Source organism: Methylobacterium oryzisoli, from assembly GCF_046557895.1.
In the GTDB taxonomy this organism is placed as follows: Bacteria; Pseudomonadota; Alphaproteobacteria; order Rhizobiales; family Beijerinckiaceae; genus Methylobacterium; species Methylobacterium oryzisoli.
Map to the genome: position 1 here is coordinate 1 of NZ_JBKIBX010000036.1, position 53,468 is coordinate 53,468.

Annotated in this window: 57 protein-coding genes and 4 tRNA genes (1 of these 61 running past the window's edge); 22 read left to right on the forward strand and 39 right to left on the reverse strand. The window is 72.4% G+C overall.

Annotation, left to right across the window (positions count from 1 at the left end; translation table 11 throughout):
* Window positions 1-24: 24 nt before the first annotated feature.
* The 3 genes from ACKUB9_RS25675 to ACKUB9_RS25685 all read right to left on the reverse strand — a co-directional run bounded on the left by ACKUB9_RS25675 (window position 25) and on the right by ACKUB9_RS25685 (window position 1,361).
* Window positions 25-99: transfer RNA gene (locus ACKUB9_RS25675), tRNA-Gly, on the reverse strand.
* 99 nt (window positions 100-198) lie between these two features.
* Complete coding sequence (locus ACKUB9_RS25680) at window positions 199-642, reverse strand: NUDIX domain-containing protein (RefSeq protein WP_407528653.1); 444 nt, start codon at window positions 640-642, stop codon at window positions 199-201.
* Between the two features lie 20 nt (window positions 643-662).
* Window positions 663-1,361 (reverse strand): fumarylacetoacetate hydrolase family protein, encoded by a 699-nt coding sequence (locus ACKUB9_RS25685; RefSeq protein ID WP_407528541.1) that lies wholly within the window; start codon window positions 1,359-1,361, stop codon window positions 663-665.
* Between the two features lie 175 nt (window positions 1,362-1,536).
* On the opposite strand from ACKUB9_RS25685, the gene ACKUB9_RS25690 reads away from it, so the two are divergent.
* Window positions 1,537-2,994 (forward strand): FAD-binding oxidoreductase, encoded by a 1,458-nt coding sequence (locus tag ACKUB9_RS25690; protein ID WP_407528543.1) that lies wholly within the window; start codon window positions 1,537-1,539, stop codon window positions 2,992-2,994.
* Between the two features lie 99 nt (window positions 2,995-3,093).
* Here ACKUB9_RS25690 and ACKUB9_RS25695 read toward each other — a convergent pair whose 3' ends face one another.
* Both ACKUB9_RS25695 and ACKUB9_RS25700 read right to left on the reverse strand, forming a co-directional pair.
* Window positions 3,094-3,285 carry a type II toxin-antitoxin system HicA family toxin gene (locus tag ACKUB9_RS25695; protein ID WP_407528544.1) on the reverse strand — a complete coding sequence of 64 codons (192 nt, stop codon included), beginning with the start codon at window positions 3,283-3,285 and terminating at the stop codon, window positions 3,094-3,096.
* Between the two features lie 100 nt (window positions 3,286-3,385).
* Window positions 3,386-3,616: a DUF1902 domain-containing protein gene (locus ACKUB9_RS25700; RefSeq protein WP_407528546.1), complete on the reverse strand. Its 231-nt coding sequence runs from the start codon at window positions 3,614-3,616 to the stop codon at window positions 3,386-3,388.
* A 181-nt stretch (window positions 3,617-3,797) separates the two neighbouring features.
* Between ACKUB9_RS25700 and ACKUB9_RS25705 the strand changes: the two genes are divergently transcribed.
* From ACKUB9_RS25705 to ACKUB9_RS25715, 3 genes are all read left to right on the forward strand, one after another.
* Window positions 3,798-6,176, forward strand: coding sequence for a xanthine dehydrogenase family protein molybdopterin-binding subunit (locus ACKUB9_RS25705; protein ID WP_407528547.1), 2,379 nt, complete (start codon window positions 3,798-3,800; stop codon window positions 6,174-6,176).
* Window positions 6,173-6,484, forward strand: coding sequence for a DUF2218 domain-containing protein (locus ACKUB9_RS25710; RefSeq protein ID WP_407528549.1), 312 nt, complete (start codon window positions 6,173-6,175; stop codon window positions 6,482-6,484). The genes ACKUB9_RS25705 and ACKUB9_RS25710 overlap by 4 nt, the downstream gene beginning before the upstream one ends.
* Window positions 6,485-6,551: 67 nt before the next feature.
* Window positions 6,552-7,808 carry an aminopeptidase gene (locus ACKUB9_RS25715; protein WP_407528551.1) on the forward strand — a complete coding sequence of 419 codons (1,257 nt, stop codon included), beginning with the start codon at window positions 6,552-6,554 and terminating at the stop codon, window positions 7,806-7,808.
* A 10-nt stretch (window positions 7,809-7,818) separates the two neighbouring features.
* Here the strand turns inward: ACKUB9_RS25715 and ACKUB9_RS25720 are convergent, their stop codons facing one another.
* From ACKUB9_RS25720 to ACKUB9_RS25770, 11 genes are all read right to left on the reverse strand, one after another.
* Complete coding sequence (locus tag ACKUB9_RS25720; protein WP_407528553.1) at window positions 7,819-8,553, reverse strand: DUF1223 domain-containing protein; 735 nt, start codon at window positions 8,551-8,553, stop codon at window positions 7,819-7,821.
* An 8-nt stretch (window positions 8,554-8,561) separates the two neighbouring features.
* The gene (locus ACKUB9_RS25725; RefSeq protein ID WP_407528555.1) at window positions 8,562-9,563 is read right to left on the reverse strand and encodes a lipid A biosynthesis lauroyl acyltransferase; all 1,002 of its coding nucleotides are present in this window, start codon (window positions 9,561-9,563) and stop codon (window positions 8,562-8,564) included.
* Between the two features lie 97 nt (window positions 9,564-9,660).
* Complete coding sequence (locus tag ACKUB9_RS25730) at window positions 9,661-10,683, reverse strand: zinc-binding dehydrogenase (protein WP_407528557.1); 1,023 nt, start codon at window positions 10,681-10,683, stop codon at window positions 9,661-9,663.
* 8 nt (window positions 10,684-10,691) lie between these two features.
* A complete protein-coding gene (locus ACKUB9_RS25735) occupies window positions 10,692-11,054 on the reverse strand; it encodes a type II toxin-antitoxin system PemK/MazF family toxin (protein WP_407528559.1) in 363 nt (120 codons plus the stop codon).
* Window positions 11,041-11,391 (reverse strand): hypothetical protein, encoded by a 351-nt coding sequence (locus ACKUB9_RS25740; protein WP_407528561.1) that lies wholly within the window; start codon window positions 11,389-11,391, stop codon window positions 11,041-11,043. Before ACKUB9_RS25740 ends, ACKUB9_RS25735 begins: the two co-directional genes overlap by 14 nt.
* Before the next feature lie 64 nt (window positions 11,392-11,455).
* Complete coding sequence (locus ACKUB9_RS25745; RefSeq protein WP_407528563.1) at window positions 11,456-11,749, reverse strand: SH3 domain-containing protein; 294 nt, start codon at window positions 11,747-11,749, stop codon at window positions 11,456-11,458.
* Between the two features lie 3 nt (window positions 11,750-11,752).
* Window positions 11,753-12,505: an SDR family oxidoreductase gene (locus ACKUB9_RS25750; RefSeq protein WP_407528565.1), complete on the reverse strand. Its 753-nt coding sequence runs from the start codon at window positions 12,503-12,505 to the stop codon at window positions 11,753-11,755.
* Window positions 12,502-13,791 carry a beta-ketoacyl-ACP synthase gene (locus tag ACKUB9_RS25755; RefSeq protein WP_407528567.1) on the reverse strand — a complete coding sequence of 430 codons (1,290 nt, stop codon included), beginning with the start codon at window positions 13,789-13,791 and terminating at the stop codon, window positions 12,502-12,504. Before ACKUB9_RS25755 ends, ACKUB9_RS25750 begins: the two co-directional genes overlap by 4 nt.
* Window positions 13,788-14,930 (reverse strand): beta-ketoacyl-ACP synthase, encoded by a 1,143-nt coding sequence (locus ACKUB9_RS25760; protein ID WP_407528569.1) that lies wholly within the window; start codon window positions 14,928-14,930, stop codon window positions 13,788-13,790. The genes ACKUB9_RS25755 and ACKUB9_RS25760 overlap by 4 nt, the downstream gene beginning before the upstream one ends.
* Window positions 14,927-15,430, reverse strand: coding sequence for a 3-hydroxyacyl-ACP dehydratase FabZ family protein (locus ACKUB9_RS25765; protein WP_407528570.1), 504 nt, complete (start codon window positions 15,428-15,430; stop codon window positions 14,927-14,929). The genes ACKUB9_RS25760 and ACKUB9_RS25765 overlap by 4 nt, the downstream gene beginning before the upstream one ends.
* An 18-nt stretch (window positions 15,431-15,448) precedes the next feature.
* Entirely contained in the window at window positions 15,449-15,736 is a 288-nt protein-coding gene (locus ACKUB9_RS25770) for an acyl carrier protein (protein ID WP_238238112.1), read from the reverse strand.
* A gap of 233 nt (window positions 15,737-15,969) precedes the next feature.
* Here ACKUB9_RS25770 and ACKUB9_RS25775 point away from each other — a divergent pair, with 233 nt between their 5' ends.
* On the forward strand, window positions 15,970-17,127 hold the full coding sequence (locus ACKUB9_RS25775; RefSeq protein WP_407528572.1) for an AI-2E family transporter: 1,158 nt from the start codon (window positions 15,970-15,972) through the stop codon (window positions 17,125-17,127).
* A 112-nt stretch (window positions 17,128-17,239) separates the two neighbouring features.
* Here the strand turns inward: ACKUB9_RS25775 and ACKUB9_RS25780 are convergent, their stop codons facing one another.
* The gene (locus ACKUB9_RS25780; RefSeq protein ID WP_407528574.1) at window positions 17,240-17,377 is read right to left on the reverse strand and encodes a hypothetical protein; all 138 of its coding nucleotides are present in this window, start codon (window positions 17,375-17,377) and stop codon (window positions 17,240-17,242) included.
* 389 nt (window positions 17,378-17,766) lie between these two features.
* Here ACKUB9_RS25780 and ACKUB9_RS25785 point away from each other — a divergent pair, with 389 nt between their 5' ends.
* Entirely contained in the window at window positions 17,767-18,249 is a 483-nt protein-coding gene (locus tag ACKUB9_RS25785; RefSeq protein WP_407528576.1) for a RidA family protein, read from the forward strand.
* Window positions 18,250-18,256: 7 nt separating this feature from the next.
* Here ACKUB9_RS25785 and ACKUB9_RS25790 read toward each other — a convergent pair whose 3' ends face one another.
* Both ACKUB9_RS25790 and acnA read right to left on the reverse strand, forming a co-directional pair.
* The gene (locus tag ACKUB9_RS25790) at window positions 18,257-18,562 is read right to left on the reverse strand and encodes a hypothetical protein (RefSeq protein ID WP_407528578.1); all 306 of its coding nucleotides are present in this window, start codon (window positions 18,560-18,562) and stop codon (window positions 18,257-18,259) included.
* A gap of 137 nt (window positions 18,563-18,699) precedes the next feature.
* Entirely contained in the window at window positions 18,700-21,402 is a 2,703-nt protein-coding gene (gene acnA, locus ACKUB9_RS25795) for an aconitate hydratase AcnA (RefSeq protein WP_407528580.1), read from the reverse strand.
* 345 nt (window positions 21,403-21,747) lie between these two features.
* Here acnA and ccmA point away from each other — a divergent pair, with 345 nt between their 5' ends.
* Window positions 21,748-22,407, forward strand: a complete 660-nt coding sequence (gene ccmA / locus ACKUB9_RS25800) for a heme ABC exporter ATP-binding protein CcmA (protein WP_407528582.1) — start codon at window positions 21,748-21,750, stop codon at window positions 22,405-22,407.
* A complete protein-coding gene (gene ccmB / locus ACKUB9_RS25805; RefSeq protein ID WP_407528584.1) occupies window positions 22,404-23,072 on the forward strand; it encodes a heme exporter protein CcmB in 669 nt (222 codons plus the stop codon). Before ccmA ends, ccmB begins: the two co-directional genes overlap by 4 nt.
* A gap of 3 nt (window positions 23,073-23,075) precedes the next feature.
* Here the strand turns inward: ccmB and ACKUB9_RS25810 are convergent, their stop codons facing one another.
* Window positions 23,076-23,249, reverse strand: coding sequence for a DUF1328 domain-containing protein (locus ACKUB9_RS25810; protein WP_287747922.1), 174 nt, complete (start codon window positions 23,247-23,249; stop codon window positions 23,076-23,078).
* 124 nt (window positions 23,250-23,373) lie between these two features.
* On the opposite strand from ACKUB9_RS25810, the gene ACKUB9_RS25815 reads away from it, so the two are divergent.
* From ACKUB9_RS25815 to ACKUB9_RS25825, 3 genes are read left to right on the forward strand one after another with little or no spacing between them, the layout of a single operon-like run.
* On the forward strand, window positions 23,374-24,141 hold the full coding sequence (locus tag ACKUB9_RS25815; RefSeq protein ID WP_407528586.1) for a heme ABC transporter permease: 768 nt from the start codon (window positions 23,374-23,376) through the stop codon (window positions 24,139-24,141).
* A gap of 16 nt (window positions 24,142-24,157) precedes the next feature.
* On the forward strand, window positions 24,158-24,307 hold the full coding sequence (ccmD, locus tag ACKUB9_RS25820) for a heme exporter protein CcmD (protein WP_407528588.1): 150 nt from the start codon (window positions 24,158-24,160) through the stop codon (window positions 24,305-24,307).
* Window positions 24,304-24,918, forward strand: a complete 615-nt coding sequence (locus ACKUB9_RS25825; RefSeq protein WP_407528591.1) for a DsbE family thiol:disulfide interchange protein — start codon at window positions 24,304-24,306, stop codon at window positions 24,916-24,918. Before ccmD ends, ACKUB9_RS25825 begins: the two co-directional genes overlap by 4 nt.
* A 3-nt stretch (window positions 24,919-24,921) precedes the next feature.
* Here ACKUB9_RS25825 and ACKUB9_RS25830 read toward each other — a convergent pair whose 3' ends face one another.
* Window positions 24,922-25,611, reverse strand: a complete 690-nt coding sequence (locus ACKUB9_RS25830) for a GyrI-like domain-containing protein (RefSeq protein WP_407528592.1) — start codon at window positions 25,609-25,611, stop codon at window positions 24,922-24,924.
* 168 nt (window positions 25,612-25,779) lie between these two features.
* On the opposite strand from ACKUB9_RS25830, the gene dapF reads away from it, so the two are divergent.
* The 4 genes from dapF (at window position 25,780) to hrpB (ending at window position 31,056) form a co-directional block, all read left to right on the forward strand.
* A complete protein-coding gene (dapF, locus tag ACKUB9_RS25835; protein ID WP_407528594.1) occupies window positions 25,780-26,661 on the forward strand; it encodes a diaminopimelate epimerase in 882 nt (293 codons plus the stop codon).
* Window positions 26,661-27,917 (forward strand): tRNA (N(6)-L-threonylcarbamoyladenosine(37)-C(2))-methylthiotransferase MtaB, encoded by a 1,257-nt coding sequence (gene mtaB, locus ACKUB9_RS25840; protein WP_407528596.1) that lies wholly within the window; start codon window positions 26,661-26,663, stop codon window positions 27,915-27,917. The genes dapF and mtaB overlap by 1 nt, the downstream gene beginning before the upstream one ends.
* A complete protein-coding gene (locus ACKUB9_RS25845; RefSeq protein ID WP_407528598.1) occupies window positions 27,914-28,321 on the forward strand; it encodes a hypothetical protein in 408 nt (135 codons plus the stop codon). Before mtaB ends, ACKUB9_RS25845 begins: the two co-directional genes overlap by 4 nt.
* Before the next feature lie 260 nt (window positions 28,322-28,581).
* Window positions 28,582-31,056, forward strand: a complete 2,475-nt coding sequence (gene hrpB / locus ACKUB9_RS25850) for an ATP-dependent helicase HrpB (RefSeq protein ID WP_407528599.1) — start codon at window positions 28,582-28,584, stop codon at window positions 31,054-31,056.
* Window positions 31,057-31,193: 137 nt separating this feature from the next.
* On the opposite strand, the gene ACKUB9_RS25855 is transcribed toward hrpB, so the two are convergent.
* From ACKUB9_RS25855 to aroA, 4 genes are all read right to left on the reverse strand, one after another.
* Entirely contained in the window at window positions 31,194-31,607 is a 414-nt protein-coding gene (locus tag ACKUB9_RS25855; RefSeq protein ID WP_407528601.1) for a helix-turn-helix domain-containing protein, read from the reverse strand.
* On the reverse strand, window positions 31,604-32,005 hold the full coding sequence (locus ACKUB9_RS25860) for a type II toxin-antitoxin system RelE/ParE family toxin (protein WP_410823912.1): 402 nt from the start codon (window positions 32,003-32,005) through the stop codon (window positions 31,604-31,606). Before ACKUB9_RS25860 ends, ACKUB9_RS25855 begins: the two co-directional genes overlap by 4 nt.
* 170 nt (window positions 32,006-32,175) lie before the next feature.
* Window positions 32,176-32,805 (reverse strand): (d)CMP kinase, encoded by a 630-nt coding sequence (gene cmk / locus ACKUB9_RS25865; protein WP_407528604.1) that lies wholly within the window; start codon window positions 32,803-32,805, stop codon window positions 32,176-32,178.
* Between the two features lie 7 nt (window positions 32,806-32,812).
* The gene (aroA, locus tag ACKUB9_RS25870; RefSeq protein WP_407528606.1) at window positions 32,813-34,162 is read right to left on the reverse strand and encodes a 3-phosphoshikimate 1-carboxyvinyltransferase; all 1,350 of its coding nucleotides are present in this window, start codon (window positions 34,160-34,162) and stop codon (window positions 32,813-32,815) included.
* 191 nt (window positions 34,163-34,353) lie between these two features.
* Between aroA and ACKUB9_RS25875 the strand changes: the two genes are divergently transcribed.
* From ACKUB9_RS25875 to ACKUB9_RS25890, 4 genes are all read left to right on the forward strand, one after another.
* Window positions 34,354-34,740: a TIGR02300 family protein gene (locus ACKUB9_RS25875; RefSeq protein ID WP_407528607.1), complete on the forward strand. Its 387-nt coding sequence runs from the start codon at window positions 34,354-34,356 to the stop codon at window positions 34,738-34,740.
* Window positions 34,741-34,950: 210 nt separating this feature from the next.
* Window positions 34,951-35,026: transfer RNA gene (locus tag ACKUB9_RS25880), tRNA-Ala, on the forward strand.
* A 103-nt stretch (window positions 35,027-35,129) separates the two neighbouring features.
* A tRNA-Ala gene (locus tag ACKUB9_RS25885) sits at window positions 35,130-35,205 on the forward strand.
* A gap of 103 nt (window positions 35,206-35,308) precedes the next feature.
* Window positions 35,309-35,384: transfer RNA gene (locus tag ACKUB9_RS25890), tRNA-Ala, on the forward strand.
* A 437-nt stretch (window positions 35,385-35,821) separates the two neighbouring features.
* Here ACKUB9_RS25890 and ACKUB9_RS25895 read toward each other — a convergent pair.
* The 8 genes from ACKUB9_RS25895 to ACKUB9_RS25930 form a co-directional block, all read right to left on the reverse strand.
* Window positions 35,822-36,793 carry an HpcH/HpaI aldolase/citrate lyase family protein gene (locus tag ACKUB9_RS25895; protein ID WP_407528608.1) on the reverse strand — a complete coding sequence of 324 codons (972 nt, stop codon included), beginning with the start codon at window positions 36,791-36,793 and terminating at the stop codon, window positions 35,822-35,824.
* A gap of 42 nt (window positions 36,794-36,835) precedes the next feature.
* On the reverse strand, window positions 36,836-39,598 hold the full coding sequence (locus ACKUB9_RS25900) for a phosphoenolpyruvate carboxylase (protein WP_410823903.1): 2,763 nt from the start codon (window positions 39,596-39,598) through the stop codon (window positions 36,836-36,838).
* 147 nt (window positions 39,599-39,745) lie between these two features.
* On the reverse strand, window positions 39,746-40,645 hold the full coding sequence (gene sucD, locus ACKUB9_RS25905; protein WP_407528610.1) for a succinate--CoA ligase subunit alpha: 900 nt from the start codon (window positions 40,643-40,645) through the stop codon (window positions 39,746-39,748).
* A 14-nt stretch (window positions 40,646-40,659) separates the two neighbouring features.
* Entirely contained in the window at window positions 40,660-41,838 is a 1,179-nt protein-coding gene (locus tag ACKUB9_RS25910; RefSeq protein ID WP_407528612.1) for a malate--CoA ligase subunit beta, read from the reverse strand.
* A gap of 140 nt (window positions 41,839-41,978) precedes the next feature.
* On the reverse strand, window positions 41,979-42,659 hold the full coding sequence (gene fchA / locus ACKUB9_RS25915) for a methenyltetrahydrofolate cyclohydrolase (protein WP_407528614.1): 681 nt from the start codon (window positions 42,657-42,659) through the stop codon (window positions 41,979-41,981).
* On the reverse strand, window positions 42,659-43,519 hold the full coding sequence (locus ACKUB9_RS25920; protein WP_407528616.1) for an NADP-dependent methylenetetrahydromethanopterin/methylenetetrahydrofolate dehydrogenase: 861 nt from the start codon (window positions 43,517-43,519) through the stop codon (window positions 42,659-42,661). Before ACKUB9_RS25920 ends, fchA begins: the two co-directional genes overlap by 1 nt.
* A 130-nt stretch (window positions 43,520-43,649) precedes the next feature.
* The gene (locus ACKUB9_RS25925; protein ID WP_410824784.1) at window positions 43,650-44,588 is read right to left on the reverse strand and encodes a D-2-hydroxyacid dehydrogenase; all 939 of its coding nucleotides are present in this window, start codon (window positions 44,586-44,588) and stop codon (window positions 43,650-43,652) included.
* A 75-nt stretch (window positions 44,589-44,663) separates the two neighbouring features.
* Window positions 44,664-45,917 (reverse strand): aminotransferase class V-fold PLP-dependent enzyme, encoded by a 1,254-nt coding sequence (locus ACKUB9_RS25930; RefSeq protein ID WP_407528617.1) that lies wholly within the window; start codon window positions 45,915-45,917, stop codon window positions 44,664-44,666.
* A 472-nt stretch (window positions 45,918-46,389) separates the two neighbouring features.
* On the opposite strand from ACKUB9_RS25930, the gene ACKUB9_RS25935 reads away from it, so the two are divergent.
* Together ACKUB9_RS25935 and ACKUB9_RS25940 are read left to right on the forward strand one after the other, a co-directional pair.
* Window positions 46,390-46,680 (forward strand): hypothetical protein, encoded by a 291-nt coding sequence (locus ACKUB9_RS25935; RefSeq protein WP_407528618.1) that lies wholly within the window; start codon window positions 46,390-46,392, stop codon window positions 46,678-46,680.
* Between the two features lie 175 nt (window positions 46,681-46,855).
* Complete coding sequence (locus ACKUB9_RS25940; RefSeq protein WP_407528620.1) at window positions 46,856-47,074, forward strand: hypothetical protein; 219 nt, start codon at window positions 46,856-46,858, stop codon at window positions 47,072-47,074.
* 100 nt (window positions 47,075-47,174) lie between these two features.
* Here the strand turns inward: ACKUB9_RS25940 and ACKUB9_RS25945 are convergent, their stop codons facing one another.
* The 6 genes from ACKUB9_RS25945 to ACKUB9_RS25970 all read right to left on the reverse strand — a co-directional run bounded on the left by ACKUB9_RS25945 (window position 47,175) and on the right by ACKUB9_RS25970 (window position 53,196).
* On the reverse strand, window positions 47,175-47,963 hold the full coding sequence (locus ACKUB9_RS25945) for an ATP12 family chaperone protein (RefSeq protein ID WP_407528622.1): 789 nt from the start codon (window positions 47,961-47,963) through the stop codon (window positions 47,175-47,177).
* A gap of 59 nt (window positions 47,964-48,022) precedes the next feature.
* A complete protein-coding gene (locus ACKUB9_RS25950) occupies window positions 48,023-48,682 on the reverse strand; it encodes an HAD-IA family hydrolase (protein WP_407528659.1) in 660 nt (219 codons plus the stop codon).
* A 145-nt stretch (window positions 48,683-48,827) separates the two neighbouring features.
* Complete coding sequence (locus ACKUB9_RS25955) at window positions 48,828-49,229, reverse strand: hypothetical protein (RefSeq protein ID WP_407528623.1); 402 nt, start codon at window positions 49,227-49,229, stop codon at window positions 48,828-48,830.
* Window positions 49,230-49,395: 166 nt separating this feature from the next.
* Complete coding sequence (locus tag ACKUB9_RS25960; RefSeq protein ID WP_407528625.1) at window positions 49,396-50,685, reverse strand: RluA family pseudouridine synthase; 1,290 nt, start codon at window positions 50,683-50,685, stop codon at window positions 49,396-49,398.
* A 247-nt stretch (window positions 50,686-50,932) separates the two neighbouring features.
* Entirely contained in the window at window positions 50,933-51,745 is an 813-nt protein-coding gene (locus tag ACKUB9_RS25965) for a ParA family protein (protein ID WP_407528627.1), read from the reverse strand.
* Window positions 51,746-51,882: 137 nt separating this feature from the next.
* Window positions 51,883-53,196 (reverse strand): replication-associated recombination protein A, encoded by a 1,314-nt coding sequence (locus ACKUB9_RS25970; protein ID WP_407528629.1) that lies wholly within the window; start codon window positions 53,194-53,196, stop codon window positions 51,883-51,885.
* 228 nt (window positions 53,197-53,424) lie between these two features.
* On the opposite strand from ACKUB9_RS25970, the gene ACKUB9_RS25975 reads away from it, so the two are divergent.
* Window positions 53,425-53,468: the 5' portion of a hypothetical protein gene (locus ACKUB9_RS25975; protein WP_407528630.1), read on the forward strand. It continues 1,012 nt past the right edge of the window; the window shows 44 of its 1,056 coding nt (coding positions 1-44); it begins with the start codon at window positions 53,425-53,427; its stop codon lies beyond the right edge, outside the window.

Below are 53,468 nucleotides of genomic sequence, written 5' to 3' on the forward strand. Positions count from 1 at the left end.
GACGTTCTGTTCGGTTGGGAAAATTGGAGCGGGCGAAGGGATTCGAACCCTCGACCCCAACCTTGGCAAGGTTGTGCTCTACCCCTGAGCTACACCCGCTCTCGTGCCGGGCGATCCACCGTGGCGGCGCCGACGGCCGGGATAAACACCAATCCGGCGGCGGGCGCAAGGGGTGCGGCGCGGCTTTTTCGGCGTCGGCTACCAATGGGGCGCGGGCGGCAGGCCGCGGGTGATTTCGGTCAGGCGCGCGCGGGTTGCCCGGGTGGTCTCGGGCGGCAGGGCGTCGAGGGGGAAGAAGCCGGCCTCGGCGATCTCGCGGTCGGGGACCTTCGCGGCCCGCACCGTGAAGGCGCGGGCGACGTAGAGCACCACGTGGTCGCGGCGGGAGGCCTGCGTGTTGAAGTAGACCCCGTGCAGGCGCGCCGCCCCGGGGTCGATCAGCACCTCGGCCTCCTCCACGAACTCGCGGGTGAGCGCGTCGAGCGCGGTCTCGCCGGGCTCGACGCCGCCGCCCGGCAGGTGCCAGCCGTCCACGTAGGTGTGGCGGATCAGGCAGACGCGGTTCTGCCCGTCGATGGCCGCGCCGCGCACGCCCAGCGTCATGCCGCGCGTGACGCGCCAGACGAGGTGGGCGCCCCGCATCAGCAGGCGCTGGGAGCGCGTCACGCCACCTCCAGGCGGATCTCGCCCACGCCCTCGATCGCCGCGACCATCGTCTGCCCCCGGGCCACCGCGCCGACACCCTCGGGCGTGCCGGCGAAGATCACGTCGCCGGGCTCCAGGGCGAAGTAGGCCGACAGGTAGGCGATCTGCTCGGCCACCGACCAGATCATGTCGGAGAGGTCGCCCGACTGACGCACCTGCCCGTCCACCGCCAGGGTGATCGCCCCGCCGGACGGGTGCCCGATGTCGGAGACCGGCCGCAGCACGCCCACCGGCCCGGAGGCGTCCGCCGCCTTGCCGAGTTCCCAGGGGCGGCGCAGGCCCTTGGCCTCGTCCTGCAGGTCGCGGCGGGTCATGTCGAGGCCGACCGCGTAGCCGTAGACGTGGTCGAGGGCGTCCTCGGCCGGGATGTCGCGCCCGCCGCGGCCCAGCGCCACCACCAGCTCCACCTCGTGGTGGTAGTTCGCGGTCTTGGGCGGATAGGGATGCGTCACGGTCTCGCCGTCCGGCACGATCTGCAGGGCATCGGCCGGCTTCATGAAGAAGAAGGGCGGCTCGCGGGTCGGGTCGGCGCCCATCTCGCGGGCATGGGCGGCGTAGTTGCGGCCGACGCAGTAGACGCGCCGCACGGGGAAGAGGTCCGCGGTGCCCTGGATCGGCAGGGCGATGCGCGGCGGGTTCGGGATCACGGACAGCATGGGTTCTCGGTCTCGGCGGGGCCGCCCCGTGCCTTGGGCCAAGTGCCCCTGGGGAGGGCGCCTTGGGAAAGCTGAGGCGAAACGCTATCTAGAGGCCGCTCCCCCGGGATGCCATCCTGCGGAGTGCCATCCCGGCCGCGGGAGACCATCCCGGCGGCCCCGCACGCCCGGTCCGATGTCCGATCCCGCCCCTGCCCTCCTCGATGCCCTGGCCCGGCGCCTGGGACCCGCCCAGGTGCTGCGCGCGCCCGACGCCATGGCGCCCCACCTCGCCGAGACCCGCGGCCTCTACCAGGGCCGGGCGCTCGCGGTGGTGCGCCCGGCCGACACCGCCGAGGTCGCCGCCGTGATGCGGGCCTGCGCCGAGGCGCGCGTGCCGGTGGTGGCGCAGGGCGGCAATACCGGCCTCGTCGGCGGCGGCGTGCCCTTCGGCGGCATCGTCCTGTCGCTGGCCCGCCTCGACCGGGTGCGGGCGGTCGATCCGGTGGACGCCACCCTGACGGTGGAGGCGGGCTGCATCCTCGCCCGGGTGCAGGAGGCCGCACAGGCCGCGGGCCTGATGTTTCCGCTCTCGCTCGCCTCCGAGGGCTCCTGCCGCATCGGCGGCAACCTCTCGACCAATGCCGGCGGCACCGCGGTGCTGGCCTACGGCAACGCCCGCGACCTCGTGCTCGGGCTGGAGGTGGTGCTGGCCGACGGGCGGGTCTGGAACGGCCTCAAGGCCCTGCGCAAGGACAATGCGGGCTACGACCTCAAGCACCTGTTCATCGGCTCGGAGGGCACGCTCGGCATCATCACGGCGGCGGTGCTGAAGCTCCATCCCCGCCCCGCCTCGACGGCGACCGCCTTCGTGGGCCTCGCCTCCGCGCAGGCCGCGCTCGCCCTCTTCACGCGGCTGCGCGACCGGGCCGGCGGGCGGCTCACCGCCTTCGAGTACATCCCGCGCTTCGGGCTCGACATCGTGCTGCGCCACGCGCCCGGAGCCGTCCGGCCGCTCGCGGGCGACCACGCCGCCCACGCGCTGGTCGAGTTGTCGGCCGAGACGCCGGAGGCCGGCCCGGCCCTGGAGGCGCTGCTCGGCGAGGCGCTGGAGGACGGCCTCGCCGAGGACGCATTCGTCGCCCGCAGCGCCGCGCAGGGGCTCGCCCTGTGGCGGCTGCGCGAGAGCCTGTCGGAGGTGCAGCGCCGCGAGGGCGCCTCGATCAAGCACGACGTCTCGGTGCCGGTCTCGCGCACCGCCGCCTTCCTGGAGCGGGCGACCGCCGCCTGCGAGGCGGAGCTGCCGGGGGTGCGGGTCTGCGCCTTCGGGCATCTCGGCGACGGCAACATCCACTTCAACCTGACCCAGCCGGCGGCGATGGAGGCGGCGGCCTTCCTGGCGCTCTGGCCGCGCTTCAACCGCATCGTCCACGACATCGTGCACGCGATGAACGGCTCGATCGCCGCCGAGCACGGGGTCGGGCTGATCAAGCGCGACGAACTCCCGCGCTACGCCGACCCGGTCGCCCTCGACCTGATGCGCCGCCTCAAGCAGGCGCTGGACCCGCAGGGCCTCCTCAACCCCGGCAAGGTGGTGGCCGTGGGCGAGGCGTCGGACTGGCCGGACGGAACGGGCGGTCCGCCGTTCGGGTGAGGCGCTGCACCTGATCGCCGCGCGGGTCATTGGTTCGGTGGCGGCGATGATGCGGATCGGCGCCTTCGGCAGCGTTGCCCGAGGCGACGGGCTCGGGCGTCAGAACGCCTTCGGCAATCCGGCATCCTTCAGCGTTCCGTTGGCGGTGTGGCGGGACTTGATCGTGCCATCGACCGTGAAGGCACGGTTCGTGATCGGGCTGAACCAGATCTCATGATCCCCACGACCCTGACGCTTGAAGGTGCAGCGGCTCGCCAGCAGCAGCGCCTTGACCGCCTTGGCATAGAGCATTTTCCGACGCAGTGGATACCGGTTCGTCGCAGAAAATGCAGCAAATCAAAAATCTAGAGCAGCGCCCGATTGCAGCGCGATCGGGCGCTGCTCTAGTCGTTCATGCGGCGCTCAACTGAACGCGGGCGTGGCTGTGCGCGATGATCTCGATGGCGGCTTCGCGCAGGTTGGGCTCGTTCTCTTCGAGCAGGTCCGTCACCATCGCGGGGATCCGGGCGATCAGCGCGTCGGAGGTGGGCGCCTCGGCCCGCAGGCCGGGCACGTCGCTGTGCGCGACGAACCACACGCCGGCCTCCTCGTCGTGCGCGATCCGAACGATGAACAGGGCCATGGCACCATCCTGAGGGTCGCCGCGAGTGTTCCCGATCGGGAGCGCACACGCAACGACGCAACGTGATCCGTGCGGGAGAGCCCCGAGCCGTGACACCAAGGCCGGGCTGCCCCGCCCCAGCCCATCTTGCAGGATTTCGCCCGCTTGCTAGCTCAGGGCATTCCTCCTCGCGGAGAACGGCATGAACGCGCGTCCCGACGCCCGCGACTTCGCGGCTCCCCTGAAGTTCGGCATCGGCCAGCCGGTCCCGCGCACCGAGGATCCGGTGCTGGTGCGGGGCGAAGGCCGCTACACCGACGACCTCGCCCTCGACGACCAGGCCTACGCGGTCTTCGTGCGCAGCCCCGTGGCGCACGGGACCCTGCGCGGCATCGACGCCGAGGCGGCCCGCGCCATGCCGGGCGTGCTCGGCGTTTTTTCGGCCGAGGACCTCGACGGCTACGGCGGCATCGGCAACGCGATCGGCTTCACCAACCAGGACGGCTCGCCGATGAGGAAGCCGCCCCAGCCCTCCTTCGCCACGGGCAAGGTGCGCTACGTCGGCGAACTCGTGGCGGTGGTGGTGGCCGAGACGCCCGCGCTCGCCCGCGACGCCGCGGAGGCGGTGGTCCTCGACATCGAGGACCTGCCCGTGGTCACGACCCCCGAGGAGGCGGCCGCCCCCGGCGCGCCGCTCCTCTACGACGACGTGCCGGGCAACCTCGCCCTCGACTACCGCACGGGCGATGCGGCCGGCACCGAGGCCGCCTTCGCGCGGGCCGCGCACGTCACCACGCTGTCCCTCGACAACAACCGCCTCGTCATCAACCCGCTGGAGCCGCGCTCCGGCATCGGGGTCTACGAGCCGCAGGATGAGCGCTACACCCTGCATGTCGGCTCGCAGGGCGTCTTCGGCCTGCGCAACGGGCTGGCGGACGGGGTGCTCAAGGTGCCCCGCGACAAGGTGCGGGTGCTCACCGGCAACGTCGGCGGCTCCTTCGGCATGAAGGCGCCGGTCTACCCCGAATACCTGCCGCTCCTGCACGCCGCGAAGGTGCTCGGCCGGCCGGTGAAGTGGACCGACCTGCGCTCCGAGAGCTTCCTCTCCGACCACCACGGGCGCGACGTCGCGGTGACGGCCGAGCTGGCGCTGGATGCCGAGGGGCGCTTCCTCGCCTTCCGGGTGCGGGGGCGCGCCAACATGGGCGCCTACCTCAACCCGCTGGCGCCGCTGTTTCAGACCCAGAACATCGCCCGCAACATGGTGGGGGTCTACCGCACGCCGGTCTACGACGTGGCGATGGCCTGCCTGTTCACCAACACCACGCCGATCGGCGCCTACCGGGGGGCGGGCCGGCCGGAGGGCAACTACTTCATCGAGCGCCTGATCGACACCGCCGCCGCCGAGACCGGCCGCGACCGCGTGGCCCTGCGCCGCCTCAACCACATCCGCCCGCAGGACATGCCCTACGCCGCCCCCTCGGGGCTGACCTACGACAGCGGCGACTTCCCGGCCGTGCTCGACCGGGCGCTCGCCGCCGCCGACTGGGACGGTTTCCCGGCCCGCCGGGCCGAGAGCGAGGCCCGCGGCCTCCTGCGCGGCATCGGCATCGGCGACTACCTCGAGATCACCGCCCCGCCGCAGAACGAGATGGGCGGCATCCGCTTCGAGGCCGACGGCACGGTGACGATCATCACCGGCACCCTCGATTACGGCCAGGGCCACGCCACGCCCTTCGCCCAGGTGCTGCACGCGCGGCTCGGCATCCCGCACGACCGCATCCGCCTGCTGCAGGGCGACAGCGACCAGCTCATCGCGGGCGGCGGCACCGGCGGCTCGAAGTCGCTGATGGCGAGCGGCACGGCCATCGTCGAGGCGGGCGACCTCGTGATCGAGAAGGGCCGGCTCGCCGCGGCTGCCGTGCTGGAGGCCGGCCCGGCCGACATCGAGTTCCAGGACGGACGCTTCGTCATCGCCGGCACCGACCGGGGCATCGCGCTCCTCGACCTCGCCGCGCGGGTGCGCGAGGGGCTGCCCGACCCGCAGGCGCCGACGAGCCTCGACGTCGCCCACATCCACAAGGAATCGCCCTCGGCCTTTCCGAACGGCTGCCACGTCGCCGAGGTCGAGGTCGATCCCGAGACCGGCGTCGTCGCGGTGGTGCGCTACGCCACGGTCAACGATTTCGGCACGATCGTGAACCCGCTCCTCGTCGAGGGGCAGCTCCACGGCGGCGTGGTGCAGGGCATCGGGCAGGCCCTGATGGAGCGCACGGCCTACGACGAGCAGGGCCAGCTCGTGACCGGCTCCTTCATGGATTACTGCCTGCCCCGCGCCGCGGACGCGCCGCGCATGGGCTTCGAGAGCCACCCCGTGCCGGCCACCACCAACCCGCTCGGCGTGAAGGGCTGCGGCGAGGCGGGCTGCGCGGGCTCGCTGCCCTCGGTGATGAACGCGCTCGTCGACGCCCTGCGCCCGCGCGGCGTCACCCACATCAACATGCCGGCGACGCCCCGGGCGATCTGGGCGGCGCTGCAGGAGGCGGCCTCCCCGCGGGAGACGGGGCCCCAGGCGCGATGAGCGAGCCCGTCACCCTCGCGGCCCGCGCCCGCGTCGACACCCCGCAGGCGAGCCGCTACCTCACGCAGCTCTGCAAGCACTGGAGCCACAAGTTCCCGGAGACGGAGTTCGGCCCCGAGCGCGGCACGGTGCCGTTCGGCGAGGGGCGCTCCGCCGCCTTCGAGGCGGATGCCGAGGGGCTCACCCTCACGGTCACGGCCCCCGACCTCGCGGCGCTGACGCGGCTCGAAGGCGTGGTGGCCGAGCACCTCGCCCGCTTCGCCTTCCGGGAGAATCTCGGCGGCCTCGCCTGGACGCGCTTGCCCTGAGGCACCCGCGCGGACGGGCTGCGGCCGACGGGCGAAGCGTGCTACGCCCTCCACAGGAGACATGCCGATGAACGCCCACGCCCCCCTGAGCGCGACGCAGGATGCCCGCCTCGACCGGCTCGCCGAGGTGGCGGTGCGGGTCGGGCTCGGGCTGCAGCCCGGCCAGGAACTGGTGATGACGGCGCCGCTCGAAGCGCTCGGCCTCGCCCGCCGCATCACCGCCAAGGCCTACGCGGCCGGGGCCTCCCTGGTCACCACGCTGTTCTCCGACGACACGGCGACGCTCGCCCGCTTCCAGCACGCGCCCGACCCGGCCTTCGACCACGCCGCGAGCTGGCTCTACGAGGGCATGGCCAACGCCTTCCGCAACGGCGCGGCGCGGCTCGCCATCGTGGGCGACGATCCCTCGCTGCTCGCCGGGCAGGACGCCCAGAAGGTGGCGCGCGCCAACCGCGCCCGCTCGAAGGCCTACATGCCGGCCCTCGACCTGATCGCGAACTTCGCCATCAACTGGACCATCGTCTCGGCCGCGACCCCGGCCTGGGCGCGCACGGTCTTCCCGGACCTGCCCGAGGAGGAGGCGGTGGCCCGCCTCTGGGACGCGATCTTCGCCGCCTCGCGGGTCGACGGCGAGGATCCGGTCGCCGCCTGGGAGGCCCACAACGCCGGCCTGCGCCGCCGCACGGACAGGCTCAACGCCCGGCGCTTCGCGGCCCTGCGCTTCCGCGGCCCCGGCACCGACCTGACGGTGGGGCTCGCCGACGACCACGAATGGTGCGGCGGCGCGGCGCCGGCCCGCAACGGCATCGTCTGCAACGCCAACATCCCCACCGAGGAGGTCTTCACCACGCCCCACCGCCTGCGGGTGGAGGGCGTGGTCGCGGCGACCAAGCCCCTCTCCTACCAGGGCACGCTCATCACCGACATCGCGGTGCGCTTCGAGGCCGGCCGCATCGTCGCGGCGAGCGCCCGCACGGGCGGGGACGTGCTCGCCAAGGTGCTCGACACCGACGAGGGCGCGCGCCGCCTCGGCGAGGTCGCGCTGGTGCCGGCCTCCTCGCCGATCTCGGCCTCGGGGCTCTTGTTCTACAACACCCTCTACGACGAGAACGCCGCCAGCCACATCGCGCTCGGCCAAGCCTACAGCAAGTGTTTTCGCGATGGCGGGCGCGACCTCAGCGAGGACGACCTCGCGGCGCGCGGCGCCAACCGCAGCCTGATCCACATCGACTGGATGATCGGATCGGCCGCGGTCGATGTGGACGGCCTGACGGCGGAGGGTGAGGCCGTGCCGGTGATGCGCCGGGGCGAGTGGGTGGACTGACGATCCGGGCCTACAACCCGGGTCCCTTGGCGGCGCCCAGGATGCGTCCGGGCCCGCCATGCTCGGCCTGGAGCACCAGCACGTAGGAATCCGCCTCGCCGACCAGCGCGCTGCGGGGCACCTCGAACCGGGCCGCGGCCCCGTCCCACGAGCCGACATGGTGCATGCCGCGCACCACGTTGCGGTAGGTCACGATCTTGCCCCGGTTCTCGCCGCGGCCGATCGCCACCTCGCGGGCGCGCATCACCGGCAGGAGCCAGAGTTCGGCCTTGCGGCCGTGGTCGGACCGTGCCCCGACCTCGATCCGGATGCGGTCGGCCGTGAGCTCGCTGCGGATCGGCACCGGCAGGCTCTCGGCGGTGCCGGGGTCGCGGATCGAGTGCTCCAGGGCCGCCCGGTCGGAGCCCACCACCGCGGCGGCCCCGTTGACCACCGCCTGCGGGGTGTAGACCTGCCGGTCCCCGCGCTGGCCCGCATAGGCGCGCTGGCGCTCCGTGAAGGCCGCGTGCGCGAGCGTGTCCTTCCAGCCGAGATAGTCCCAGTAGGTCACCGGCAGGGTCAGGGCGATCACGCCCGGATCGCGCGCGAGGTCGCCGATGATGCGGTCGGCGGCCGGGCAGGCCGAGCAGCCCTGGCTGGTGAAGAGTTCCACCACCGCCCGGGGCGCCTCGCCCGCGCGGGCCGTGCCGGCGAGGCCCGACAGGAGAAGGGCCGCGAGGAGCCGGCGGGTTACAGCGCACGTCATGGGCCGCATCAACACCCGCCGGCCGGGCTGACGGAAGTCACGTTAGCTTGAGCCCCGGTCTGAGGAGCCGCGGGGACAGCCTTCGGCAGCATCGCCGGGCGCCAGCGCCGGTGCATCCACATCCACTGCTCGGGATGCTCGCGCACCCAGGCCTCGATCACCCGGGTCATCGCCTGCATGGCGCCCTGGACGTCGACGGCGCCGGAGGCATCGCGCGGCAGGTCGAGGGCGGGGGTGAGTTCGAGCCGGAAGCGGTCCCCGGGCAGCCGGATGACCCGCACGCCGTGCACCGGGCACTCGTAGTGCCGGGCGAGCTTGGCGAGCAGCGGGTTCACCAGCACCGGCCGGCCGAAGAACTGCACCACCACCCCGCGGGTGAAGTGCTGGTCGACGAGCATCCCGAGATGCCCGCCGCGCTCGATCACGCCCTGCATGGCGAAGGCCGCCCCCGGCCCCGCCGCGGTCAGGCCGCCCATCGTGGCGCGGCGCACCTCCTGCACCAGCCGCTTGGCGGCCGGGTTGTTCGGCGGGCGGAAGACGGCGCTCGCCTGGAGGCCGAAACGGGCGGCGCAGATCGCCGGCAATTCCCAGTTGGCGAGGTGCGCCGAGAAGATCAGGCCGGGCTTGCCGTCGTCGCGCAGCCCGAAGAAATGCTCGATGCCCGACACCTCGACCCGCCCGGGCGTGGCCGCGGCGGGGTCGTAGTCGAAGATGTCGCCGAGATGGGCGTATTCGGCGCCGGTGCGGCCGAGATTCTCCCAGGCGCCGCGCGCGAGCGCGGCGATCGCCTCGGGCGGTTCGTCCGGAAAGGCGTGCCGCAGGTTGTCGAGGGCGGTGCGGTGCGAGGGCAGCCGCGGCCCGAGCGTGCGCCCGAGCCACGCCCCGAACCCGCCCGCCCGGCGCGGTCCGAGCAGGCTGGCGATGCCGAACAGCACCCGCACGAGCAGCACCATCGGGAGTTCGGCGAGGCCGGAGAGGAAACGGTACAGCCTCAGCTTCAGGCGCAGCACGGCGGTCTCGCGAGTGTGGGACGGGGCCGGAAGGCTATTCGCCCGGCGGGTCGGAGGCCCGTCATAGTGTTGCGAGCGGCGCGGCGGAAGCCCGTCCTCACAGGGTGGCAATGATCTTGCCGAACACCTGCCGGGATTCGAGCCGCGCCAGCCCCTCCGCGAAGGCGTGCAGCGGCAGCACCGTGTCGATCACGGGCGACATCCCGGCCGCCATCTTGTCGAGGCTCTGGCGGATGTTCTCGATCCGGCAGCCGAAGGAGCCGGTGATGCGGTACTGCTGCTGGAAGAGCTGCATCAGGTTCATGGTGGCCGACACGCCCGAGGTCGAGCCGCAGGTCACGAGCCGCCCGCCGCGCTTGAGGCACAGGAGCGAGCCGTTCCATGTCTCGGCGCCGACATGCTCGAACACCACGTCGACGCCCCGGCGCTTGGTCAGGCGCCGCACCTCGCCCTCGAAGCGCTCGGTGCGGTAGTTGATGACGTGGTCGGCCCCGAGCGCCCGGGCCTTCTCGCCCTTGGCGTCGTCGCCCACGGTCGTGAAGACCGTGCACTGAAGCGCCTTCGCCATCTTGATCGCCGTGGTGCCGATCCCGGAGCCGCCCGCATGGACCAGCACGGTCTCGCCGGGTTCGAGCCGCGCGTTGTCGAACAGCATGTGCTGCACCGTGCCGAAGGCGACCGGCGCGCAGGCCGCCTGCTCGGGGGCGACACCCGCCGGCACCCGCACCACGAGGCGGGCCGGCATGATCACCCGCTCGCGCGCGAAGCCGTCGATGTGGAAGCCCATCACCCCGCCCACCTCCTCGCAGAGGTTGTCGTGGCCCTCCCGGCAGGCGCGGCAGCGCCCGCAGGTCATCGCCCCGTAGAGCGCCACGGGATCGCCGACCGCCAGGCCCTCGACGCCCTCGCCGAGCGCCGCGACCTCGCCGGCCGCCTCGGCCCCGACCGTGAGCGGGAGCCTGCGCTTGGCGAAGGCCATGCCGCGGAAGCCCCAGACGTCGATGAAGTTGAGGCCGACCGCCCGCACCCGCACCTCCACTTCCCCGGGACCGGGCGGCGGCGGCGGCGCGACCTCGGTCAGGCGCAGGTCGCGGTCGCCGAAGATCTGGAGGGCTTGCATGGGGTCGCTCAGGCTCGTGGTTCGGGATCGCCCGCTGGCATCAGAATGTGGCCGAGGCGGGTCGCTAGGGCATTCCGGTCGGTCGCCGCCATCGTGCCGAGCCGCCCGCCCACGACGGAGATGGGGAGCGTGAAGAGCTTCCAGCGGACGACCGAGGGCGCGCGCAGGCCCGCGCTCGCGAGATCCAGAATCGGATGGTCGCTCGGCCACCGGCTCGCGGCCCCGGTCGTGATCATGGCGGCGATCACGTGCCCATGCGCGTCGTTGAAGGTCCGGTCGGACAGAACCAGGACGGGACGCGGCTTGCGGAGCGGGAGGTCGACGAACGGGAACAGCGCCTTGAGCACGTCCCAGCGCTCAAAGCCCGTCATAGGCCTGCGCGTCCTCCGGGCTGTTCCACTCGTCCAGGGTCATCGACAGGGCCAGCAGGTACGGATCGACCGGTCCCCGTCCGGGCTCCGCCTCGACCGGCACCTCCTCGCCGCGCCGCCTCCGGCGCAGGGCGGCCCAGGCCGGCGCGTCGGACGGATCGACCTCGAGGTCGAGCGGCGCTCCCCCTGCCTGATCGGCACGCTTGCGGAACCGGATCGTTTCTCCCGCGACCCTCAGCAGGATCGTCGCGTCGTCCGGAAGGGCGAGGATGCGCGCGACGAGAGCGGGGTCGTCGAGCCATCGTCCCGCCAGCAGCGCTTCGTCACGGAGGATCATCCGGCCCATGTCTCGTCCCGTGTCGCGGGCGCTGCCGAACCGGCCCGCTGTCCGTTCAGGAGGCTCACTCCGGCGCAAGATACCGGCGCCGCGCCCAGCCCACCAGCCGGCCGTACTTCACCCGGCACCATGTCCGCCCGCTCGGGGTCTCGTTGGTGCAGCCGAAGCCGCGCAGGCGCGCGTCCCAGGGCACGCGGCCGAGTGCGGGCGACTCGGCGTCCGGCAATTCGCGGATGCTGAGTGAATCGCCCGGCGCCACATCGTCGACCCGGAACGCGGATTGGGCCAGCGCCGGCCCCGGCGCGAGGGACAGGAGGAGGGCCGCTATCCGCAGGGCCGTCACGGGAGGTCTCGTCATGGATCAGCCGCGGTGGATGCCCATCATCGCGGTGAGGCCGCCGTCCACCGGCAGCACCGCGCCGGTGATGTAGGTGGCCCCCGGCCCCATCAGGAAGGCCACCAGCGCCGCGACATCGTCGGGTGCGGCGAAGCGCCCGGCCGGGATCTGCTTCTCCATCGCGGCGCGGTGGGCCGCGTAGGGGGCCATCATGGCGGTGTCGATGAAGCCCGGCGCCACCACGTTGACGGTGACGCCCCGCCGGGCGGATTCGATCGCCAGCGTGCGGCAGTAGCTGATGAGCGCGCCCTTGCTGGCCGCGTAGGCCGCGTTGCCGGGATTGGCCCGCAGGGCCGCCACCGAGCCGATCGCCACGATGCGCCCGGCCTTCGCCCGGGTCATCGGCCGTACCAGCGCCTTGGCGAGGCGCGTCAGCGACCAGAAATTCACCTGCATGGCCGCCTCGGCCCGGTCCTGGTCGAGGATGGCCGCCAGCGTGTCGTAGGACTGGCCGGCATTGTGGACGAGGCCGTAATAGCCGGTCTCGGCGGCCGTCTCGCAGAAGGCGTCGAGGGCCGCGCGGTCGGCGAGGTCGAGGGGCAGCGCCCGCACGCGCCGCTCCGGATGCGCCTGCGCGCAGGCCGCCACCAGCGCCTCCGCCTCCCCGCTCGATGCGCGCACCGTGAAGTCGACGTCGCGGCCCGCCGCCGCCAGCGCCCGCACGATGGCGGCCCCGAGGCCTCGGGCGCCGCCCGTGACGAGGACGGGCGCGCTCACGCCGGCTCCGCCGCGAAGACCAGGCAGGTATTCTGCCCGCCGAAGCCGAACGAATTCGACAGGACGGTGCGCACGGGCAGGTCGCGGGCCTGCGTCACCACGTCGAGGGGGATCGCCGGGTCCGGCACCGCGTAGTTGAGGGTCGGCGGCACGCGGCCGTGTGCGATGGTGAGGAGCGAGAACGCCGCCTCGACGGCGCCCGCCGCCGTCAGCGTGTGGCCGATCATCGACTTGTTGGAGGAGATCGGTACGGAGCGCATGCGCTCGCCCAGCACCGCGAGGCAGCCCAGCGCCTCCATCTTGTCGTTCTCGGGCGTTCCGGTGCCGTGGGCGTTCACGGTGTCGATCCGGTCGGGGGTGAGCCCGGCATCGTCGAGCGCATCCTGGATCGCCGCGATGATCGGGGCGCCGTCCGGGCTGGAGCGGGTGCGGTGGAAGCCGTCGCCCTTCTCGCCGCAGCCGAGCACGTAGCCCAGGATGGTCGCGCCGCGGGCCGCCGCGGCGGCGACATCCTCCAGCACCAGGGCGGCGGCGCCCTCGCCCATCACGAAGCCGTCGCGGTTCTTGGCGAAGGGCTTGGCCGCCGCCTCCGGCGGGTCGTTCTGGGTCGAGAGGGCGGAGAGGAGCGAGAAGCGGATCAGCGATTCCGGGTTCACCGACCCGTCGGTGCCGATGCAGAGCGCGGCCTGCATCTCGCCGCGGCGGATCGCCTCGACGCCGAGCTGGATCGCGGTCGCCCCCGACGAGCAGGCGGTGGAGAGCGAGATCGGCGAGCCGCGGGTGCCGAAGCGGTCGGCGATGCGGTCGGCCACCGTGCCGAAGATGAACAGGTCGTGCCAGTCGTCGAAGCGGCGGGTCGCGGCGGCGCGCAGCAGGTCCGCGTAGGTGATCTCGCCGGTCTGTTCGGCCGCCTCCGCCAGCGCGGTCTCCGCCAGCGCTTGGCGCTGCGGCCACTCCATCTCCACCGGCGGCACCGCGATGAACAGCGCGCCCGGGAAGGCGGAGCCGAGACCCGCCTGCCCCACCGCCTCCTCGGCGGCCGCGGCGGCGAAGCGCTCGGAGAGCACCGGCGCCACCATCGGCTCGGCCTTGAGGAAGTCGACCGTGCCGGCGATGCGGGTGCGCAGGCCCGCGGTCGGGAAGCGGGTGATCGCGTGGATGCCGGAGCGGCCCGCGGTCAGCGCCGCCCAGTTGTCGGCCGCCCCCTGCCCCAGCGAGGTGACCACGCCGAGGCCGGTGACGGCGACGAGGGGCCGCCCCCTGGCGTCGCGGTGGGGATGCGTCATGCGGCCTCCGTGGCGGGCAGGATGCGCAGCACGCCCTCGCCGCGGCGGTGCCCGACCGCCGTCACGGCGACCTCGCGGGCGGTGCCCGCGGCCACCAGCGCGGCGGCGAGCGCGGCGCCGAAGGGGGCGGTCGCCTCGAGCGTGTGGCCGGTGAGGTCGCCGAGCGCGCGCAGCCGCGCCCCTGGCGCCAAAGCCGCGAGCGCCGCCTGCTCCTCGGCCGTGATGCCGGCGCAGCCGGTCGCCCCCGAGATCACCGCGTCGGGGGCGGCGAGACCCGCCTGCTTCCAGAGCGCCGCGAGGCTCTCGCGCGTGGTTCCGGGCGCGCGTGCCGTGCGGTCGCTCGCGACCCCGGCGAGGCGGGCGATGGCCGCAGCCCCCCGGGCGCGGGCGTGCTCCTCCGCCTCCAGCACCAGGAAGGCGGCGCCCGAGCCGAGGATGAAGCCCGGCGCGTCCTCGCGCGCGAAGACCGGGGCGTAGTCGGGCTTGCGCAGGTAGCCGCCCATCTCGTGGACGAGCAGCACGTCGGCCCGCTCGGCGTTGAAGGAGCCGCCGACGAGCACGCTGTCGACCTGGCCGGCGGCGATGCGCGCCTGCGCGATGCGCAACGCATCGACCCCGCTCGATTCCTCGCCCATGAAGGTGCGCGAGGCTCCCGTCACCCCGTGCACGATGGCGATGTTGCCCGCGAGCAGGTTGGAGAGCTGGGCGAGAAACAGCGTCGGGCGCAGGTCGTTGAGCAGCCGCTCGTTGAGGAAGGCGCCCGGATCCGCCGCCTGCCGCAGGCCCGAGAGGATCTGCCCGTCCACCGCGTAGTCGCGCTCGCCCCCGCCCGCCGCCACGATGAGGTGCATGGCGCCCTTCAGGCCTGCCTCCCCCTTCAGGCCGGCCGCGTCGAGGGCGAGGCCCGCCGCGTAGACGCCGAGGCGCTGCCACGGCTCCATCTGGCGCTGGTCGGCCTTCTTGGGGATCTGCCCGTCGAGGACCAGGGGGATGGCCGGATGCACCGGCCAGGGCGCGAAGGTCTCGGCGTCGGTGCGGGGCGGCCCGCCCGCCTCCAGGGCGGCGCGGTGCGCCTCCACGCCCTCGCCCGCCGCCGAGACGAGCCCGAGGCCCGTGATCACCACCGCGCGCGCGCTCAACGCCCCGCCTCCGTCAGGTCGTCTTGCAGGTCCTCCCGCAGGTCCGCCTGCGCCAGGAGGCCGATGGCGGCCGCGCGCGCGCGCATCGGCCCGTCGAGTCCGGCCGGGAACGGCATGGTCTTGAAGCGCAGCTCCGCGCTGCAGAGCGGCTTGCCCTCGGCGCGGATGGCCGCCTTGGTGACGGCGTAGCCCGAGCCGTCGTGCTCCAGGCTCGCCTCCACGTCGAGCTCCGCGCCCGGCCCCACGAAGGAGCGGAAGCGCGCCTTGTCGACGCCCATCAGGAACGGCATGTGGCTGAAGCCGCAGCGGGCGAGCAGCAGGTAGCCGGAGGCCTGGGCCATCGTCTCGGTCAGGAGCACGCCGGGCACCAGGGGGTGGCCGGGGAAGTGCCCCTCGAAGACCGGGCTCTCGCGCGGCACCACGGCGCGCGCGCGCAGGGTGCCGGCCGCGCGGTCGAGGCCCACCACCCGGTCGATCATCTCGAAATATTCGAGGCGCATGGCGGGGTTTGCCGCCGCCTAGACCTTGGCGGCCTTCTCGGCCACCAGGGCGTCGATGCGGGCGCAGAGGTTCTTCAGGACGAAGTACTCCTCGGCCGGCACCTTGCCCTCGTTGACCTCCTGGGTCCATTGTTCGAGCGGCAGCTTGATGCCGAACGCCTTGTCGATCGCGAAGGCGATGTCGAGGAAGGCGAGGCTGTCGATGCCGAGATCGTCGATCGCGTGGCTCTCCGGCGTGATCGTGTCGCGCGGGATGTCGGCCGTCTCGGCGATGATGTCGGCAACGCGGTCGAAGGTGTCGGACATGGGCGTGCAGCCGCTTTCGTGATCAGGTCAGGCTCGCCCACGCGACCTTGCGGACCTCCGCCCGAGCCCCCGGTCGCGGGCCGCCCGAAAGGCGGCTTCGAGCTGTCAGGTTTCCTTCCGCCGGACCGGCGAACCGAATCGGTGGACCCCGCTCGCGCGGCATTCCCCCGGTCGAGCGGTCCGCATACACGAGGGGGCATCGGCGGGCAACCGCATCACCCGGGAGCGTCGCCATGCCCCCTTCCCCGCCCCCTTCCCTGCCCCTGACGCGCGACACTCCACCGGCGGGGCCGCCCGACCGCTCGCACGCGGCGGCTCGGGTGGCGCTGGTGCTGGGACTCGCCGCGCTCGGGCTATGGACCCTGCACGGCTTCCTGCCGGCGCTCGTCTGGGCCGCCATCCTGGCGCTCGCGCTCTGGCCGCTCTACGTGCGCGTCGCCCGGCACCTGCCGGCCGGGCCGCACGACATCCTGCGGCCGGCCCTGTTCACGCTCGCGGTGGCGCTGGTGGTGCTGGTGCCGCTCGCGGTCGTGGCCGTGCAGGCCGCCCGCGAGGTGCGCGACGTGCTGCACTTCTGGCGCGAGATCGAGCGGTCGGGCTGGCCGGTGCCCGAGATCGTGAGCAGGCTCCCGTTCGGCGCCGGGGCCGTGACGACGTGGTGGCGAGACACGCTCGGCCATCCGGCCGGCGCCTCCGAATGGCTACGCCACCTCGACAGCAGCGCGTTCGTCGGCGTCGGGCGCAGCCTCGGCACGCAGGTGGCGCACCGGGCGATGCTGTTCGGCTTCACCCTGCTGACCCTGTTCTTCCTGTTTCGCGACGGGCCGGCCCTGGTCGGGCAGGGCCTGACCGCCTGCCGCCGGCTCTTCGGCCCGCGCGGCGAGCGCGTGGCCCGCCAGATGGCCCTGTCGGTGCACGGCACTGTGAACGGGCTGGTGCTGGTCGGCCTCGGCGAGGGCTTCCTGCTCGGCCTCGTCTATTTCGCCGCGGGGGCGCCGCACCCGGTGCTCCTCGGGACGATCACGGCGCTCGCCGCAATGATCCCCTTCGCGACCCTTTTTGCCGTCGGGCTCGCGGCCCTGCTGGTCGCCCAGGCGGGCAGCCTCGCGGCCGCGGGCGCCGTGGTGGCGGCGGGTCTCCTCGTCACCTTCCTGGCCGACCACCTCGTGCGCCCGGCCCTGATCGGCGGCGCGGCCGGCCTGCCCTTCCTGTGGGTGCTGCTCGGCATCCTGGGCGGCGTGGAGAGCTTCGGCCTTCTCGGCCTGTTCCTGGGACCGGCCGTGATGGCGGCCCTGGTGCTGCTGTGGCGGGACTACACGCAGGAGGAGCCCGGTTCGGCCGCGCCGCTGGTGGACGCGCGCGGCGATGTGCTCTCCCGCTCGGGGTCGTAGCACTGCAATCAGCTCGGCTATGCCGATGGCGGCTTCCGACCCATAGCAGCCGCGATCCGTCCGCAAACTTTCGAGGTATGATTCGGCTGAGACCGACACAGCCGGGAGACACTCAGTGCTGGAATGGCTGCGCCGAACCTTGACCCGGCAGATTACCGGCGAGCTGCATCAGGCCGAAGAACGCTTGTCGCGGCGGCTCCAACTCGTTGAGCAGCGACTTGCCGAGACTGAGCAAGTCCTCATCCGACATGGCCTTCAGATTGCCAGGATTGACGGGCGCGCCTCGGTCCAGAGAACAAGTGTCACGGCTTCGAACGGAAGTGATCAGACCGAACGTATGACGACTGGACCGAAACAAATCGACCGCTAACCCGATTGCGTGAGATCGGAACGTCCACTTGCCACCGGCGATCTTTCGAAGGATCCGGCATCAGGCAGCTAGGTCATTGCCGGGCCGCAGGTCCGTCAGTGCGCCCTCGGCTCCGCCTTGCGAGCCTTGCGTCGATCCTTCCTGCGCGGCTTCCTCGGCGGTGGCGCGTCCTCTTTCCACCCCATGCGGCCCTTCCACCGCCGCGCCGATAGGTCGTCGACCCTCGCCATCAGCCCGCCCCGGACCCGTCCCACCCCCGGAGACCCCCTTTGCCCTCCTCCCCCCAAACACCGGGCGTCGCCTCCCGCCTCGCCGCCCTCGGCCTGACCCTGCCGCCGGTGCCCTCGCCCCGCGGCGCCTTCCTGCCGTACTCGCGCAGCGGCGCCACGATCTGGCTCGCCGGGCAGATCTGCGAGTGGGCCGGCGAGGTGCGCTTCTCCGGCCCGCTCGGGGCGACGCAGGACCTCGCGGCGGGGCAGCGGGCGGCGGAGCTGTGCGCGCTCAACCTGCTGGCCTCGCTCAGCCTCGCCCTCGACGGCGACCTCGACCGGGTGGTGCGCTGTCACCGCCTCGGCGGCTTCGTGCAGGTGGTGCCGGGCTGGCCGGACGTGCCGAAGGTGATCAACGGCGCCTCGGACCTGATGGCCGCGCTGTTCGGCGAGGCCGGCCGTCACGCCCGCACGTCGGTCGGCGTCGCGAGCCTGCCGGCCAATGCCAGCGTCGAGGTGGACGGGATCTTCGAGGTGCGCTGATCGAGGCTCACGCCTCCTCGTCGTCGCCCGGCTCCAGCGTCGCCTTCACGGTGCCCAGCACGCGCCGCGCGATGTCGGAATCGGGGTCGTCGCGCGTGAGCGCGTCCTCCAGCATGGCGAGATAGCCTGACAGCTCGTGCCGGTAATGGTCGGAATCGATCCCGCGCAGGATCCGGGCCAGGAAGCCGATCGCCATCTGAAGCCCGACCTGCTTGGCCGCGACGTCGGCCTGCGCCTCGGAGAGCCGCCCGATCATCTCGCCGTGATTCGCCGACAGGACGGTGAGGCCGTTGATCTTGTCGTCCAGGGTCATGGCGTCCTCACCTGAGCCGGCGCGCGGCCGCCCCGCGAAAAAGCGCGCCACCACGAGAAAGGGCCTCTCCCCGGCCGGGGAGAGGCCCTGTCGGTTACCGCATGTCCCCGCCGGGCGTCACGGCCCGGCTTCGGGCGTCACGCGGCGAGCTGGCGCAGCACGTAGGGCAGGATGCCGCCATTGCGAAAATATTCCAGCTCGTCGAGGGTGTCGATCCGGCAGGTGAGCGGCACCTCCCGGGTCGTGCCGTCCGCCGCCGTGATCTCGGCGGTGAGCGTCTGGCGCGGCTTGAGGTCGCCCTCCAGGCCCCGGAGGGTCACGGTCTCGTCGCCCTTGAGGCCGAGGGAGGCCCAGGTCGTGTCGCCCTGGAACACCAGCGGCACTACGCCCATGCCGACGAGGTTCGAGCGGTGGATGCGCTCGAAGCTCTCGGCGATGACGGCGCGCACGCCCAGCAGCTTGGTGCCCTTCGCCGCCCAGTCGCGCGACGAGCCGGTGCCGTACTCCTTGCCGGCGAAGACCACCAGCGGCGTGCCCTCGGCCTGGTAGCGCATCGCCGCGTCGTAGATGTACATTTTCTCCCCGCCCGGCTGGTAGAGCGTCCAGCCGCCCTCCACCACCGTGCCGGAGGCGTCCTTCACCATCTGGTTCTTGATGCGGATGTTGGCGAAGGTGCCCCGCATCATCACCTCGTGGTTGCCGCGGCGCGTGCCGTACTGGTTGAAGTCCTGCACGCGGACCTGATGCTCCTGCAGGTAGGCGCCGGCCGGCGAGGCCGCCCGGATGTTGCCCGCGGGCGAGATGTGGTCGGTGGTGATGGAGTCGAGGAAGAGGCCGAGGATCCGGGCGCCGACGATGTCGGTGACCGGCGCCGGGGTTTTTTGCATGCCCACGAAGTAGGGCGGGTTCTGCACGTAGGTGGAGCCGGGGTTCCAGTCGAAGGTCTGGGCCGGGGTGACCTCCACCGCCTTCCAGTTCTCGTCGCCGCCGAAGACGTCGGCGTAGCGCGACTTGAACAGGCCCGACGTGATGGTCTTCTCGATGAAGGCGTTCACCTCGGCCGAGGAGGGCCAGATGTCCTTCAGGTAGACCGGGTTGCCGTCCGCGTCGGTGCCGAGCGGGTCGCGGGTGAGGTCGACCTGCATCGAGCCGGCGAGCGCGTAGGCCACCACGAGGGGCGGCGAGGCGAGGTAGTTCGCCCGCACGTCCGGGTTCACCCGGCCCTCGAAGTTGCGGTTGCCCGACAGCACCGCGGCGGCCACCACGTCGTTGTCGTTGATCGCCTTGGAGATCGGCGCCGGCAGCGGGCCGGAATTGCCGATGCAGGTGGTGCAGCCGAAGCCCACGAGGTTGAAGCCGAGCTTGTCCAGGCTGTCCTGCAGGCCGGCCTTCTCGAGGTACTCCGCCACCACCTGGCTGCCCGGCGCGAGCGAGGTCTTCACCCAGGGCTTCGAGCGCAGGCCCTTGGCCACCGCGTTGCGGGCCAGCAGCCCCGCCCCGATCATCACGCTCGGGTTCGAGGTGTTGGTGCAGGAGGTGATCGCCGCGATCACCACGTCGCCGTGGCCGATGTCGAAGTTCGCGCCCTCGACCGGATAGCGCTTGGCGAGGTCGGCGGCCTTGCGGAACTCGGTCTCCATGGAGCCGGCGAAGCCGGTCTTGGCGGCGTCGAGCAGCACCCGGTCCTGCGGGCGCTTGGGCCCGGCGAGCGAGGGTCTCACGTCGCCGAGGTCGAGTTCGAGCGTGTCAGTGAAGACCGGGTCGGGCGTCGCGGCGTCGCGCCACATCCCTTGAGCCTTGGCGTAGGCCTCCACCAGCGCGATGCGCTCGTCCGCGCGGCCGGTGACGCGCAGGAAGTCGAGGGTCTTGGCATCGACCGGGAAGAAGCCGCAGGTCGCCCCGTACTCGGGCGCCATGTTGGAGATCGTGGCGCGGTCGGCCACCGCCATGTCGTCGAGGCCCGGGCCGTAGAACTCCACGAACTTGCCCACCACGCCCTTCTTGCGCAGCATCTGCGTGACGGTGAGCACGAGGTCGGTGGCGGTGGTTCCCTCCGGCAGCTTGCCCGAGAGCTTGAAGCCGACGACCTCCGGGATCAGCATCGACAGGGGCTGGCCGAGCATCGCGGCTTCCGCCTCGATGCCGCCGACGCCCCAGCCCAGCACCGCCAGGCCGTTGACCATCGTGGTGTGCGAGTCGGTGCCGACGAGGGAATCCGGGTAGGCGAGTTCCTGGCCGTCCTCGAACGCCTTGGTCCAGACCGTCTGCGACAGGTATTCGAGGTTGACCTGGTGGCAGATGCCGGTGCCGGGCGGCACCACGGAAAAGTTGTCGAACGCCGTCTGGCCCCACTTGAGGAAGGTGTAGCGCTCGCCGTTGCGCTGGTATTCCAGCGCCACGTTGTCGGCGAGCGCCTTCGGGGTGCCGAACTCGTCGACGATGACCGAGTGGTCGATGACGAGATCGACCGGCACGAGCGGGTTGATCTTCTTCGGGTCGCCGCCGAGCGCCACCATGGCGTCGCGCATCGCCGCGAGGTCGACCACCGCCGGCACGCCGGTGAAGTCCTGCATCAGCACCCGCGAGGGCCGGAACGCGATCTCGGTCTCGACCTTGCCGCGGTTGTCGAGCCACGCCGTCACCGCCGCGATGTCGGCCTTCTTGACCGAGCGGTCGTCCTCGAAGCGCAGCAGGTTCTCCAGCAGCACCTTCATGGAGAAGGGCAGCCGGCTGGCGTCCGGCAGGCCGTTCTTCTCGGCCTCGGGGATCGCGTAATAGGTGTAGGTCCTGGCCCCGACCTGGAGCGTCTGACGGGATTTGTAGCTGTCGATGGATGCCACGGCGTGGTCCTCGCGAGGGTTGTCGAACACGGCGCAGGCATCACCTGCGCCAGACTGGCGTGTTCGGCCGGATGCGCTGACGGCACGCATCCGCGTGGCGGACACGTCACCGCTTCCCGCGCGACACCCGCGAAGCCGAGCCGCGGATGCGACGGTGCGCGCGCCGCCCCGGGGGTGCCCGGACTGGATTGCGCGAGAGACGGTTTGGACGCCTCTAAGGTCGCGCGGCGCAGCCAGGGATGCGTATAGAACACTTCGAAACTGCCCGCTACGGGGGCGATGGGATGCGGACGTGAGGCGGACGATGGAGGACGAGACGCGGGGCGGCGCATGGATCGTGCGGCCATGCGGCTGACCGCCGAGGGGCTCGCCTGCCGCCGCTCGGGGCGGCGCATCTTTTCCGGCCTGTCCTTCGCCCTGGGGCCGGGCGAGGCGCTGGTGGTCACGGGGCGCAACGGGGCCGGCAAGTCGTCGCTGCTCGCCATCCTGGCCGGCCGGCTCGCGCCGGAGGCCGGCACCCTGCGGGCCGAGAACGTCGGCGAGCGCACGATCCCCGAATGCCTGCACGTCGTCGGGCACCGGGACGGGCTCAAGGGCGCGCTCACCGCGGACGAGAACCTGACCTTCGCCCGCGATCTGCTGGGCGCCGCGACGCTCGCGCCCCGCGCGGCGCTGGCGCGGCTCGGCCTCGCCCACGCGGCGGGGCTGCCGGTGGCCTACCTGTCGGCCGGGCAGCGGCGGCGCGTGGCGCTCGCCCGCCTGCTCGTCTGCCGCCGGCCACTCTGGCTCCTCGACGAGCCGACCGCGGCCCTCGACGTCGCCTCGCAGGGCCTGCTCGCCGGGCTGATGCGCGAGCACCTGCGCGAGGGCGGCCTCGTGATCGCCGCCACCCACCAGGCGCTCGGGCTGGAGGAGGCGCGGACCCTCTCGATCGAGGATTTCCGGCCGACCGGCCCGGCGCGCAGCGATCCGTTCGCCGAATCTCCCGCCGAGGCCGCCCGATGATCCGCCCCTTCCTCGCGGTGCTGGTGCGCGACCTGCGGCTCGCCGGCCGGATCGGCGGCTCGGGGGCGCTCTCGCTCGTCTTCTTCCTGATGATCGTCGTGCTGGTGCCCTTCGCCCTCGGGCCCGACCTCAACCTCTTGTCGCGGATCGGGCCGGCGATCCTGTGGCTCGCGGCGGTGCTCGCCACCCTGATCGGCCTCGATCGCCTCTTCCAGGCCGACGAGGAGGACGGCTCCCTCGACCTCCTCGCCGGGGCGCCCGCGCCCCTCGAACTCGTGGTGCTCGCGAAAGTGCTGGCGCACTGGCTCACCACCGGCCTGCCGCTCGCGCTGGCCGCGCCCCTGTTCGGGCTCCTCGTGGCGCTCTCGCCGGCCGCGATGGCCGGGACGAGCCTGACGCTGCTGGTCGGCACGCCGGCGCTCACCTTCATCGGGGCGGTGGGTGCCGCGCTCACCGCCTCGATCCGCCGCGGCGGGCTGATCCTCGCCGTGGTGGTGCTGCCCCTGATGATCCCGACCCTGATCTTCGGGGTGTCGGCGGCGGACGCGGCCACGGGCGGCACCGTGCCGCTCGCGACCCCGCTCCTGATCCTCGGGGCGCTGAGCCTCGTGGCGGGCGTGGTGGGCACCCTGGGCGCCGCCGCGGCGCTCCGCTGGAGCGAATGACCCTCAGAACACCGCCTGCCCGAGCAGCACCGCCGCGATCACGATCACCACCGCGATGATCAGGAAGAGGCCGAACAGCAGGCGGGCGATGCCGCGGGCGCCCGAGGCCACGTTGGTGAAGCCCAGTGCACCGGCCACCAGCGAGATCACGAAGAAGATGATCGCCCATTTCAACATGGCAGCGGAAGTCCCGTCTCTGCGAAAACCGGATCGATAACCGGCACGGCCACGCTTCGTTCCGCGGCCACTGCGCCCATCGTCCGCATTGCCGGGCCGGGGCGGGGCGCGCTACACCGCCTGCATGGCACAGGGGTTCTTCACCCGGCTCGCCCAGCCGGGCCGCTTCATGCGCTGGTCGGGCGCCGCCCTGCCGTGGATCGGCGGCCTCGCGGGCGTGCTGCTGCTCGCCGGCCTCTACCTGTCGTGGTTCGTCGCGCCCGCCGACTACCAGCAGGGCGAGACGGTCCGGATCATGTTCATCCACGTGCCCGCCGCGTGGCTCGGGGTCTTCTTCTACGGGGCGATGGCGGTCTCGGCGCTCGGCACCCTGGTCTGGCGCCATCCCCTGGCGGACGTGGCCCAGCGCGCCGCGGCCCCGATCGGCGCCGCCTTCACGCTGATCTGCCTCGTCACCGGCTCGCTCTGGGGCAAGCCGATGTGGGGAACCTACTGGGTCTGGGACGCGCGCCTGACCTCGATGCTGGTGCTGCTCCTGATCTACGCCGGGCTGATCGCCCTGTGGCGGACGATCGAGGATCCGGGCCGGGCCGCGCGCGCGGTGGCGATCCTCACCCTGGTCGGGGCCGTGAACCTGCCGATCATCAAGTTCTCGGTGAACTGGTGGTCGACGCTGCACCAGCCGGCCTCGATCCTGCGCATGGGCGGGCCGACCATCCACCCGACCATGCTCTACCCGCTCCTCGTGATGATCGCGGCTTTTTCGGTGCTCGGCATCGCGCTCCATCTCGCGGCCATGCGCACCGAGATCCTGCGCCGCCGGGTGCGCACGCTGGCGATCCTCGAAGCCGAGCGCCTCGACGCCCCCAGCCCCGCGGCCCAGGCCGCCTGACCCCGGGACGCCTGCCGTGGACCTCGGACCGCACGCCGTCTTCATCCTGGGCGCCTACGCCTTCACCGCCCTGGTGGTGGGCGGGCTGATCCTGCACGCCGTCCTCGACCACCGCGCGCAGAGGCGGGCGCTGGCCCGGCTCCAGGGCGGGGGGAGCGACGCGTGAGCGCTCGCGAGACCGCGCCGCTCCCGGAGGCCGGCGCGCCCGCCGAGGAGGCGCCGCGCCGCGGCCGGCTGCTCTTCCTGCTGCCGCTCCTCGTCTTCGTGGCGCTCGCCGGCGTCTTCCTCGGCCGGCTGCTCACCCGGGGCTACGATCCCTCGACGGTGCCCTCCGCGCTGATCGGCCAGCCGATCCCGGCCTTCAACCTGCCGCCCCTGCCCGACCTTGTGGCGGAGGGTCGGCCGGTGCCGGGATTTTCCAGCGACGACCTCAAGGGCAAGGTCACGGTGCTCAACGTCTGGGCCTCGTGGTGCGCCCCCTGCCAGGTCGAGCACCCGATGCTGATGCGCCTGTCGCGCGACGGGGTGAACCTCGTCGGCATCGACTACAAGGATGCCCCCGAGAACGGCCGCCGCTTTCTCGGCCGGCACGGCAACCCCTTCCGGGCGGTCGGGGTCGATGCGAGCGGGCGCACGGGCATCGATTTCGGGGTCTACGGCGTGCCCGAGACCTTCATCATCGGCCCGGACGGCCGCATCCGCGACAAGCTCGTGGGCATCCTCACCCCCGACAACTACGCGGCCTTCCTGGAGAAGGTGCGGGCGGCGGAGAAGTAGGTCCTACTTCGGCAGCGCGTAGATATTGACCTCCAGCCCGTCGTCGCCCGGGTCCTTCAGGTCCGTGAGGTACTCTTCCACGAAGGCGTCCTGGACCACGATGCCCTTGGCGTCGAGATAGGCCGTCACGGTCTCGTAGGTCTGGTCGATCTCGCCGTAGGGCCCCTTGTGGACGAAGCGCAGGGCCTTGCCGCTCGGCGTGGTTCCGAAGCGCAGACCCTCGGGCTTGGTCTCGGGGATGCGCTCGACCGGCACCATCGCCTCGTACTGGAACCCCTCGTCGTCCGTGCGGGTGAAGACCGCCACCGGCCGCCCGACCGCCCGGATGCCGGCCCGGGCGAGGTCCGCGTCGAGGCGCGCGAAGGTCTCCTTGAGGCTCGGCACCGCCGCATCCCACTTGGCGCTGCCGGCCAGGATCGCGGCGGGGCGCGCGGGCAGCATCACCTCGTCGACGTCGGACGGGTCGCCGGGTTTCTCGACGAGCGGCTGGCGCGGGCCGGCGGGCGCGGGGGCCGCCGGCACCGCCTTCTCGGGCAGCGGCGCCCTGGGCGCCTCGGCCGGCCCCGGGCCCGGGCCGGGATTGGTCGTGGTCGGCAGCGAGTTGGTCTGGGCCGGCGGGGGCGCCTGGGCCGCGGCGGTCGCGAGGGAGAGCAGGAGGGCGAGCGCGGTCAGCGGGGTACGGGAAGCTGTCACGGGCGAGGCGCTCCGGTCGGAAGAAGGGTTCGGCCCGCGATTCGCCGGCAGGCTCGAACGCCCCCGACCCTACTGCCGTTCCGGCAGCGCGGCGAGAGCGCCGCTCGCGCGCGGCCCCAACTCGGTCCATATACCGGGAAACCGCCCCAGACCCGGACCCCTTTTCGCATGTCCCCCCTGGCCCATCGCCGCTTCCTGAAGATGAACGGGCTCGGCAACGAGATCGTGGTGCTCGACCTGCGCGGCACGGGCGCCGTGGTGCGCCCCGAGGAGGCCCGCGCCATCGCGGCCGATCCGCGCTCGCGCTTCGATCAGCTGATGGTGCTGCACGATCCCCGCGGCCCCGGTGCCGAGGCCTCCTTGCGCATCTACAACACCGACGGCTCGGAGGCGGGGGCCTGCGGCAACGGCACGCGCTGCGTCGCCTGGGCGATGCGGGAGGACCCGCGGATGGGCCGCCCGGGCGGACGCCTCGTGCTGGAGAGCCGGGCGGGGCGGCTCGCCGTGGACCGCGTCTCGGCCACCGTGTTCACGGTGGACATGGGACCGCCGCGGCTCGCCTGGGACGAGATCCCGCTGGCCGAGCCTTTTCCCGATACCCGCCGCATCGAATTGCAGATCGGCCCGATCGACGATCCGGTGCTGCACTCGCCCGGCGTGGTGAGCATGGGCAACCCGCACGCGGTGTTCTTCGTCGACCGCGACCCCGCCGGCTACGACCTCGCCCGGATCGGCCCGCTCCTCGAAGCCCACCCGATCTTCCCCGAGCGCGCCAACATCTCGCTGGCGCAGGTGATCGATCGCGGCCGCATCGTGCTGCGCGTCTGGGAGCGGGGCGCCGGCCTCACCCGGGCCTGCGGCACGGCGGCCTGCGCGGCCCTGGTCGCGGCCGCGCGCCTGCGCCTCACCGGGCGCGAGGCGGTGGTGAGCCTGCCCGGCGGCGACCTCACCATCGCCTGGGGCGAGGACGACCACGTGCGCATGACCGGCCCGACGGAACTGGAATGGGAGGGCTCGCTCGCGCCCGGCCTGTTCGCCGGGGCGGCCTGATGCCCGTGGAGGTGCTGAGCTTCGGCTGCCGCCTCAACGCCGTCGAATCCGACTCGATGCGGCTCCTCGCGGAGGGCGCCGGCCACCGCGACCTGACGCTCGTCAACACCTGCGCGGTGACGCAGGAGGCCGGCCGGCAGGCCCGCAAGGCGATCCGGGCCGCCGCGCGCGCCGCGCCCGGCCGGCCGGTGGTGGTGACGGGCTGCGGCGCGCAGGTCGAGACACAGGCCTACGCGGCGATGCCCGAGGTCGCGGCCGTGATCGGCAACGACGCCAAGCTGCGGGCCGCGACCTGGAGGCCGGAAAGCTGGGCGCGGCTCGGGGCGGAGCGCGTGCGCCCCGACGACATCATGGCGGTGCGCGCCGCGCCCGCAGTGCCGGTCGCCCGATCGGCCGGGCGCACGCGCGCCTTCCTGCCGGTGCAGACCGGCTGCGACCACCGCTGCACCTTCTGCGTCATCCCGTTCGGGCGCGGTCCCTCCCGCTCGGTGCAGGCCTCCTCCGCGGTCGCGCAGGTCCGCGCCCTGGTGGCGGACGGCGCCCGCGAGGTGGTGCTCACCGGCGTCGACCTCACCGCCTACGGTCGCGACCTCGCCGAGGGGACGAGCCTCGGCGGCCTCGTCAAGGCGATCCTGCGCGCGGTGCCGGACCTCGACCGGCTGCGCCTCTCCTCGATCGATTCCGTGGAGGCCGATGCCGACCTCCTCGACGCGCTCGCCACCGAGGCACGGCTGATGCCCCACCTCCACCTCTCGCTGCAGGCGGGCGACGACCTGATCCTCAAGCGCATGAAGCGCCGCCACGGCCGGGCCGACGCGATCCGCTTCTGCGAGACCGTGCGGCGCCTGCGCCCCGACACGGTCTTCGGCGCCGACCTGATCGCGGGCTTTCCCACCGAGACCGAGGCGCAGTTCGCCCGCTCCCTCGACCTCGTGGAGGCCTGCGGCCTCACCCACCTGCACGTCTTCCCCTACTCGCCCCGCCCCGACACGCCCGCCGCCCGCATGCCGCCGGTCGCTCCCGAGGCGATCCGCTCCCGCGCCGCCCGCTTGCGCGAGGCCGGCGCGGCGGCCCTCGCGCGCCGCCTCGACGGCGAGGTCGGCCGCACCGCCCGGGTGCTCGCCGAGCAGGGCGGGACCGGCCGCACCGAGGCTTTCCTGGCGGTGCGGCTGCCGGAAGGCGTGGCGCCCGGGACGATGGCCGATCTCGCGCTCACCGGGCATGACGGGCGGGTGCTCACCGGCATCCTCGGATGACCGCGCCGCGCGGGGCGCCGCCGCAAGGTCCGGGATCCTCCCCTGAGCGCGAGACCGCACGGTCCGCCCGGCCGACGACCCTCCGGTCCCGCTACGAGGACGCCGTCCGCGCCCTGCAGCAGCAGGTCGCCGCGATGCGGCGCGACAGCTTGTCCGCCGAGGCCATCGCGCGGGCCGTGCATGCGGAGCGCCGGCGCTTGGCCGTTCACTTCAAGGATCTGACGCCGGAGCCCGACCGGACCCGCATCCGCGAGCGGACGCTACAGGTCTACGGACGCCCGGACGGTCCCTCGATCGCGTTCCTGAGGGCGCAGGGCAAGTCCTGGGAGGCGATCATCGAGAGCGCGACGCGTCCGGGCCGCATGGACGAAGGGCGGTCCGACCCGGCGGACGACCGGGACTGATCCGCGATCCGAGGAATCCGTTCGGATCTCGGATCAGACACCCCGCGCCGCGGAGCCGAGGCTCCGCACGCCTGAGCGAAGCCGAGATCCGCAGCACCAAGGGCTGCCTGGGCTCACGTCAGGATGCCGTATGACGCCATCCCCCGGAACGGTCGCGATCCCGTGCTGCGTCATCGTGCGGGCGGTGGCGTGCCGGCGCATCTCGGCCCGGGCGACCGAGTCCCTTGCGCCCCGCGCCCCGCCGCGCCATCAGGCCGCCGATGTCGCCCGCCCTGCCCTCTCTCCCGATCGAGGCCGTCCTCGGCGATCTGCTCGGGGTACTCGAAGCCCGCCCGAACGCCGTCCTGGTCGCCCCGCCCGGGGCCGGCAAGACGACCCGCGTGCCCCTCGCCCTCCTCGACGCGCCCTGGCGGGAGGACAACCGGATCATCGTGCTGGAGCCCCGCCGCCTCGCCGCGCGGGCCGCGGCCGAGCGCATGGCCTCGCTGCTCGGCGAGCGCGTCGGGGACACGGTGGGCCTGCGGGTGCGGCTCGGCTCCAAGGTCTCGGGGCGCACCCGCATCGAAGTCGTCACCGAGGGCGTCTTCGCCCGCATGATCCTCGACGATCCCGAACTCACCGGGATCGCCGCCGTGCTGTTCGACGAATTCCACGAGCGCTCCCTCGACGCCGATCTCGGCCTCGCCCTCGCCCTCGACGCCCAATCGGGGCTGCGCGAGGACCTGCGGCTCGTCGCGATGTCGGCGACCCTGGACGGCGCGCGCGTCGCCCGGCTGATGCAGGACGCCCCCGTGATCGCCTCGGAGGGCCGGGCCCACCCGGTCGAGACCCGCTACCTCGACCGCGACCCGAACCGGCGCATCGAGGAGGCAGTGGCCGAGGCGGTGGAGCGGGCGCTGCGGGCCGAGCCCGGCTCGATCCTCGCCTTCCTGCCCGGCCAGGGCGAGATCCTGCGCGTCGAGCGGCTGCTGCGCGAGCGGCTGGAGCGCTTCCCCGAGGTCGATCTCGCGCCGCTCTACGGCGCGCTGGAGCGGGGCGAGCAGGACCGGGCCGTGCGCCCGTCTCCGCCGGGGCGCCGCAAGGTCGTGCTGGCCACCTCCATCGCCGAGACCTCGCTCACCATCGAGGGCGTGCGCGTGGTGGTGGATTCGGGCCTCGCCCGGGTACCGGTCTACGAGCCCGATCTCGGCCTCACCCGCCTCGTCACCGTGCGGGCCTCGCGCGCCGCGGTGGACCAGCGCCGGGGCCGCGCGGGCCGCACGGAGCCCGGCCTCTGCTACCGCCTGTGGGCCGAGGCGGCGACCGGAGCGCTCGAACCCTTCACGAAGCCGGAGATCCTCTCGGCCGACCTCGCCGGCCTCGTCCTCGACTGCGCCGCCTGGGGGGTGTCCGATCCGGCCGCCCTGCCCTTCCTCGATCCGCCCCCCGCGCCGGCGCTGGCCGAGGCGAAGGCGCTGCTCGCCGGCCTCGGCGCGCTCGACGCGGACGGGCGCCTCACGCCCGACGGGGCGCGGCTGCGGGCGCTGCCGCTGCCCCCGCGCCTCGCCCGCATGGTGGTGGGAGCCGGGCGGCACGGACGGGCGGCGGCGCGGGAGGCGGCCGACCTCGCGGCGGTGCTGGTGGAGCGCGGCCTCGGGGGCGACGCGGTCGACCTCACCGAGCGCGTCGAGCGCTACCGCCGCGAGCGGGCGGGCCGGGCCGAGGACATGCGCCGCCTCGCCGCCGGCTGGGTGCGGGCCGCCGAGCCCGCTCAGGCTGAGGGCGAGGTCCCGTCCCTCGGGGCGCTCCTGGCGCTGGCCTATCCCGACCGGATCGCCCGGGCGCGGGGCCGGCCCGGCGAGTTCGTGCTGGCGAACGGGCGCGGCGGCGCCCTCGATCCGGCGCTGGCGCTCGCGCGCGAGCCCTTCCTTGCGGTGGCCGAGATCGTCGGCAAGGCCGCTTCCGCGCGCATCCTCGCGGCGGCGCCGCTCGGCCTCGACGCGATCGAGGCCCTCTTCCCCGATCGGATCGAGTCCCGCACCCTCGTCGCCTTCGATCCGGCCGCGAAAACCCTGCGCGCGCGCGCCCAGCGGCGCCTCGGCGCGCTCACCCTCGGCGAGCGCATCCTGCCCGCACCCGCCGACGAGGCGGGCGCGCGGCTCCTCGCCCGGGGCATCGCGGATCTCGGGCTCGACGCCCTGCCCTGGTCGAAACCCGCCCTGCAATGGCGCGAGCGGGTGCGGTTCCTGCACCGGGCCGAGGGGGAGCCCTGGCCCGACCTCTCGGACGCGGCGCTCGCGACCGGCGTCGAGGCGTGGCTCGCCCCCCACCTCGTCGGGCGCACGCGCCTCGACGAGATCGGCGCCGACACGGTGTTCGAGGCGCTCCAGGCCCTGCTGCCCTGGGCCCTTCGGGCGCGGCTCGACACCGAGGCGCCGACCCATGTCGAGGTGCCCACCGGCTCGCGCATCCCGGTCGATTACGGGGCCGAGGAGCCGGTCCTGGCCGTGCGGGTGCAGGAGCTGTTTGGCCTGAGCCGCCACCCCACCCTCGGCGGCGGCCGGGTGCCGCTGGTGCTCCACCTGCTCTCGCCGGCCCAGCGCCCGATCCAGATCACCCGCGACCTGCCGGGTTTCTGGCGCGGCTCCTGGGCGGGCGTGCGCGCCGACATGCGCGGCCAGTACCCGCGGCACCCCTGGCCGGAGGATCCGGCGAACGCCGCCCCGACCCGGCGGGCGAAGCCGCGGGGGACGTGAGCGCCGTCATGCCGTGTTCTAGACACATGGTCCGTGCCCAGTCGTTGCGAGATGCACGCCCATGAATGTCAAGAAATGACGACGGCACCGTGCATGTGCGTGCGCAGGCGAGGTCGGTTTTTCGACTGATCTGGAGATCAGCTCGAGGCTGAGCGCATTTTGGCATCCGTGTCGGCTTTCGTTTTGCGGCGCACAGATTTCCTTCCCTTGATCGCCGGTGGGATGCTCAGGGTCGCATCCGGCCTGCCCGGCAGGCTGACGACGACCTTGACCTCCCCGCCGAGCGCCGCCGCGATCCGGGCGATCGTGGACACCTGCATGTCCGCCGTCGGCTTGCCTTCAAGCTTGGCGACGTAGGCCTGAGACGTCTCGAGCGCGTCGGCGAGTTCGGCCTGGGTCATCCCCATCTCGCGCCGAAACTGTGCAAGCGTTCGACTCTCTTGAATGAGGCGGTCCGCCTGCATGCGGATCTCCGCCTGATCCTCCGCGGAAAAATCGGCGAGGATATCGGCGAGCGGCACGGTGGCGCCGGGCTTGGTCCCGTTCGTCATGACTTGGGCCTCCTCGTCCCGGACTGCGTCTTCGTCGCGTCCCGCATCCCCTGCTCGGCCGCGGCGAACCGGTCGTCGGCCTTGGCGATCATCTGCTTGTAGACGAGCGCGGAGGACTTTCCACCCTTGGCGGCCGCTGCGAGCACGATGGCCTTGCGCCGCGTATCGAAGGCATAAGCCACCCGCCATTCGACCTTGTTCACGGTCGGACGCAGCTCCTTCATGTTCGCGTGCTTCGACCCCTTCAGGCTGTCGGCCAGGGGCCGACGAGCTGAGGCCCCTCGCTCGCGAGGGCCGTGGCGTAAGCAGCGATCGCCTTCCGCACGTCGGCATCGAGCGCCCTGAACTCGGCGCGGAACGCGGCATCGAATTCCACTGACCAGGGCATACGGCCTGATATAACCTCTGAGTTATATCGTCAATGACTTGGCGGCTATCGTGATGGTCTGCCGGCGCGACATCGCGGCGATCGTGGCCCACCCTCGCGTGCCGAGGCGGTTGGTGCCATGCGGACACGCTCGAACGACCGAGGTGATCCGGCCTGCGCAGGAGTGCGGCCGAAGGCGGATCAGGACCGGCGCCAGCGCGCCTCCACCACGGCCGTCGCGGCCCGGAACGCGGCCTCCGCGTCGAGATCCGTGGTGTCGATCACGACCGCGTCCTCGGCGATGCGTAAGGGCGCAGCCGCGCGGTCCTTGTCGCGGGCGTCGCGGCGCTGGATGTCGGCGAGCACCGCCTCGTAGGCGACCGCCTCGCCGCGCCCGCCGAGTTCCCGGTGGCGGCGGCGGGCGCGCTCCTCCGGCGCCGCGGTGATGAACAGCTTCACGGGCGCGTCGGGGCAGACCACGGTACCGATGTCGCGCCCGTCGAGCACCGCCCCGCCCTCGGCCCCGGCGAAGCGCCGCTGCCAGTCGAGCAGCGCCGCCCGCACGGCGGGCAGCGCCGAGACCACCGAGGCCGCCTCGCCCATCGCCCGCTCGCGCAGACGCGTATCGCCGAGGGATTCCGCCCGGAGCGACCGGGCCGCGTCCTCCGCCGCGGCGGGATCCGCGAGGTCGCGGTCCGCATCGAGCAGCGCCAGCGCCACCGCCCGGTAGAGGAGCCCGGTGTCGAGGTGCGGCAGGCCGTAATGCAGCGCGAGGCGTCGGGCGAGCGTGCCCTTGCCGGAGGCGGCCGGTCCGTCGATCGCGATCACCATCCCGCCCTCACGCCGAGAACGCGGCGCCGAGCGACCGCAGGTCGGGCAGGAAGCCGGGATAGCTCGTGGCGATCATCGCGCCGTCGTCCACCGTCACGGGGTCGCGGGCGGCGAGTCCCATCACCAGGAATGCCATCGCGATGCGGTGGTCGAGATGCGTCGCCACGGTGCCGCCGCCCGGCGCCGCCGCGCCGTCGCCATGCACCAGGAGGTCGTCGCCCTCGACCCCATGGGCGACGCCGTTCTGCCTCAAGCCGTCCGCCACCGCGGCGAGGCGGTCGGATTCCTTCACCCGCAGCTCGTGCAGGCCCCGCATCCGCGTCGTGCCCTGCGCGAAGGCCGCCGCGACCGCGAGCACCGGGTACTCGTCGATCATCGCGGGCGCCCGCTCCGGGGGCACAACCACGCCGGTGAGGCGGCTCGCCCGCACGCGCAGGTCCGCGACGGTCTCGCCGCCCTCCTCGCGCTCGTTGAGCCGCACGATGTCGGCGCCCATCTCGAGGAGCGTCGTGATGAGGCCGGTGCGCAGCGGGTTCATCATCACGCCCTCGATCACCACGTCCGAGCCCGGCACGATCAGGGCCGCGACGAGCGGGAAGGCCGCCGAGGAGGGATCGGCCGGCACCACCACGTCGGCCGCCCGCAGGGTCGGCTGGCCGGTGAGCGCGATCGCGCGGCCGTGGCCGCCCGGCCCGTGCGGCGTCACCGCCACCTCGGCCCCGAACAGGCGCAGCATCCGCTCGGTGTGGTCGCGCGTCGCCGCCGCCTCGATCACCGTGGTGGTGCCGGGCGCGTTGAGCCCCGCGAGCAGCACCGCGGACTTCACCTGGGCGGAGGCCACCGGCGTCTCGTAGGTGATCGGGATCGCCTCCGCGGGACCGCGCAGGGTGAGCGGCACGCGCCCGCCCTCCTGCTGCGCCACCACGACCGTGCCCATCCGCTCCAGCGGATCGAGGATCCGGCGCATCGGCCGCTTGCGCAGGGAGGCGTCGCCGTCGAAGGTCGCGGTGACGGGCTGGCCGCCGACCACGCCCATCATCAGCCTTGAGCCCGTGCCAGCGTTGCCGAAATCGAGCACGCCCTCGGGGTCGCTCAGGGCGCCGATGCCGACGCCCCGCACCCGCCAGCGCCCGGGACCGTCATGATCGATCCCGGCGCCGAGCGCCCGGGCGGCGGCGGCGGTGCGCAGCACGTCGTCGCCTTCGAGCAGGCCCTCGACGCGGGTCTCGCCGATGCTCAGCAGGCCCAGGATCATCGCCCGGTGCGAGATCGACTTGTCGCCGGGCGGGCGCAGGGCGCCCCGCAGGGGTGTCCCGGCCCGGGCGGCGATGGGGGACGGAGGGGAATCGTGCGACACGGGCAGGCTTGACCGGCAGGGGGTGAAGGGGGCGGCGGGTCCGTTACCACGCGGGCGGGCGCCCGTCATCCGCCACCCAAGGCGGGACGGAAGGATGGTGTCCGCCGCGATGATCGGCGCGGTGATTTGACAGCGGCGGCGCCCCCGACTAACCGGGCGCTTTCCCGACGATCCTCAAGGGCTTTCGAACCGTGGCCAGACCGGAACTCGGCTTGAAGCGCCAGTGCATGAGCTGCGGCGCCAAGTTCTACGACCTCAACAGGGACCCCGCCACCTGCCCCAAATGCGGCACGGTCTACCAGATCGCGGCCCTGACCACGACGCGGATGCCGGCCCCGGCGATCGCCAGCCGTCCGAGCCCGGAGGACGACAGCGACGAGGAGACGAGTGGCCCCGAGATGGTCTCCCTCGACGAGGTCGAGGCCGCCGAGGAAGGCGCCGACACCTCCGTGGACGACGAGGCCGACGTGGGGGATGCGGGCGGCGACGACGACACCTTCCTGGAGGAGGACGAGGAGGGCGGCGACGACGTCTCCGACCTGATCGACGGCGACATCGAGTCGGACGAGGAATCGTGAGCCCGCCGCGGCCGAGGCGACGCCCGGGCCGCGCTTAAATCCCGGCCGCGTCTCGCGAATCCGGCCCCGTCACGAAATCTTCGCGCAAGGACGCCGCGGGGGCTTGTCTCGGCCGCGGCGCCCTCATATACAGCCGCCACCGAACGCGGCAGCCCCTCGGGGCGCTTCGGACGGCTCTCGCCGACGTCCCAACCGTCGGCGCCGATCAGTGGGGCCATAGCTCAGTTGGGAGAGCGCTTGAATGGCATTCAAGAGGTCGGCGGTTCGATTCCGCCTGGCTCCACCAGATCTCCTCCGGTCCTGAGAACCCGGATTATCACCCGGTCGCTCGCGCGGCCGGTCGACTGCGCGACACCCGCGGTGCGTCCCATGGCGCCGTGGACGAGGATGGGGCCATAGCTCAGTTGGGAGAGCGCTTGAATGGCATTCAAGAGGTCGGCGGTTCGATTCCGCCTGGCTCCACCAGATCTCCTCCGGTCCTGAGAACCCGGATTATCACCCGGTCGCTCGCGCGGCCGGTCGACTGCGCGACACCCGCGGTGCGTCCCATGGCGCCGTGGACGAGGATGGGGCCATAGCTCAGTTGGGAGAGCGCTTGAATGGCATTCAAGAGGTCGGCGGTTCGATTCCGCCTGGCTCCACCAGCGCATCGATCGGCCTGACGGGCCAAGCCCTGACGACGCGGTCGACGTGGCGGGCTCGGATCTTATCCGCTCTTCCCGCTTGATAGCCGTGGGCAATCGCGGCCGCCTTCTCTTCAGCCCTCCCGGCCATTTCCAAGACGAGTGGAACGAAGCGGAAGGAGATCCGGGAGCCAGCCCAATGAAGCCGCGAAGCGTCAGCCTTTTGCGACGGTGCTGACGAGCAGAGCCGCTTCTTCCAGCGGTGAAAGTCGACCAAGCCTCGTCGTGCTATTGCGGTGCCCCTGACGCTGGATTGGCTGAGCCCCGCGCATCACCGTGAGGCACAGGGGGCGGCCGGATGCGCCGAAGCCGCCGCGCGGGGTGAATACCCGGCCTGAGATCCGCCGGCTGACGCGCTCCCCCACGCCGAGCGAGGGAGGAGCGCGCCGCCCACGGCATCACGCCTTCATGGCGTCCGCCTTCTCGATCAGGGCCTCGGCCATGCGGATCGAGGCGATGTCGATCAGGCGGCCGTCGAGGGAGACGGCGCCGCGCCCGGCCTTGGCCGCCTCCTCCATCGCCTGGAGGATGCGCCGCGCCTTCGTCACCTCGGCCTCGGTGGGGGTGAAGACCTCGTTGGCCAGGTCGATCTGCGAGGGGTGGATCGCCCATTTGCCCTCGAAGCCGAGCGCCGCGCAGCGCCGCGCCGCCGAGCGGTAGCCGTCCGGATCGCTGAAATCGCCGAACGGCCCGTCGATCGGGCGCAGCCCGTAGGCGCGGCAGGCCACCAGCATGCGGTTCTGGGCGAAGAGCCAGGGGTCCTGCCAGTGGGTCTCCCGGCGGCCCTCCTCGTCCTTGTCGGTGAGCACCGAGAAGTCGGGGTTCACGCCGCCGATCACGGTCGAGCGGGCGCGGGTCGAGGCCGCGTAGTCGGCGACGCCGAAGGACATCGCCTCCAGCCGCTTCGAGGATTGCGCGATCGCCTCGACGTTGGCCATGCCGAGCGCCGTCTCGATCAGCACCTCGAAGCCGATCGGCGTCTCGCGCTTCTTGGCCTGCTCGATCTGGGTGACGAGCACGTCGATCGCGTAGACGTCCGCCGGCACGCCGACCTTGGGGATCAGGATCATGTCGAGGCGCGGGCACGCCTCCACGATGTCGACCACGTCGCGGTACATGTAGTGGGTGTCGAGACCATTGATGCGGATCATCATGGTCTTGCTGCCCCAGTCGATCTCGTTGAGCGCCTGGATGATGTTTTTCCGGGCCTGCTCCTTGTCGTCGGGCGCGACGGCGTCTTCCAGGTCGAGGAAGATCACGTCCGCGGCCGACTTCGCCGACTTTTCCATGAAGGTCGGGTTGGAGCCCGGCACCGCGAGTTCCGAGCGGTGCAGGCGGGCCTTGGCCTGCGGGATCAGGGTGAAGCTCATGCGGGTCTCTCCTCGTCGGGGATGATGCAGTGGGCGCGGCCGTCAGCCCGTGGCGCCGAAGCCGACCGCGATGCAGTTGATCGAGAGCAGGAGCGCCGACTTGAAGCTCTCGCGCCGGCTCTCGTCGGGCTCGCCGCGGAAGCGGCGCAGCAGCTCCACCTGCTCGCGGCTCACTTGGTTGATCACCGGCAGGCGCTCGGCGAGCCGGGCGCGGTATTGCGGGAAGCGCTCGGCGACGCCTCGGTCGCCGCTCACCCGCATCACCATCGCGCAGGTCAGCCGGTACTCGGCCTCGATCATGGAAAAGATCTCCTCGCGGATGCGCTCGTCCTCCACGAGGCCGGCGAAGTCGCGGGCAATGGCGAGGTCGACGGTGAGCAGCGTCTTCTCCACCTCGTCGAGGACGAGGCGAAACAGGCGCGATTCCGCGAACATGCGCCGCAGGAGCGCCTCGCCGCCCTCGCCCCGCACGTCGAGGAAGCTCTGGAGCCCGCTGCCCACCCCGTACCAGCCGGTGATGACGTGCCGGTTCTGCGACCACGCGAAGACCCACGGGATGGCGCGCAGGTCGCCGAGCGACCGCGCCCCGAAGCGGCGGGCCGGGCGCGAGCCGATGTTGAGGAGCGCGATCTCGTCCAGCGGGCTCGCCGCCCCGAAATAGGTCACGAGGTCGGGGTGCGACACGAGCTTGACGTAGGCCGCCCGCGAGGCGCCCGAGAGCGCCTCCAGGGCGTCGTCGAACTCGGGATGCGGCGCGAAGGACCGGTCGCGCTCGGACTGGAGCGCGTGCGCGAAGACCGAGGAGGCCAGGAGCTCCATCTGGTAGGCGGCGGTGCCGCGGTTGGCGTACTTGAACGACACCACCTCGCCCTGCTCGGTGGTGCGGAAGCGCCCGCGGATCGAGCCCGGCGGCTGGGCCGCGATGGCCCGGCCGGTGGGCGCGCCGCCGCGGCTCACCGAGCCGCCGCGGCCGTGGAAGAAGGCGATCGGCACGCCCGCCTGCTTGCCGATCTCGGTGAGCTTGGCCTGCGCCTTGGCGAGTTCCCAGTTCGACGACACGAAGCCGCCGTCCTTGTTGGAATCCGAGTAGCCGATCATCACCTCCTGCACCCCGCCCTGCCAGCGGGTGGAGCGGCGGACCAGCGGGATCTGCAGCAGGTCCTTCATGATCTGCGGCGCGGCCCGCAGGTCGTCGATGGTTTCGAACAGCGGCACGATCGGCAGCGGGCAGATCTCGACGCCGGCCGCGTCGAGGAACAGGCCGGCCTCCTTGGCGAGCAGGTAGACGCCGAGGATGTCGGGCACCGAGTGGGTCATCGACAGCACGAAGGCGCCGAACGCCTCGCGGTCGAGGTCGGCGCGCATCTCGCCGACCAGCCGGAAGGTCTCCAGCGTCTCGCGCGCCTCGTCGGGCAGCGACTGGAACGAGCGCTGGCCCGCGAGCGGGCGCGCCAGCTCCTCCAAGAGCCAGTCCCGCCACGCGGGCGAATCGACGTCCGGCGGTTCGGCCTCGTCGGCGTGCCCCTGCGCCCACAGGGCGTGGAGGGCGCGCGTGGTGCGGGTGGTGTTTTCGCGGATGTCGAGGCGCACGGTCGAGAAGCGGAAGATCTCGACCATGCGGCGCACTGGCCGCACGAGGTCGACCGCGAGCGAGGGGCATTTCGCGTCGGTGAGCCCCTGCTCCAGAATGCGCAGGTCGTTGATGAGTTCGTCCGCGTCCGAGTAGTCGGGTGCCCCCGTGATCGCGTCGCCCTCGTTGCGGGCGATCGTCGCCTCCAGCTTGCGCAGGATGCAGGTGAGGTACTGCCGATAGACTTCGCCGGGGTTGCGCCGCTCGATGCCGCGCGCGTCGCCGCTCGCCGCGAGCTGGCGCGCCAGCTCCGCCTTGAAGGAGGCGGGGGCCGGCAGCGAGCGCTCGCTGATCGAGAGCATGCGCCCGAGATGCGTGACGCCGTCGCGGTAGCGGCGCATGCTGGCGAGCGCGTTGCGGCGCAGGGTGGCGCGGGTGACGGCGGCGGTGACGAAGGGATTGCCGTCGCGGTCGCCGCCGATCCACGAGCCGAACTGGAAGAAGGCCGGCACCTCGAACGTCTCGTCCGGGTAGTATTCCCGCAGGCTCTCCTCCAGGGAGACCATCACCTCGGGCAGCATCTCGAACAGCGTCTCGTCGAAGAAGTGCAGGCCCCAGGCCACCTCCTGCTCGACGCTCGGCTTCTCGAGGTGGAGTTCGCCCGTCATCCAGACGAGTTCGATCTGGTCGCGCAGATCCGCCATCAGGCCGGTGCGCTCGCGCTCGGTCCAGCGCGGCAGCTCCAGTTCGCGCAGGAGCAGGTAGATGCGCCGGAACTTTTCCAGCACCGTGACGCGCTTGCCCTCGGTCGGGTGCGCGGTGAGCGTCGGGCGGATGCGCAGGTCCTTGAGGAGCGCGTGGATCTCCCGCGCCGGGATGCGCCGCTCCACCGCCTCGGCCAGCACCGCGCTGAAGGAGCCGCGCAGCGCATGGCGTCCCTCCGTCCGCTCCACGTGGCGGCGGCGGCGCATGGCGGTGTTCTGCTCGGCGATGGAGATGAGCTGGAACCAGATGCCCTGCACCTGCAGCGCGCGGGCCATCAGCTCGGGCGAGAAATCGGAGATGTTGGCGTTGCCGTGCAGCACGCCTTCCAGCTCCGGCTCGTGGCGACGGCAGACGTCGAGCAGCGAGTGGAACAGGATGTCGATCGCCTCGCGGAACGAGGTGCCGGTGATCACGGGCGGCGCGAACGACGGATCGGCCGCGCCGGCGGGGACGGGAAGCGCATGGTTCATCGTCGGCCCCTTGGCTCGTGGGGGTCCGGGGCCCGAGGCCCCGGCGGGTCGAGGGCAGAGCCCCGTGGGGATCGGGGCGGAGCCCCGGGCGGGGGCTGCGCGCCCCCGCAACCGCGCCAGAGGGGCGGCCGCCCCTCTGGGCTCCGGTCAGGCCGCCCGGCGGCGGGAGGCCATGACCTGCGCCATGGTGGCGCCGAACTCGCCCGGGCTCGGGGCGACGGTCAGCCCGTAGGAGCGCATGATCTCGGCCTTCTCGGCGGCGCTGTCGCCGGCCGCCGAGATGATCGCGCCGGCATGCCCCATGCGGCGGCCCTTCGGGGCGGTGAGGCCGGCCACGAAGCCCACGACCGGCTTCGACATGTTCTCCTTGATCCAGGCCGAGGCCTCGGCCTCCTGCGGGCCGCCGATCTCGCCGATCATCAGCACCGCGTCGGTGTCCGGATCCGCCTCGAACAGCGCGAGGTGGTCGAGGAAGGACGAGCCGTTGATCGGATCGCCCCCGATGCCCACCGAGGTCGAGATGCCGAGGCCCACCGCCTTCATCTGCGAGGCCGCCTCGTAGCCGAGCGTGCCGGAGCGCGAGATCACCCCGATGTTGCCCTTGAGGTAGATGTGGCCGGGCATGATGCCGAGCATCGACTTGCCGGGCGAGATGATGCCGGCGCAGTTCGGGCCGACCACCATCGAGCGGCGCTCCTTGGGGTAGCGCTTGAGGTAGCGCTTCACCCGCATCATGTCCTGGGCCGGGATGCCGTCGGTGATCGAGCAGATCAGCCGGATGCCGGCATCGGCCGCCTCCATGATGGCGTCCGCCGCGAAGGGCGGGGCCACGAAGGTGATGCTGGTGGTGGCCCCGGTCTCCCGCACCGCGTCCTTGACGGTGTCGAAGACCGGGATGCCGAGATGGCTGCGCCCGCCCTTGCCGGGGGTCACGCCGCCGACGACGTTCGAGCCGTACTCGATCATCTCCTTGGCGTGGAAGCTGCCCTTGTCCCCGGTGATGCCCTGGATGAGGATCGGGGTCTTCTCGTCGATCAGGATGCTCATGGGGTGGTCCTCCTTCAGGCCGCCGCGCGGCCGCCCTTGACGGCCTGCACGGCCTTCTCGGCGGCTTCCGTCAGGGTGTCCGCGGTGATGAGGTCGAGCCCGCTCTTCTCCAGGATGGCCTTGCCGGCCTCGACGTTGGTGCCCGCGAGCCGCACCACGAGCGGCACGGTGATCTGCACCTCCTGGGCGGCCTGGATGACGCCCTGGGCGATCCAGTCGCAGCGGTTGATGCCCGCGAAGATGTTGACGAGGATCGCCTTGACGTTCGGGTCCGAGAGGACGAGCCGGAAGGCGGTGGCCACGCGCTGCGGGCTGGCGCCGCCGCCGACGTCGAGGAAGTTCGCCGGCTCGCCGCCCGCGTGCTTGATCATGTCCATCGTCGCCATGGCGAGGCCCGCGCCGTTGACGATGCAGCCGATCTCGCCGTCGAGGCCGATGTAGTTGAGGTTGTGCTCGGCGGCCTGCGCCTCGCGCGGGTCGCTCTGCGAGGGGTCGTGCATGTCCGCGATGGCGCGGCGCCGGAAGAGGGCGTTGTCGTCGAACGACATCTTGGCGTCGAGCGCCAGCACCCGGTCGTCCTTGGTGACGACGAGCGGGTTGATCTCCAGCATGGTGGCGTCGCAGTCGCGGAAGGCGCGATAGGCGCTCATGATGGTCTTCACGGCGCCGCCGACCTGCTTGATGTTGAGGCCGAGCTTGAAGGCGAGTTCCCGCGCCTCGAACTGCTGCAGGCCCACCGCCGGCTCCACCACGACCTGGAGCAGCGCCTCCGGATCGGTGGCGGCGATCTCCTCGATGTCCATGCCGCCGCGCTGCGAGGCGATGACGCGCACGCGCTCGGCCTTCCGGTCGAGGACGAAGCCGAGATAGAGCTCGCGCTCGAACGGGTCGGCGGTCTCGATGTAGACGCGCTGGACCGGCTTGCCCTCGGGCCCGGTCTGGTGCGTGACGAGGCGCTTGCCGAGCAGGTCCTTGGCCGCGTCGCGCACCTCGTTGTAGGTCTTGCACAGGCGGATGCCGCCGGCCTTGCCGCGGGCGCCCGCGTGGATCTGCGCCTTCACGGCCCAGTGCCAGCCGCCGAGTTCGGTGGCGGCGTAGACCGCCTGGTCGGGGCTGAAGGCGACGGCGCCCTTCGGGATCGGCACGCCGAAGCTCGCCAGCAATTCCTTGGCTTGGTACTCGTGGACGTCCATGATCGCCTCCTCGTCTCGTCTTCGGGCATCTTGGATCGGGACGCGCGGCCCCGTTCCGGGAGCGGCTGCGCTCCCGGTCGAAGATGATCCCCGCCCTGCCCCTGGGGCATCCGCTCCCGGCTGTCGCCGGGAGCGGCCGGTCAGCTCAATTTTGCTTTGACAACATCGTAGGTCTTCTCGGTCAGGGCATCGGTCCCGGAGAGAAGACTTTCCAGTTCGCGCAGGCGTCCCTCCGCGAAGTCGCGGTCGGTCATCGCCTTGGCGTTCACGTAGACGTTGAGCGCCGCGCTGCGCAGGCCCGCGGCGGCCGACAGGACCGCGACGCCCGCGTCGCTGATCACGTTGAGGTTGCCCTTCTCGGCGGCGACCGCCGCGAGGTCGATGACCTCCCGGCAGGCGCGGCAGCAGGCGAGCGGCACGTCGGTGGCCTGCCGGAGTGCGACCTGGATCGCCTCCGCGCGGGTCGCCTTCTCCGCGTCGCTCGCCTTCGGCAGGCCGTAGGCGCCCATCACGGCGTCGAAGGCCGCGACGTCCTCGGCGATCATGCCGGTGAGGGTGGCGCGCAAGTCCTCCGCCTTGTCGCGGAGCGCCTTCAGCTCCTCCTCGACCTCGGCGTACTTCTTCTTGCCGATGGTCAGGTTGCAGACCATCGACACCAGCGCCGCCCCCATGGCGCCGGAGATCGCCGCAGCCCCGCCGCCGCCGGGGGTGGGCTGCTCGCTCGCGAGCCCGTCGAGGAAGCCCGCGACCGTTTCGGTCGCCGCGGCCGTCTCGGGCGCCGCGGCCGTCCCGGGCGCCGCTTTGGTGTCGTGCTCGGCCATCACGCCATCTCTTTCGCCAGCGCGTAGATCTCTTCCGCGTCGAGGAGCGACTCGGTGCTCTCGAACAGCTTGGCCACGCAGGCGCGGTGCAGCTTGAGCTTGAGCCCGCCGATGCCGAGCGCGCCGAAGGCCTTCTTGCCGTGCCGGTCCTTGCCCTTGTCCATCGCCTCGATGCCGCCGAAGCCCAGCGGCGGCTGGGCGTTGTAGTCGGCGAGGAACTGGATGCTCGCCTCGTTCCGCCACGCCTCTTCGGGGAGGAGTTCGAGGCCGATGGCGCCGGCGGAGAAGACCACGTGGGCGCCCTTCACGGCCGCCGCGCGCGCGCCGGCATCGGCGGTTTCGAGCGCCTGCACGGCGACGCCGAAGCGCGTCTCGATCGCGCGGGCCGATTCCTCGGCCTTGGCCTTGGAGCGCCCGGTGAGCACCACCTCGGCGCCCTCGCGGGCGAGCAGCGCCGCCGAGCGCATGCCGACCGGGCCGGTGCCGGCGAGCACCACCGCGCGGCTCCCCTTCAGCGACCCGGCCGCCTTGGCGACCAGCGCCACGCCCGCCGCCGCCGTGGTGTTGGAGCCGTTCGAGTCCAGCATGGCGGAGACCCGGAAGGGCCCGAAGAAGCGCTTCTTGACCGCCTCGAACACCGCCTCGCCGGCCGCCATGTTGCCGCCGCCGACGAAGATCGCGGTCGACTTCTTCTCCGAGCCGCCGCGGGTGTAGATCGTCCCGTCGACGAGCGCGCCGACGGTGTCGGGCGTCACGTTGCCGTAGCCCGTGATGGCATCGGCCCCGCCGTCGTAGCCCACCACCGTGTCGAACACGCTCGGCATGGCGTCGGTGTCGAATTGGAACAGAAGCTTCTTCATCTCACTCATGATCCCTGGCCGCTCGCGCGGCGCTTGCCCTGGCCGCTCGCGCGGCGTGCGTTCCTCCGGGCGGCCGGCGGCGCCCTGGCGCCCGCCCTCCCCGGCTCCCGTGTTCGAGCGCCTTCGCGCCCTATTCCACGACGTTCTGCGGACGCCCCGCCACGAAAGCCTCGATGTTGTCGACGAGCTGGTCGGAGAGGATCTGCATCGCCTCCTTGCTCGCCCAGGCCACGTGCGGCGTGACGATCAGGTTCGGCAGGTCGAGGTCGAGCAGCACGTTGCCGTCCACCGGCGGCTCGGTGGTGAGCACGTCGAAGCCCGCCCCCGCGATGGTGCCGTTCCGCAGCGCCTCGGCGAGCGCCGCCTCGTCCACCAGCCCGCCCCGGGCGGTGTTGATGAGGATCGCGTCGCGCTTCATCTTCGCGAACTCTTCTCGCCCGATCATGTTGCGGGTCTCAGGCGTCAGCGGCGCGTGCAGCGTGATGACGTCGCTCTCGCGCAGGATCGTCTCGAAGTCGACCAGCCCCTCCTGCGGGAAGACGTCGTAGGCGATCACCTTCATGCCGAGCGCCTCGGCGCGCTTGGCGATCGACTTGCCGAGCGCCCCGTATCCGACGATGCCGAGCGTCGAGCCCGCGATGTCGCGGATCGGATAGTCGAAGTAGCAGAACTGGCGCGACTTGTTCCAATCCCTCCGGCGAGTCGAATTGGCGTAGGGCACGATGGCGCGGCGCAGCGCGAAGATCAGCGCGACCACGTGCTCGGGCACGGTGTTGAAGGCGTAGTTGCGGATGTTGACGACCGTGATGCCCTGCTCCTTGGCCACCGCCTTGTCGACGATGTCGGTGCCGGTCGCGGCGACCGCGATCAGCTTCAGCTTGGGCAATTGCCGCAGGGTGTCGGCCCGCATCGGCACCTTGTTGACGATCGCGATCTCGGCGTCGGCCAGCCGCTCGACGATCTGGTCGGGCGCCGTGACGTCGTACTCCTTGTAGGTGTGCGGGAAACTGAACTCGCGCACCTGGGCATCGAGCGTCTCGCGGTCGAGGAAGACGATCGTGTGGGACATGCGTGGGGTCTCCGGGCTGGCCTCGTGCGGGAAGCGGGGCCGCGGGTCCGCCATACCAGACCCGCGGCGGATTCCTCACGCCCGGACGACGCCGTCGGAGTGGTTGCGGTCGAAGATGCCCGCCTCGCTCGGGCGCCGGTCCTTGGCCAGGATGGTCTCGCGGAAGTGTTTTTGCGCGGCCCCGACGCCGCTGCCCGGCTCGATCTTGATACCCGCGTCGAGCATCGCCATCTCGGCGCCCGCCAGCGCGCCGAGCAGCATCAGGTCGTTGAGGTCGCCGAGGTGACCGATGCGGAAGAGCTTGCCGGCGACCTTGGACAGGCCGGCGCCGAGCGCGAGATTGTAGCGCCGGAAGGCGATGTCGATCACGTCGGCGCCGTTGATGCCCTCGGGCACCATGATGGCGCTCACCGTGTCGGAGTTCCACTTCGGGTCCTTGGCGCACAGGGTGAGGCCCCAGGCGCTCACGGCGGCGCGGCAGCCGTCGGCCAGCACCCGGTGGCGCTCGAACACCCGCTCCAGCCCCTCCTCGAACAGGCAGCGCATCGACTCGCGCAGGCCGTAGAGCAGCGGCAGGGCCGGCGTGTAGGGGAAGTAGCCGGTGGCATTGGCCTTCGACTGGTCGCCGAAGTCGAAGTAGACCCGGCGGCACTCGGCGGTCTTGTAGGCGGCGAGCGCCTTGGGGCTGACGCAGACGATGCCGAGGCCCGCCGGCAGCATCAGGCCCTTCTGCGAGCCGGTGATGGCGCAATCCACGCCCCACTCGGAGGCCCGGAAGTCGATGCTGCCGATCGAGGACACGCCGTCGACGTAGAGCATGGCCGGGTGGCCCGCCGCGTCGATCGCCCGGCGCACGGCGCCGACGTCGCTCGTCACGCCGGTGGCGGTCTCGTTGTGGACGATCATCACCGCCTTGATGCGGTGCTCGCGGTCGGCGCGCAGCGCCTCCTCGATCCGGTCGGGATCGGCGCCCGTGCCCCATTCCTCGTCCTGGATCACCACCTCGAGCCCGATGCGCTGGGCGAGGTCGATCCACAGCGTGCTGAACTGGCCGAAGCGCGAGGCCAGCACCCGGTCGCCCGGCGAGAGCGTGTTGGTGAGGGCCGCCTCCCAGGCGCCGGTGCCGGAGGACGGGAAGATGAAGACCTGCCCGTCCTTGGACTTGAAGACCTTCTTCATGTCCTCGAACAGCGGCAGCGTCAGGTCCGGGAAGGACGACGAGCGATGGTCCTCCATCGGCACGATCATCGCGCGCTGCACGCGCTCCGGCACGTTGGTCGGCCCCGGCACGAAGAGGAAGTTGCGACCCGGCCGTCTCGATCCTGCCATGATAGCCTCCAGTGTCCTTCACGTCTCAATGCATCGAGACCCGGTGCCGGGCTCGCGGGGGAAAGCCGGGCGGCCGCCTTGAGCGGCGCCGGAAGGACGGAAGGCGTGCCGGAGCGCGGCGTCCCGCTTGGTCGCCGCCGAAGATCCTTGAGCCGTCCCGTCCGTTCGTCGTTCTCTCTCACGGGAGGCGGGCCGCGAACGAGACCCGGCGCCGACCGCCCTTCCGTGTTGGCCGGACTATGGGTGGCGGCGGACTGGAAGGAAAACTGAAAAAACTTTCTTTCTCGTTCAAAAAATTGGAATTTGTACTTTGGCCCAAGCGCTTGTCCGAGCGATCCGCCGCCCGGCCCTTCCGGGCCGGCGCCGTCGGGGCCGGATCCCGCCTCTTCAGTATTGGGCGAGCAGAGGGCGGCGAACCATTTCGCCCGTCACGCATTGACCAAAGGCACAAGCATCAAGCGGAGGACCGGACATGTTGGTCAAGTCTCTCGTCGTGGCAGGAATCCTGTCCCTGGGCGCCGGCGCGGCGCAGGCCGGGGATGCGGCGCTGACCGAAGCCGGGATCATGCCCCTGGACGTGGTCGGCTTCTCGGAGAGCGTGCCGAAGGGCATGCCGCTCTTCGCCGCCCTGCCCCGGATGGCGCCCGGCGCCGAGTCCGACGTGCGCGACGTCGGCATGAGCGGCCTCGTCGCCTTCGGCACCCGCGTGCCGTCGTCGCTCGATCCCAACGCCGACATCGCCACCGGCACCGTCAAGGAGTGACGGCGCAAGGAGTGACGGTGACTAGGCCGAGAGCGGCCGGCCGGAGCATCGGGCCGGCCTCATCCGGATGATACCGGTTGGCGGGGGCTGCGATCCCGCCATTCTACCCCTTTCGGGTGATGTTTCCGCAACCATTGGCCGCGAGGATGGGCGCCGATCGAGATCGGACCGCCTCATGCCCGCGCACCTATCCCCTCTCCTGTCGGCCGCCGGGATCATGCTGGTGTGCGCGGTGGTGCGGGCGGTGCAGCTGCAGGCGCGCGACCGGTCGTCTCCCCTGCTCGGCGTCGCGCTGCTCCTCCTCGCCACGGCGCTGGCGGTCGTGACCGTGCGCGACGCACCCCGGACCGCCCCGCCCGAAGCGGGCGAGGTGGCGTTCGCCGAGGCGCTGTGACCCTGCGCAGACTTGTACGGGGCAAGTCCGCTCAGGATTTTGCTGGTGCATCATGTCCGCCGCCGAACCGGTGACCACGTCGGCGACTGATGCTTAGCTGTCAGGCGGTGAGCGCCACCAGCCGCGCCGCCGCATCGAACTCGACCTTGCGCGCGGCGCGCCGCACCTCGGCCTCCTCGTCGCGGCCCCAGACGCTCGCCTGGAAGGTCTCGTCCACATGGGCCGCCTCCCAGGCCGCCTCGGCGGTCAGGTGGCGGTGCAGCACCGCGAGGGCGAGCAGGACCGATCCGGTCATCGTCGTCATCACGTGCAGGCCCGTGAGAGCGAGCGGGTTGTCCACCGCCCCGACCGCCCGCGCCACCGCGGCGAGGGAGCCTTCCGGCTGCGCCACGTGCATCACGCCCTCGCTGAGGGTGAAGCGTGCGCCAAGGGCCTGCCGCGCCCAATCGAGCACCGGATCCCAGGCGGCCGACTGGCGCGCCACGAGGCGCTCCGGATCGCCGGCCCGGTAGACGAGCAGGTCCGAGCCCGCATAGGCCGCGATGTCGGCCGCCACCGCCTCGGCCTGCGCGGCCACGCCGTCGAGGGCCGTGTTGACGATGCGCGTGAGCGGCATCCGGCTCGGGTCGATCACCTCGCCCTGCGCCCCCCATTCCTGCGCCAGCGCCTCGGCCAGCGCGGCCTGCGGCACGGCCAACATCCGGCGGCCGGGCGTGCGGGCCGGTCGCCCGTCGAGGACGAGGCGGTGCCCGTCCTCGGCTTCCGTGACGCCGGCTTCGGCGTAGAAGCGCTTGGGCAGGGGCGGCCGGCTCGCCTCGCGGGCTGCCCGGAGGGGATCGGAGGGCTGGCGGGGCTCGCCCAGCCAATCGCGAAGAGTGTCGTCGCTCATGAGGGCGAGATAGGAAGCCGGACCGCGGGATGCGAGCGGTGTCGTCGGGTCCCGGGCCGTCAGGCCCGCCGGCGGGCGTCGAGGACGGCGCCGAGTTCGGCGTAGCTGCCGACGACCTGGAGCGCGCCCGCCGTCAGAAGGGCGTCGGTCTCGTGGTAGCCCCAGCTCACCCCGATGCCCGTCACCTGCGCGCCGCGCGCCATTACCATGTCGTAGGTCGTGTCGCCGACCATGATCGTCTCGGCCGGGCCGATCCCGGCCTCCGTCATTGCCTGTTCCAGCATCGCCGGATGCGGCTTCGAGGGCGCGTCGTCGGCGGTCTGGATCGTGCTGAACCAGCCCTCCCAGCCGTAGGTGGCGACGAGGTGGTCGACCCCGCGGCGCGACTTGCCCGTGGCGATGCCGAGGCTCACGTCGGGCGCCGCGTGCAGGCGCGCGAGGAGGTCCGCGGCTCCCGGAAACAGGGGCTCGCGCAGGGCCGCCTCGGCCCGCAGCCGCCCGAAGGCCGCCTTGTAGTGGGTGGCGAGCGCGGTCACCGGCCCGTCCGCCCCGACCAGCGCCGTGAAGGCCTGGGGCAGCGAGAGGCCGACCACCGAGAGCGCCCGCTCGCGGCTCGGGGCCGGCAGGCCCACGGCCGCGAAGGCGGCGCCCTGCGCCGCCACGATCAGGTGCTGGCTGTCGACCAGGGTCCCGTCGACATCGAAGACGATGAGGGTCACGCGCACGGCCCGTCCGCTACAGCATTGTCCGACGAAGTGGCCACCGGTTCGTCGCAGAAAATGCGACACTATCAAAAGCTTGAGCATGATCCGATCGCAAAGCGATCGGATCATGCTCAAGCCGCCGGGGTGCCCGGCCGTCCCCTCAGGGGCGGCTGCGGGCGGGATTCCCGGGCTGGATCCGCTCATAGCCCAGGCGGCACCGGATCAGGAAGCGGCGCCGTCCGCCGCCCTTGAGATTGCGCCGCTGCGCCGCGCGGTTGCAGGCCGCGTAGGAGTTGCGGCGGCGCACCCGCTGCGGCGCCGCCTTGCCCTCGCCCCGCACGCCGCCGGGTGCGGGAGCCTGGGGCGGCTGCCCCGGCGCCGCGGCCTGCGGCGGGGCCGGCTGGGGAGCCGGGGGTGCGGCCTGCGAGGCCGCCGGTGCAGCGGGCGCGGCCTGTGCGGGAGACTGCTTCTGCGCGGCCGGCGGGGTCTGCGCCGCGGCCGGGTGCAGCGCTGCACCGGCGAGCCCGAGGAGGCCGAGACAGGCGAGCGCGACGGATCTCATGAGCGGGCGAACTCCGGGAGGATCGCTGGACGTAAGGGAAGGCGGGGAACGCGTCCGACGGGCCGGGGACCGCCCGTGAGAATAAGGCGCGGCCGAGCCGTGCCAAGGCCCCTCGCAATCGCCCCTGCCAAGGACCTCTCACAAGGGTACCTGGCCGGGGGCCGTCTCAGGCCTCCGGCGATTCGACGATCGGGTCGTAGCGGCTCGCGTCGAAGCCGAGCAGGTTCCAGCTCTGCGCCATGTGCGGCGGCAGCGGCGCGGTCACGTCCACCGGGCGGTTGGTGCGCGGGTGCGGGATGACGATGCGGCGCGCCAGCAGGTGCAGGCGGTTCTGCAGGCCCCCCGGCAGCTCCCAGTTCTCGATGTCGAAGTATTTCGGGTCGCCGATCAGCGGATGCCCGATATGCGCCGCGTGGGCACGCAGCTGGTGGGTGCGCCCCGTCACCGGCTTCAGCGAGAGCCAGGACAGTTTCTGGCCCGCCTGATCGACCACCGCGTAGTAGGTCAGCGCGTGGCTCGCCCCCTCGTCGCCGTGCTGGGCCACCCGCATGCGGGCGTCGGCCTCGGCCGTCTCCTCCCGGGCGAGGTAGGTCGAGACCCGGCCCTGGCGCACCCGCGGCACGCCGGCCGCCAGCGCCCAGTAGATCTTGCGCGCCGCCCGCGACCGGAAGGTCTTGGCGAGCGTCGCCGCCGCGAGCCGCGTCTTGGCGATGACGAGGCAGCCGGCCGTGTCCTTGTCGAGCCGGTGGACGAGGCGCGGCTTCTGCCCGTCGGGCGTGCGCAGGGCCTCCAGCAGCCCGTCGACGTGGCGCGTCGTGCCGGAGCCGCCCTGCACCGCGAGGCCGAAGGGCTTGTTGAGGACCATCATGTCCTGGTCCTCGTAGAGCACCAGGGAGCGCAGGAAGGCGAGGTCGCCCTCCGCCCGTGCCGGGCTCGGGCCGGCGGGCTTGGGGTCGAGGGTCAGGGGCGGCACCCGCACGCTCGCGCCGGGCTCGACCCGGTCGGCGGCCTTGGCGCGCTTGCCGTTCACCCGCAACTCGCCCTTGCGCACGAGGCTCTGGATGCGCGTGAAGGGCAGTTGCGGGAAGCGCGCCGAGAGGAAGCGGTCGATCCGCATCCCGGCCTCGTCGGGCGTGACCTCCAGGGTCTGCACGCCCGTGGCGAGCGCGGCCGAGGTCGCGGCGCGCAGCTCCCGGCGGGTCGGGCCCGGTGCGGGCTCGGGGCGCGGCGGCCGGGCCGGTGCGGCGGCGCGGACGGCGGGCTTGCGGGAGGCCTTCGGGGCGGCCGGGGGGGCGCTCCGCTCCTCGCGGCGCTCCCAGGGCGAGGCGTCGCTCATGTCGCGTCCGCCGGCGGCGCGCTCGGCGGCGTCGCGCGCGGTGTTGCGCGGCCCCGTGCGCGCCCGCCCGGCCGGGCCGGGACGCGGCCGGCCGCCGCGGGAGGGAGGTTTTCCGTTCATGCCCGGCTCCTAGAGCGCTCTCCGCCGAAGGGGACGCCGGTTCGGCGCGAGAGAGCGCGGAAAAACAAGGACTGAGCGCTCTCCGCCGAAGGGGACGCCGGTTCGGCGTAAGAGAGCGCGGGAATGCAAGACCTTAGAGCTGCATCCGACCGCCACGCGATCGGATGCAGCTCTAAGCATCTTTCGCCGGAATGGTCACCGGTTCGGCGGCGAAAAAAGATGCGGGGCGCGTGGCCGGCGGTGCGCCTCAGGCCCAGGGCGCGCGCACGAAGCCCTCGATGCGGCCCGGGGCGGCCGGCAGCGGATCGGCCTCGGCCACCGCGAAGCGGTGCACCACGTCCGCGGCGAGCCCGCGGAAATCCTCGACGGCCCGGGTGCGGGCGCGGTGGCGGCGCACCGGCATCCGCCGCGCGAAGGCCTCGCTCACCGCCACGTCGGTGCGCACCCCGCGCACCATCTGCCCCGGCCCGAAATGGAGCCGCAACTGCCCCAGCACCTCCCGTTCGACGGTGGTGCGCAGGTCGATGCGCATCGGCGCCACGGCGATGCCCATCGCCGCCGCCCCGTGGCGCAGCATCAGGCCGTGATAGGAGCGGGCGAATTGCCGGACGCCTTCGAGGCCCAGCGGGTCGAGGGTGGTCGGGACGATGACGCCGTCGCTCGCCATCAGCGCGCAGACGGTGAGCGCGGCGGCGGCGGGCGGCACGTCGAGGAGCATCAGGTCGTAGGCGGCCTTGAGCGGATCGAGCGCCGCGGCGAGGCAGCGGATGTCGTCGCCCGCGATCTGCCCGTCGAAGCTCCGGTCGGCCGGCAGCAGGTCGACCCCGTCCGGCGCGCTGCGCTGGATCGCCTGCGAGAGGTCGGTCCGTCGCCCGAGCAGGGGCGCGTGCGCGGTCCCCGCCCCGAGGCGCGCGGCGAGCCCGAAGCCGAGCCCGGCATGCCCCTGCGGGTCGAGGTCGACCACCAGCACCCGGTAGCCGTCGGGGGCGAGGTCCGCCGCGAGGTTCACCGCCGTGGTCGATTTGCCGGTGCCGCCCTTGCAGTTGGCGATCGACAGCACGCGAGCGCTCATGCCGGGCCGGCCGTGTTGGCGGGGAGGAGGGATCGGGGGCGTGGCATCATCGAGGATCGACCCTGATTCGGCGGGTCCGCCGTCGAACCGTAGAGCGGGATGGTTGACGCATCGTCACTCCGGTTTCAATCCTCCTCCCGCCGCCGCGCCCGCTCGGCCTCCCACCACGCGAGGCGCTCGGCGATCCGGCGCTCGAAGCCGCGCTCGGTCGGGCGGTAGAAGTGTTGCCGGTCGAGGCGCTCGGGCCAGTAATCCTGGCCCGAGAAGGCGTCGGGCTCGTCGTGGTCGTAGCGGTAGCCCTCGCCGTAGCCGAGGCGGCGCATCAGCTTGGTCGGCGCGTTGAGGATCGTGCGCGGCGGAGGGAGCGAGCCGTGCTCCTTGGCGGTCCGGGTCGCGGCCTTGTAGGCGGTGTAGAGCGCGTTCGATTTCGGCGCGGTCGCGAGGTAGACGGCCGCCTGCGCCAGGGCGAGTTCGCCCTCGGGCGAGCCGAGGAAGTCGAAGGCGTCCTTGGCGGCGTTCGCCACCGCGAGGGCCTGCGGGTCGGCGAGGCCGATATCCTCCACGGCGGCCCGCACGAGGCGCCGGGCGATGAACAGGCGGTCCTCGCCCGCGTCCAGCATCCGGCAGAGATAGTAGAGCGCCGCGTCCGGGTCCGAGCCGCGGATCGTCTTGTGCAGGGCGCTGATGAGGTTGTAGTGCCCCTCCTGCGCCTTGTCGTAGACGGGAGCCCTCCGCTGGATCAGATCCTGCAGCGTGGCGGCATCCAGGGTCTCCTCCGGCCCGGTCGAGCGCCAGACCTCCTCGGCGAGCGTGAGCGCGGCGCGCCCGTCGCCGTCCGCCATGCGCATCAGGACGATGCGCGCCTCGGGGTCGAGGGGGAGCGGGCGCCCGGTCAGGGCCTCGGCCCGGTCGAGGAGCTTGGCGATCGCCGCCTCGTCGAGGGCGCGGAAGACCAGAACCCGCGCCCGGGACAGGAGCGCGGCGTTGAGTTCGAAGGACGGGTTCTCGGTCGTGGCGCCCACGAGCGTCACGGTCCCGTCCTCCGTCACCGGCAGGAAGGCGTCGAGTTGCGCGCGGTTGAAACGGTGGATCTCGTCGACGAACAGCAGCGTGCCCTGCCCGGTCGCCCGCCGGGCGCGGGCGGCCTCGAACACGCGGCGCAGCTCCGCCACCCCGGAAAAAATCGCCGAGATCTGCTCGAAATGCAGGTTCGTCTCGCGGGCCAGGAGCCGCGCCACCGTGGTCTTGCCGGTGCCGGGCGGTCCCCACAGGATCAGCGAGCCGAGGCTGCCGCCCCGCAGGAGCCGCGTGAGCGCCCCGCCCTCTCCGGTCAGGTGCTCCTGCCCCACCACTTCGGCGAGCCGGGTCGGGCGCAGGCGGTCCGCGAGCGGCCGGGGCGCGGCGGCGTCGAGCCCGGCGGAGGCGAAGAGGTCGGCCATCCCCGCATCAACACCCGGCGGCGGGCATCCCGCAAGGTCCGGGCGCCGGGTCTCAACAGCCGGTGCGCCGCCCGCCCGTCCCGGCCGAGCGTTCGGATGCGCATTCGCTGCCAATGGAAATCGCCCATGATCTGCTGAGTTACAGATCATTTACAAAGATATACTTAAATTGACCTTGCCTCCCGATCATGATAGCCCCTGCCGCGAGCGGACCGGACGACACCCGATATGCAGTATTTCATGAACGTCCTGGATCCGGCGCACCTGCTGTT

Excerpts from the sequence above, each read along its gene's own strand:
- ACKUB9_RS25680 (WP_407528653.1), bottom strand. The coding sequence starts at position 642 with ATGCGGGGCGCCCACCTCGTCTGGCGCGTCACGCGCGGCATGACGCTG.
- ACKUB9_RS25685 (WP_407528541.1), bottom strand. The coding sequence starts at position 1,361 with ATGCTGTCCGTGATCCCGAACCCGCCGCGCATCGCCCTGCCGATCCAG.
- ACKUB9_RS25690 (WP_407528543.1), top strand. The coding sequence starts at position 1,537 with ATGTCCGATCCCGCCCCTGCCCTCCTCGATGCCCTGGCCCGGCGCCTG.
- ACKUB9_RS25695 (WP_407528544.1), bottom strand. The coding sequence starts at position 3,285 with ATGCTCTATGCCAAGGCGGTCAAGGCGCTGCTGCTGGCGAGCCGCTGC.
- ACKUB9_RS25700 (WP_407528546.1), bottom strand. The coding sequence starts at position 3,616 with ATGGCCCTGTTCATCGTTCGGATCGCGCACGACGAGGAGGCCGGCGTG.
- ACKUB9_RS25705 (WP_407528547.1), top strand. The coding sequence starts at position 3,798 with ATGAACGCGCGTCCCGACGCCCGCGACTTCGCGGCTCCCCTGAAGTTC.
- ACKUB9_RS25710 (WP_407528549.1), top strand. The coding sequence starts at position 6,173 with ATGAGCGAGCCCGTCACCCTCGCGGCCCGCGCCCGCGTCGACACCCCG.
- ACKUB9_RS25715 (WP_407528551.1), top strand. The coding sequence starts at position 6,552 with ATGAACGCCCACGCCCCCCTGAGCGCGACGCAGGATGCCCGCCTCGAC.
- ACKUB9_RS25720 (WP_407528553.1), bottom strand. The coding sequence starts at position 8,553 with ATGACGTGCGCTGTAACCCGCCGGCTCCTCGCGGCCCTTCTCCTGTCG.
- ACKUB9_RS25730 (WP_407528557.1), bottom strand. The coding sequence starts at position 10,683 with ATGCAAGCCCTCCAGATCTTCGGCGACCGCGACCTGCGCCTGACCGAG.
- ACKUB9_RS25735 (WP_407528559.1), bottom strand. The coding sequence starts at position 11,054 with ATGACGGGCTTTGAGCGCTGGGACGTGCTCAAGGCGCTGTTCCCGTTC.
- ACKUB9_RS25740 (WP_407528561.1), bottom strand. The coding sequence starts at position 11,391 with ATGATCCTCCGTGACGAAGCGCTGCTGGCGGGACGATGGCTCGACGAC.
- ACKUB9_RS25745 (WP_407528563.1), bottom strand. The coding sequence starts at position 11,749 with ATGACGAGACCTCCCGTGACGGCCCTGCGGATAGCGGCCCTCCTCCTG.
- ACKUB9_RS25755 (WP_407528567.1), bottom strand. The coding sequence starts at position 13,791 with ATGACGCATCCCCACCGCGACGCCAGGGGGCGGCCCCTCGTCGCCGTC.
- ACKUB9_RS25765 (WP_407528570.1), bottom strand. The coding sequence starts at position 15,430 with ATGCGCCTCGAATATTTCGAGATGATCGACCGGGTGGTGGGCCTCGAC.
- ACKUB9_RS25770 (WP_238238112.1), bottom strand. The coding sequence starts at position 15,736 with ATGTCCGACACCTTCGACCGCGTTGCCGACATCATCGCCGAGACGGCC.
- ACKUB9_RS25775 (WP_407528572.1), top strand. The coding sequence starts at position 15,970 with ATGCCCCCTTCCCCGCCCCCTTCCCTGCCCCTGACGCGCGACACTCCA.
- ACKUB9_RS25780 (WP_407528574.1), bottom strand. The coding sequence starts at position 17,377 with ATGTCGGATGAGGACTTGCTCAGTCTCGGCAAGTCGCTGCTCAACGAG.
- ACKUB9_RS25790 (WP_407528578.1), bottom strand. The coding sequence starts at position 18,562 with ATGACCCTGGACGACAAGATCAACGGCCTCACCGTCCTGTCGGCGAAT.
- ccmA (WP_407528582.1), top strand. The coding sequence starts at position 21,748 with ATGCGGCTGACCGCCGAGGGGCTCGCCTGCCGCCGCTCGGGGCGGCGC.
- ccmB (WP_407528584.1), top strand. The coding sequence starts at position 22,404 with ATGATCCGCCCCTTCCTCGCGGTGCTGGTGCGCGACCTGCGGCTCGCC.
- ACKUB9_RS25810 (WP_287747922.1), bottom strand. The coding sequence starts at position 23,249 with ATGTTGAAATGGGCGATCATCTTCTTCGTGATCTCGCTGGTGGCCGGT.
- ACKUB9_RS25815 (WP_407528586.1), top strand. The coding sequence starts at position 23,374 with ATGGCACAGGGGTTCTTCACCCGGCTCGCCCAGCCGGGCCGCTTCATG.
- dapF (WP_407528594.1), top strand. The coding sequence starts at position 25,780 with ATGTCCCCCCTGGCCCATCGCCGCTTCCTGAAGATGAACGGGCTCGGC.
- mtaB (WP_407528596.1), top strand. The coding sequence starts at position 26,661 with ATGCCCGTGGAGGTGCTGAGCTTCGGCTGCCGCCTCAACGCCGTCGAA.
- ACKUB9_RS25845 (WP_407528598.1), top strand. The coding sequence starts at position 27,914 with ATGACCGCGCCGCGCGGGGCGCCGCCGCAAGGTCCGGGATCCTCCCCT.
- hrpB (WP_407528599.1), top strand. The coding sequence starts at position 28,582 with ATGTCGCCCGCCCTGCCCTCTCTCCCGATCGAGGCCGTCCTCGGCGAT.
- ACKUB9_RS25855 (WP_407528601.1), bottom strand. The coding sequence starts at position 31,607 with ATGACGAACGGGACCAAGCCCGGCGCCACCGTGCCGCTCGCCGATATC.
- cmk (WP_407528604.1), bottom strand. The coding sequence starts at position 32,805 with ATGGTGATCGCGATCGACGGACCGGCCGCCTCCGGCAAGGGCACGCTC.
- ACKUB9_RS25895 (WP_407528608.1), bottom strand. The coding sequence starts at position 36,793 with ATGAGCTTCACCCTGATCCCGCAGGCCAAGGCCCGCCTGCACCGCTCG.
- ACKUB9_RS25900 (WP_410823903.1), bottom strand. The coding sequence starts at position 39,598 with ATGAACCATGCGCTTCCCGTCCCCGCCGGCGCGGCCGATCCGTCGTTC.
- sucD (WP_407528610.1), bottom strand. The coding sequence starts at position 40,645 with ATGAGCATCCTGATCGACGAGAAGACCCCGATCCTCATCCAGGGCATC.
- ACKUB9_RS25910 (WP_407528612.1), bottom strand. The coding sequence starts at position 41,838 with ATGGACGTCCACGAGTACCAAGCCAAGGAATTGCTGGCGAGCTTCGGC.
- fchA (WP_407528614.1), bottom strand. The coding sequence starts at position 42,659 with ATGGCCGAGCACGACACCAAAGCGGCGCCCGGGACGGCCGCGGCGCCC.
- ACKUB9_RS25920 (WP_407528616.1), bottom strand. The coding sequence starts at position 43,519 with ATGAAGAAGCTTCTGTTCCAATTCGACACCGACGCCATGCCGAGCGTG.
- ACKUB9_RS25925 (WP_410824784.1), bottom strand. The coding sequence starts at position 44,588 with ATGTCCCACACGATCGTCTTCCTCGACCGCGAGACGCTCGATGCCCAG.
- ACKUB9_RS25930 (WP_407528617.1), bottom strand. The coding sequence starts at position 45,917 with ATGGCAGGATCGAGACGGCCGGGTCGCAACTTCCTCTTCGTGCCGGGG.
- ACKUB9_RS25935 (WP_407528618.1), top strand. The coding sequence starts at position 46,390 with ATGTTGGTCAAGTCTCTCGTCGTGGCAGGAATCCTGTCCCTGGGCGCC.
- ACKUB9_RS25940 (WP_407528620.1), top strand. The coding sequence starts at position 46,856 with ATGCCCGCGCACCTATCCCCTCTCCTGTCGGCCGCCGGGATCATGCTG.
- ACKUB9_RS25945 (WP_407528622.1), bottom strand. The coding sequence starts at position 47,963 with ATGAGCGACGACACTCTTCGCGATTGGCTGGGCGAGCCCCGCCAGCCC.
- ACKUB9_RS25955 (WP_407528623.1), bottom strand. The coding sequence starts at position 49,229 with ATGAGATCCGTCGCGCTCGCCTGTCTCGGCCTCCTCGGGCTCGCCGGT.
- ACKUB9_RS25960 (WP_407528625.1), bottom strand. The coding sequence starts at position 50,685 with ATGAACGGAAAACCTCCCTCCCGCGGCGGCCGGCCGCGTCCCGGCCCG.
- ACKUB9_RS25970 (WP_407528629.1), bottom strand. The coding sequence starts at position 53,196 with ATGGCCGACCTCTTCGCCTCCGCCGGGCTCGACGCCGCCGCGCCCCGG.